Here is a 51,756-nt window from a genome sequence, read left to right as displayed (position 1 = left end):
CGGACTGAGCCGGGCCCGTTCGTGGGCGGAGGCTGCGGCTCGCGCGTGAGGTGAAGGGGTCGCGAGGTCGCGCACGGCACGACTTGGCCGGCTCGCAGGAGGGGAAGCTGGGAGGCCGCCGGCTTGGGGACAGGTCGGCGCGATTGCCGCGGACTGAGCCGGGCCCGTTCGTGGGCGGAGGCTGCGGCTCGCGCGTGAGGTGAAGGGGTCGCGAGGTCGCGCACGGCACGACTTGGCCGGCTCGCGGGAGTGGGGCCTGGCCGCCCACCGGCTCGCGGCGGCTTCAACCAGCGGTCGTCTCGGTGCTGGACTGCCGGTGTGCCAGTGCCGAGCTTGGCGAGTTGGAACCGGTTCGCGGCGGCCTGGCTGTCCCTGGGGGATGAGCGATTCCAGGCCGAACGGCCCGTGCTCAAGGTCGGTGGCTGCCTTGGGTTGAAAGGTCGGCGCGCCGAATTGTTGAGAGCCCCGAAAGCAGCCGGTCCTCCGTCGCGAAGGCGGCGGAGGACCGGGCTGGACCAAAGGGGATCAGGAGGTCGGGTTGTCGCCCTTGTCCTGGTCCGAGGGGTCGGAGTCCGGCTTGGCATCCGAGGCGGAAGCCGCGTCAGAACCAGAGCCAGACTCAGCAGCCTCGCGTTTTTCCGTCTTCTCCAGCTCCGCGATCGGATCGAAGTCGTCGCCGAGGACTGGGGTGTCGCCGAGGCGGTCGGCGAAGTCCAGGGGCTCGTCGAGGTCCTCGGCGGTCGGCATGAGGTCCGGGTGGGACCAGAGGCTGTCGCGTTTGTCGGTGCCGTGGCGGTCGCCCACGAGTTTCCACAGGGAGGACGCGGCGCGCATGCGGCGCGGGCGCAGTTCGAGGCCCACGAGGGTCGCGAAGGTCTGCTCAGCGGGGCCGCCCGTGGCGCGGCGGCGGCGGAGCGTCTCGCGCAGCGCGTCGGCGCCCGGCAGGCGGTCGCCGATGGCTTCGGCGACCACGACGTCGACCCAGCCCTCGACCAGGGCGAGCAGGGTTTCGAGCCGCTTGAGCGCCGACTGCTGCTCGGGCGTGGTCTTCGGCTCCAGCAAGCCGGACGACATGGCCTCTTCGATGCTCGCCGGGTTCGACGGGTCGATCTGGCCGGCCAGCGACTCCAGCGCGGACGTGTCGACCGTGATCCCGCGGGCGAACTCCTCCACGGTCGCCAGCAGCCGCTGCCGCAGCCACGGCACGTGCGCGAACAGGCGCTGGTGCGCGGCCTCGCGCGCGGCGAGGAACACGAGCACCTCGCTGCTGGGGACCTCGAGCCCCTCGGTGAACTTCTCGATGTTCGCGGGCAGCAGCGCCGACGTGTTGGGCGGGCCCAGCGGCAGGCCGACCTCCGTGGACGTCAGCACCTCCTGGGCCAGCTGCGCGAGCGCGTTGCCGAGCTGGGAGCCGAAGGCCATCCCGCCCATCTGCCCCATCATGGACAGCAGCGGCCCGGCGGCCTGCTTGGCCTCCTCGGGCAGCGCCTGCATCCACGCGCCGGAAACCTGCTGCGCGACCGGGTCGCAGAGCCGCTGCCACGTGGGCAGCGTCTTCTCTACCCACGTGCGCGCGGACCACGCGACCGTGGTGTTCGCGCCCGCGGGCAGGATCGTCGCCGCGTCGAGCCACAGCTCCGCCAGGTGCGCGGCGTCGCGCACGGCGGTGGACGAGTCGCCGGTGGACGACGCGAAGCCGATCTTGCCGTCGTCGCTGCCGCTGAGGTTCTGGAGCGCGATCTGCTTCGCCAGGTCGTAGTTCACCGGCCCGCTCGACGAGCCGGCCTGGCTGAGCATCTGGCCCAGCTGGCTCAGCATCTGCCCGAGCTGGTTGAACGCCTCTGCGCCGGACGGCTGCTCCGAGGGGTCACCGTCGCCTCGTCTGTCGGGATCGGGCGGTCCGAAACCGAACGGGGGTTTGCTCATACGTCCACCGTACGCGGGTAGGGCCTCTCCCAGCGCGTCAACCATGGCCTTCACCGGGAAGCGAACACGGTCACCGTACGCTGTCGCTCGTGACCAAACCCGACGAGGAGACCGCGACCGCGAACAGCCGGACCGAGCCGTCGAGGGAACCGGTGCGCGACGAGCGCCGCCTGACGCGCCGCGGCTGGACCCTGCTGGTCAGCGGCGCGCTGTTCCTGGTGTTCGTCGTAGCCGGTTTCCTGGTCCAGGTGCCGTACGTGGCCATCAGTCCGGGCCCGACGTACGACACGCTCGGTCGCGACGCCGCGGGCAACGAGGTCGTCCAGGTCAAGGGCCACGAGACGTACCAGACCAACGGCGAGCTGCGCATGACCACCGTGTCGCTCAACGACGGGATCAACCTCTTCACCGCGCTCGGCCTCTGGGCCAGCGGCCGCTACGCGCTCGCGCCGCGCGAGGAGTACTACCGCCCCGGCGAGACCAACGAGCAGGTCAAGCAGGAGAACATCCAGCAGCTTCAGGACTCCCAGACCAACGCCCAGGTCGCCGCCCTGCGCCACCTCGGCTACCCCGTGGAGGTGCTCGCCAAGGAGATCGTGTCCGGCAGCCCCGCCGACCACGTGCTCGCGCCCGGCGACAAGCTGGTCACCGTCAACGGCACGAAGGTCACCGAAGCCGCCGACGTCGCCAAGGCCCTCACCAACACCAAGCCCGGCCAGACCGTGCAGATCACCTTCCAGGCCGACGGCCAGCCCGAACGCACCGTGCCGATCACGCTCGCGAAGCGCGACGACCGCACGCAGGGCTTCATGGGCCTCACCGCCGTCGACCACGCGACCGCGCCGTTCAACGTCAACATCTCGCTGCAGGACGTCGGCGGTCCCTCGGCCGGCCTGATGTTCACGCTGGCGATCATCGACCGCCTCACCCCGCCCGGGAAGCCGGACAGCAACCTCGCGAACGGCCGGCACATCGCGGGCACCGGCGAGATCACCGAGACGGGCGAGGTCGGCCCGATCGGCGGCATCTCGTTCAAGGTCGTGGGCGCGCGCGAGGCCGGCGCCACCGACTTCCTCGTGCCGGAGCACAACTGCGCCGAGGCGAAGTCGGCCGTGCCGGACGGGCTCAACCTGATCAAGGTGTCCACTCTGGACGACGCGCTCACCCAGCTCCAGAACCTCAAGGCCGGCCGGCCCACGGCGCACTGCTGAGGAAGAAAGAAGTGCCAGCACCCGTCCTGACCCGGAGGCCCCCACGCGGAGGCCCCCGGCTCGACGGGGCTCAGGGCAGGATTCAGGGCAGGAAAGTCGTCTTCAACGCGTCGAGCAGGTTCGGCGCGAGGTCGGGGCTCTCCACGATCTCGTCGACGGCGTCCACTTCGGTCGAAGAAGCGTCGGGCCGCGTCCCGCGCAGCCGCATCACGCAGGCGACGTCGCCCTCACGCAGCACCGCCGCCACGAGCCGCGCCTCCGTGCGCCGCGGGTGGTCGGCGGCCGCGCGGCGCAGGCGCTCGGCGTCGGCCTCCGCGACGCCTTCGAGCTCCGCCTCGACGTCGGGCGGCAGCACGATGATCTCCTGCGCGAGCGCGCAGCCCACCACGATCTCGGGCCACGCGATCCGGCCGAGCGACTCGGCGAGGTCACCTTCCGGCAACGCTTCTTGCGCGACGGGCGTCAGCGGGTTCGCGCGGTCGAGCTGGCCCGCCAGCTCGGGCTGCTCGTCGAGCAGTGCCGCGGTGGGCACCAGCGCGAACAGCTGCGGCGGCTGGTCCCAGCCCCCGGACGCGACGAACTCTTCGACTTCCCGGGCCAGGCCGGCGACGGGGTTGGCGGCGGGCGGCTCACTCGGCTGCATGGCGACATCGTCGCAGGCCGGTCCCCGCGCCGTCGTGCGACGTCCGATTCGGGCGGTCCCGGGAACTCGGGAACCCATCCGTAGAGTTAGACCGTCAGGGGACGCAGCTGTCCCCGCGAACGTGTTCACGAAGACAGGAGCGTTGCCGTGGCGACTCGGCCCCCCGTGAGCCTGAAGCTGTCCCGCCGCAGCCGGATCCTCCTCATCATCGCCGCGGTGATCGTGCTGGCGCTGCTGCTGGGTGTCAGGCTGCTGGACACCTACGTCGACTGGCTGTGGTTCGGCGAGGTGCACGCGCGCTCAGTGTTCACCACGGAAATCCTCACGCGGATAGTCCTCTTCGTGGCCGTCGGGTTGCTCGTGGGCGGTTCGCTCGCGATCAGCCTCACCATCGCCTACCGCACGCGTCCGGTGTTCGTGCCCGTCTCGGGCAGCGACGACCCGCTCTCGCGCTACCGCTCGATGATCGTGAGCCGCATCCGGCTGTTCGGGATCGGCATCCCGCTGATCACGGGTCTCATCGCCGGCGCGTCCGCGATGGGCGACTGGCAGACGATCCAGCTGTTCCTCAACGGCACGTCGTTCGGCCAGAAAGACCCGCAGTTCGGGCTCGACATCGGCTTCTACGCGTTCACCCTGCCGTTCGTGAACTGGCTGCTCGGCTGGCTGTTCGTCACGGTCGTGATCTCGTTCTTCGGCGCGCTGATCGCCCACTACATCTTCGGCGGCATCCGCCTCGCCGGCCGCGGCGGCCAGCTGGCGGGCCCGACGCGTGCGCAGCTCGCCATCACCGTCGGCCTCTTCGTGCTGCTGAAGGCGGTCGAGTACTTCTTCGACCGGTACAACCTGCTTCTGTCCGATCGCGACATGCCGCTGTTCAACGGCGCCACCTACACCGACCTCAACGCGGTGCTGCCGGCGAAGCTGATCCTGTTGTGCATCTCGGTGATCTGCGCGATCGCGTTCTTCGCCGGAGCGTTCCTGCGCAACCTGCAGCTGCCGGCGATCGCGCTCGTGCTGCTGATCCTGTCGGGCGTTCTGGTGGGCGTCGCGTGGCCCGCGATCCTCGACCAGTTCTCGGTGAAGCCGAACGCGAACGACAAGGAAGCCACGTCGATCCAGCGCAACATGGACGCGACGCGCGCGGCGTTCGGGCTGCAGAACGTGAAGTACGAGGACTACCAAGGCAGCAACCAGGCGAGCCAGGACCAGGTGAAGGCCGACTCGGGCACCGTGTCCAACATCCGGCTGCTCGACCCGAACGTGCTGTCCGCCACCTACACCCAGCTCGCCGGTGGTCAGAACTACTACGGCTTCCCGGAGAAGCTCGACATCGACCGCTACACCGTCGGCGGCTCCACGCAGGACTACATCGTGGCCGCCAAGGAGATCAAGACCGACGGGCTCACGGGCAACCAGACCAACTGGATCACCAAGCACCTCGTCTACACCCACGGCAACGGTTTCGTCGCCGCGCCGGCCAACACGATCAACCGCGCCGTCACGGACGTGTCCGACACGAGCAGCGCCGGCTACCCGCTCATCGGCACCAGCGACACGAAGAACCCCACCGGCGCCGGCTCGGTCGGCGGCAAGCCCGGCATCAAGGTCGACCAGCCGCGCATCTACTACGGCGAGCTGGCCGACCAGAACGACTACGCGATCGTCGGCGGCACCCCCGGCAAAGCCCCGGGCGAGTCCGACTCCCCGGACCAGAAGAACTACTACTACAACGGCACCGGCGGCGTTCCGCTCGACAACTGGTTCAATCGGCTCGCCTTCGCGGCCAACTACGGCGAGCGCAACATCCTCTTCTCCGACGCCATCGGCGACGGCTCGAAGATCATGTACAACCGCACCCCGCGCGACCGCGTCAGCAAGGTCGCGCCGTGGCTGACGCTCGACGGGGACCCGTACCCGGCGGTCGTCAACGGCAAGATCGTGTGGATCGTCGACGGGTACACCACGCTCAACAACTACCCGTACTCCCAGCAGACCCAGCTCGGCGATGCCACCAACGACTCGCTCAACGGCGTCACGCGCCAGGCCAACAACTCGATCAACTACATCCGCAACTCGGTGAAGGCGACCGTCGACGCGTTCGACGGCACGGTCACCCTGTACTCGATCGACGACAAGGAACCCGTGCTCGACGCGTGGGAGAAGGTGTTCCCGGGCCTCGTGAAGCCGAGCGCCGAGATCCCGCCGGACCTGCGCGCGCACTTCCGTTACCCCGAAGATCTCTTCAAGGTCCAGCGTGAGCTGCTCGCCCGGTACCACGTGGACAACCCGCAGCAGTTCTACGCGCAGCAGTCGTTCTGGAGCGTCCCGCAGGACCCGACGGAAGACGGCAGCGCGACCACAGCGGCGGCGAACGTCGCGAACCAACCGGGTTACTACGTCCTCGCCGACGCGGCGGGCGAAGGCACGCCGACGTTCCAGCTGACGAGCGGGCTCACCGGTCTGCAGCGGCAGTACCTCGCGTCGTGGATGTCGGTGTCGTCCGATCCCCAGGACTACGGAACGATCCGCGTGCTCCGACTACCCACGGTCACCGGCGCGAACCAAGTCGACGGGCCGGTGCAGGTGCAGAACAAGTTCCAAAGTGATCCACAGGTCGCTTCGGACCGGACACTGCTCAACAACCCCAACGTGATCCCCATCTACGGCAACATGATCACGCTGCCGGTCGCCAACGGGTTCCTCTACGTCGAACCGGTGTACATCAGACAGCGCAACCAGCTGAGCTACCCGCAGCTGGCCCGCGTGCTGGTGTCGTTCGGCTCGAAGGTCGGCTACGCGCCGACGTTGAACGAGGCACTGGACCAGGTGTTCGGCAAGGGCACCGGCGCGGCGGCGACCACGCCGGTCGAAGGGGCACCACCGTCCTCGTCGACCCCGCCGAACTCACCGTCGACACCCACGTCACCGACCACGCCGACCACCCCGCCGGCCAACTCGGGCGGCTCGAACCCGGCCCTCGACAAGGCGGTGACCGACATCCAGTCGGCACTGGGGAGGCTGAAGGCCGCCCAGCAGTCGGGCAACTTCGCCGACCAAGGCGCGGCACTCCAGGCCCTCGACACCGCGGCGAAGGCCTACGAAAACGCCAAAAACGCCACCCCGCCCTCCGGCAGCGGCGCCCCGCAGCAACCCGGCGGGTGACCTCGCGCACGGTAGTGGCACCTGCTTTGCACCTGGCCGAAACCCAGGCGTAAGGTAGGTGTCACGACGCGGGGTGGAGCAGCTCGGTAGCTCGCTGGGCTCATAACCCAGAGGTCGCAGGTTCAAATCCTGTCCCCGCTACAACGGTAGGAGGCCCGTGCTTGCGGATTGCGCAAGCCGGGCCTCTTTCGCATGTTCTTCAGGGGTCGGACCCCCGGGCCCCCGCCAGGGAGGGCTTCGCCCCCCTGGACCCCCCAGGTGAGTTGCGTTGGGTGGGGAGGTGGCCGTTGGTGAGGGGGCTGTGCGCCTTCGGATTCCCGGTGAGTCGTTCGGCGTGATCGGTGGGTGGCGCGGCGGTTCTTGGGCTCATCGGCGAGGTGGCTTAGGGATGTTGGGGGTTTGTAGCTCGCTCGAGAGAACGTTGTGCTCCCCCGCACGTCGCGATGCACCGACCCGTCGGTACGGCCTCTCCTTAGTCGCTGGAACTACGTCCTTCGCCCGGGCAACCCACCAGGCGCTTTCTGCGCCGCGATCCTTTGGCGGGGGCCGGGTTCTCGGCTTTCCTCGCGTCGTCGGTCCGGGCCCTTGCGGGGAGCGAGGGGCGGTGTGGCGGGCGGAATAGGGTGCGGGGATGGGTGAAGGTGTGGGGTCGGTGGGGCTGGGGTTGGGGGAGTTGGTCGGGGCGGCGAGGGGGGCCGATCCGTATGGGGCGTATGGGGAATGGCGGCGGAGGGCGCCGGTGGTGCGGGTGGGGGACGGGGTTGTGGTGGTGCTCGGGTTCGGGGAGGCCGAGCGCGTGGTGACGGGGGCGGAGTTCGGGCACCCGGAGCCCGAGGTGGTGGGCGGTGGGGACGCGGATCTGCCGGTGGACGGGGACGGGCGGGTGGTGCGGGCGTTCGCGTTCTTGAATCCGCCGGATCACACGCGGTTGCGCGGGTTGGTGGGAAAGGCGTTCACGGCGCGGACGGTGGAGGCGCTGGTGCCGCGCGTGGAGGAGTTGGTGGGGGAGTTCGTCGGGCGGGTGGTGGCGGCCGGCGAGGGCGATCTGATGGCGGAGCTGGCGGTGCCGTTGCCGGTGACGGTGATCGCGGAGCTGCTGGGGGTGCCGGTCGGGGACCGGGAGCGGTTCGGGGCGTGGTCGGGGGCGATGGCGCGGGCGGCGGAGCCCGGCTTCCTGTTGGCGCCCGGGGTTGCGGAGGCGGCGGCCGGGGCGCGGCGGGAGTTCGTGGGGTACTTCAGGGAGCTGGCGGCTGAGCGGCGAAGGGCTCCGGGCGACGATCTGTTGTCGGCGCTCGTTGCCGTGGCGGATGAGGGGGAACGGCTCAGTGAGGGGGAGTTGCTGGTCACGTTGACGTTGTTACTCGTGGCAGGGCACGAGACGACGACGAACTTGATCGGCAACGGGGTGTTGGCGTTGCTGCGGAACCCTGAGCAGTACCGGGCTTTGGCGCGTGACGCGGCGTTGGCCGAGGGGGCCGTCGAGGAGGTTCTGCGGTACGACTCGCCGATCCAGCTGACGACGCGGACGGTCCTGACCGACACGACGCTGGGCGGCGTCGAGCTCGCCGCGGGCACGACGGTGCTGGTGTTGGTCGGCGCGGCGAACCGCGATCCGCGGGTGTTCGACGAGCCGGACCGGTTCGACATCACCCGCGCGCCGGGCCGGCACCTGGCCTTCGGACGCGGGATCCACTTCTGCCTGGGCGCTCCCCTGGCGCGACTGCAGGGGCGCACGGTGTTGCGGGAGCTCGCGCGCCGGGCGCCGGAGCTGCGGCCGACGGGGGAGCCGGAGTGGGCGGAGACGGTGACACTGCGCGGGCTGCGGACGTTGCCGGTCGTCGTGAGGTGACGGGCGGCCAGGAGGCGGGGCGTCGGGGCGGGTGAGGGTGGCGGCAACGTAGCTGCTCGTGCAGATGGGGTTGCGGGAGTTGGCGAGCCTCGGCTGGTCGGGGAGCCGGAGTGGGCGAAGACGATGACGTTGCGCGGGCTGCGGACGTTATCGGTCGTGGTCAGGTGACCCGCGGCCAGGCGGAAGGGTCGCCGGGGCGGGCGAGGACGGGGCGACCTAGCCGCTCGCGTGGATGGTGTTGCGGGAGCTCGCGAGCTTCGCCCCGTCTGTGGTTGGCGGCGGGTCGTCGCGCGGGCGGTGACGTTGCGCGGCCTGCGAAGTCTGCCGAGCCGTCAGGTGAAAGGCAGCCGAGCGGCGGGTCGTCGGGGCGGGCGAGGATGGCAACGACGTAGCCGCTTGCGCCGATGGTGTTGCGGGAGCTCGCGAGTCGGGGCGCCGGAGCTGCGGCTGGCCGGCGAACCAGCGTGGGCGGGGACGGTGATCACGCGAAGTCTGCCGGGGCCGTCAGGTGAAGGGCAGCCGGGCGGCGGGGTCGTCGGCGGGCGAGGACGGCGGCGAAGGTGCCGCTCGCGCGGGTTGCGGGAGTTGGCGAGCCGGGGTGCCGGAGCTGTGGTTGGCCGGGGAGCCGGAGTGGGCGGAGACGGTGAACGTGCGAAGTCTGCCGGGGGCCGTCAGGTGAGGGGCAGCCAGGCGAAGTAGCCGTCGGGGCGGATCAGGGCGGCGGGGGCGAACGGCAGGGCCGGGAGGTCCGTTGTGGACAGTGGGCCCGGAACGCGCGGCAGGGCCGACAGATCGGCGCCCGGGGTGGTGAGCAGGACGTGGTGGCCCGTGTGGAAGAGGGTGCTGGCCCAGGAGCCGTCGGGGAGGCGGAAGTCGGGGAGGCGGGTGCCGGTGAGGGGGTGGGTGTCCGTGGGCGCGGGGTAGCGGACGGCGAGGCCGGAGACCAGGCCGGACAGGTGGTGGGACACGTCGGGCAGGTCGGCGAGCGTGGTGAAGAGCGCGCGCAAAGCGCGGCTGGAACGGCTTTGCGGGATGAGGCCGTTCTGGGCGGCGACGTTGTCGAGCACGGCGGCGCCGACGGCGCGGCGTTCGGTTTCATACGTGTCGAGCACGTCGGTGAAGCCGTTGAGGGCCGCGGCGAGCTTCCAGCCCAGGTTGGCGGCGTCCTGGACGCCCAGGTTGAGGCCCTGGCCGCCGGCGGGGAAGTGGATGTGGGCGGCGTCGCCGGCCAGCAGAACGCGGCCGACTCGATACTGTGCCGCCAGGCGGGACGCGTCGGAGAAGCGGGACAGCCAGCGGATTTCCTTGATCACCGCCGGGCCGTAGGTCGCGGCGAAGGCCGTGTGGACCTCGGCCTCGGTGACCGGTGAGCCGAACGTCGCGGGTCGCTGCGCGCGGTCGCCGAAGGTCAGGCGGTACAGGAGCGGCTCGGAGAGCGGGATGAGGCCGCAGAAGCCCGTCGCGCCGGCGGACTGGACCATTCCGCGCATCGACGTCCACGTGCCGGTGGCGCGGTCGGGGATCCGATCTACGACGACATCGGCCACCACGCCGTAGCCGGCGCCGTCCTCGCCTTCGAAGGGCACGTCCAGCAGCTTGCGCACGGTGCTGCGGCCGCCGTCGCAGCCGACCAGGTAGCGGCAGCTCAGGACGAGCTCCGGCGTGACCACGCGGACGCCCGCCGCGTCCTGCGACAGCCCCACCAGCTCGTGCCCGCGCAGCACCTTGCCGCCGAGCTCCGCGAAGCGCTCTTCCAGCAGCTCCTCGACCTGCGCCTGCGGGATGCCCAGCTGGTAGGGGCGCCGCGTGTCCCACCCGGCGTAGCTGATCGGGACGGCCGCGAAGTGTCCCTCCTGGACGGTGGCGAACGCGCGTTCCTCCGCTCTCGGCAGCAGTCCGCGCAGGTCCAGCACCTCGGCCGTGCGCGGCTGCAGGTTCAGCGCCTTCGACAGGCCGATGCGCTCGGGCAGCCGCTCGATCACCACGGCGTCGACGCCGGCCAGGCGCAGCTCGGCCGCCAGCATCAGGCCCGTCGGCCCGGCTCCGGCGACGACGACGTCGGCGTGCAGCTCGTTCATGAGCACTCCTTAACGTTGTTAAATTGACCCGTCGCCAGGGTGCCCTTAACATCGTTAAATTGTCAAGGAGGTAACCCGTGGCCCTGACCAGGCGGGACATTGCGCGTTCCGGACTGCGCCTGCTCAACGAGGTGGGCCTCAACGGGCTGACGCTGCGCCTGATCGCCGGCGACCTCGGCGTGAAGGCGCCGGCGCTCTACTGGCACGTCAAGAACAAGCAGGAACTGCTCGACGAGATGGCCACGCAGATGCTCGCCGACGCCGCGGGCGAGCGCGTGCCGCCGGACGGGCTCGACGAATGGCAGCGCCTGGAGCACCAGGCCAGGAGCCTGCACGACACACTGCTGGCCTACCGCGACGGCGCGAAGGTCTTCTCCGGCACGTTCCTCACGGATGCGAGCCTGATCGGGCCACCGCCGCTGCAGGAGCGGAGCGACCCGGTGCGCGCCGCCCGGGCGCACTTCGCCGTTTACAGCTTCGTGATCGGCTTCACCATCGAAGAGCAGGCCGTGTATCCGGTGCGTGGTCAACGCGACGAGCGCTACGGGCCGGAAGACGCGGGTGCGGCCGTGCTGGCCGACCCCGAAGCCGGATTTTCCGACGGGCTGGCCATCGTGCTCGCCGGCGCCCGCCAGTGGCTCGACGGGTCATCGTCGCAGGTCGAGGCACCACAAAGGCCTTAAGTGGGGGTGGGTGAAAACGCGTTGAACCCCCGTGTAATCTTATAAACACAACGACGCGGGGTGGAGCAGCTCGGTAGCTCGCTGGGCTCATAACCCAGAGGTCGCAGGTTCAAATCCTGTCCCCGCTACTGTCGAAAAGCCCGGTTTGCGCACAGCGCAGGCCGGGCTTTTTCGTGTCCTGACCTGCTGGTTCGCTCGGGTGGTGGTTGCGCTCGCAGCCCTTGGTCGTTTTGCGCCGGAAGAAGCGCCCCCGCGGTTGCGGAGCGTGTCCAGGTCCACAGTGGACCTGCTTCCGGATTGGGCCGAACGAGGGGATAACACTAGCCACAATGGACAGATCCCGAGGCCACTGTGGACATACCGCCGAAGAAGTGGGAACGTAGAGGTGTGTCCGAATTGAATGCAACAGCCGCCGCTCTGCTCGGTCTCCTCCACGACGGTCCCGCCACGGGCGGGCAGCTGGTCGCGGGAGCCGACGAGCGCTTCGGCGCCTTCTTCAGTGTCACCCGCAGCCAGGTCTACCGCGAGCTCCCGGCGTTGTCCAAGGAGGGCCTCGTCCGGCTGGGCAAGCAGGGTCCGCGCTCGAGCCAGCAGTACGTGCTCACCGCGGCCGGCAAGAAGGCCTTCAAGACGTGGCTCACGTCCGAGGCCGGTCCCGACCACCTGCGCAGCCCGCTCATCCTGCGGCTCGTGCACGCCGGTTCGCTCACGGCGAAGCAGCGCACCGCTCTGCTCGAGACCGCTCGCGGCACCTACCAGGTGCAGCTCGACGAGGCCAAGGCGGCCACCAAGGCGGCCGACGGCCCCTACGCCAAGGCCGTCGCCGAGTTCGCTCAGGCGCAGGCCAAGGCCGCCCTGAAGCTGCTCGACGCCATCCCGTCGGCCTGACCCACGCCACAGCCCACGACCGGTTCGCAACCGGTCGTGGGTTTTGCCGTAACCTTGGTAAACGTGAGTGATGAGTTCGATGCGGCCCTCAAGGACCTGACCGGCAAGCTGACGCAGATCGAGTCGGTGATGGACCTCGATGCGCTGCGTGCGCAGGTCGCGGAGCTCGAGCAGCAGGCCTCCAGCCCCACCCTCTGGGACAACCCGGAGGAGGCGCAGAAGGTCACCAGCCAGCTCTCGCACCGCCAGAGCGAGCTGCGCCGCGTGTCCGACCTGCGATCGCGCCTCGACGACCTGGGCGTGCTCTACGAGCTGGCCGAGGCCGAGGGCGACGCCGGCAGCATGCAGGAGGCGGAGGGCGACCTCACCGACCTCGGCAAGGACGTCGACGCGCTCGAGGTCCGCACGCTGCTGTCCGGTGAGTACGACGACCGCAACGCCGTCGTCACGATCCGCGCGGAAGCCGGCGGCGTCGACGCGGCCGACTGGGCCGAGATGCTGCTGCGCATGTACCTGCGCTGGGCCGAGCGCCACGGCTACCCGACCGACGTCTACGACATCTCCTACGCCGAAGAGGCGGGCATCAAGTCGGCGACGTTCAAGGTGAGCGCCCCCTACGTCTACGGCACCCTCTCGGTCGAGCAGGGCACCCACCGCCTGGTGCGGATCTCGCCGTTCGACAACCAGAGCCGCCGCCAGACGTCCTTCGCCCACGTCGAGGTGCTGCCGGAGGTCGAGGAGGTCGACCACGTCGACATCGCGGAGAAGGACATCCGCGTCGACGTGTACCGCTCGTCAGGCCCCGGTGGACAGAGCGTGAACACCACCGACTCCGCGGTGCGGATCACGCACCTGCCGACCGGCATCGTCGTCTCCTGCCAGAACGAGAAGTCGCAGCTGCAGAACAAGGCCGCGGCGCTGAAGGTCCTGCAGGCCCGCCTGATGCTGCGCAAGAAGGAAGAGGAGCGGGCCGAAATGGACGCCCTCAAGGACGGCGGCTCCAGCTGGGGCAACCAGATGCGCTCCTACGTGCTGCACCCGTACCAGATGGTCAAGGACCTGCGCACCGACTTCGAGGTCGGCAACCCGAGCGCCGTGCTCGACGGCGAGATCGACGGCTTCCTCGAGGCCGGCATCCGCTGGCGCAAGCAGGCCGCGGTCGCGTAACCGCGCGGCTACCTCCGAGTCCGGCTGAGTCCACAGTCGCCTGATCCATCGACAGGCGGCCGGATCCACTGTCGACACCCGGAACCGATTCCGGGGCAAGGGACTTCCGCTACCGTCCGGCGCGGCAAAAGCCACGCTTGGCGACGGCTGAGGTCCCTTGCTCGTTTAGGGGGCACGGGCAACCCGGGCTTAACGAGGCCCATGGGTAGTATGCCGAACCGTGATCCGGCTCGAAGAGGTTTCCAAGGTCTACAAGACCTCGACCCGTCCTGCCCTCGAACGGGTGTCGGTCGAGATCGACAAGGGTGAGTTCGTCTTCCTCATCGGCCCTTCGGGTTCCGGGAAGTCGACGTTCCTGCGTCTGCTGCTGCGCGAAGAGGTCCCGAGCAAGGGCCGCGTGATGGTGTCCAACTTCGACGTCGCCAAGCTCGCGCGGCGCAGGGTCCCCCGCCTGCGCCAGACGATCGGCTGCGTCTTCCAGGACTTCCGCCTGCTGGCCAACAAGACGGTGGCCGAGAACGTCGCGTTCGCGCTCGAGGTGATCGGCAAGCCGCGGCTGACCATCAAGAAGGTCGTGCCGGAGGTGCTGGAGCTCGTGGGCCTGGAAGGCAAGGCCGACCGCCTGCCCAACGAGCTCTCCGGTGGCGAGCAGCAGCGCGTGGCGATCGCGCGCGCGTTCGTGAACCGGCCGCTGGTGCTGCTGGCCGACGAACCGACCGGGAACCTGGACCCCGACACGAGCCAGGACATCATGCTGCTGCTGGAGCGCATCAACCGCACGGGCACGACCGTGCTGATGGCCACCCACGACCACTCCATCGTGGACTCGATGCGGCGCCGGGTCGTCGAGCTGCAGCTCGGCCGCGTGATCCGCGACGACGCCCGCGGGGTGTACGGCATCGGTCGCTGAGCGACCCGCCGCCCGCCTTCCCCGACAGCCCCGACCCAACAAGGGACAGACACCTGCGATGCGTGCCAGTTTCGTCTTCAGCGAGGTCCTCACCGGTTTGCGCCGGAACGTCACGATGACCATCGCGATGATCCTCACCACGGCGGTCTCCCTCGCCATGCTCGGCGGTGGCCTCCTGGCCGTGCGGACGATCGACAAGATGAAGGCGAACTTCCTCGCCGAGGTCGAGGTGCAGGTCAGCCTCGTCGAGGACATCAGCGCCAACGACAAGAACTGCTCGCAGCCGCTGTGCAGCGGCCTGCGTGAGTCGCTGCAGAACAACCCGGGCGTCGAGTCCGTGGTGTACGAGAACCGCGACCAGGCCTACGAGCGGTTCAAGAAGATCTTCGCGAGCCAGCCCGAGCTGCTGGAGCTCACCGGCCCGGAGGCGCTGCCGGCGTCGCTGCAGGTCAAGCTGAAGGACCCGGACCGCAGCGCCGCCATCATCGCCGAGTACTCGGGCAAGCCCGGCGTGCGCAAGGTCGACGACCAGAAGAAGTTCCTCGACCGCGTGTTCAACGTGTTCAACGGCATCCGCAACATCGCGTTCGGCATCGCGCTCATCATGGCCATCGCGGCGCTGCTGCTGATCGCGAACACCATCCAGGTGTCGGCGTTCACGCGGCGCACGGAGGTCGGCATCATGCGGCTCGTGGGCGCCACCCGCTGGTACACACAGCTACCGTTCCTCCTGGAGGCGGTGGTCGCCGGCGTGGTCGGTGCCGTGCTCGGCATCCTGTTCCTGCTGGCTGCCAAGCTCACGTTCCTCGACTCGGTGCTGACGGGTGAGGTCTTCCCGCAGATCACCACGCTGGAGCTGCTGTTCCCCGTGGCGCCGATCCTGCTGGCCGTGTCGGTCGTGATCTCGGCGATCACCGGCTACGTCACGCTCCGCCTGTACGTTCGCCACTAGCTTCGCCCCGACGCCGCGTGGGCAGGATTTCGGTCCTGCCCACGCGGCGTTGTCGTTTTCGGCGCACGGGCCGTTGTGCACGTGGTGATCGTGGAGCCGGGCGCGTTCCGGACGGCGTTCACCGAGCCGGGGGTGTTGCTGTTCTGCGCGGTCGGCGAGGTCTACCGCGAGCAGCTCGAACCGGTCCGAGCCGCGCCGCGCTGGCGGCCGCCGACGGCGTGCAGCCGGGCGACCCGGCCAAGGCGGCCGAGGCGATCGTCACGGCGCGGGCCTTCCCCGGCCCGCACCCGCCGCCGACGAGCCCGGCACGCCGGATCGGTGGCTCAGCGCGGTGTCCTGACCAGGGGAGCAGCACGGGGAAACCCTGTCGGCTCCCGCGGGGAAAACCACGTAGAGTTGACATCATGCCCAAGGAACGTGGACAGAAGGTCATCGCGTCGAACCGCAAGGCTCGGCACGACTACTCCATCCTGGACACCTACGAAGCGGGACTGGTGCTGCAGGGCACGGAGGTGAAGAGCCTTCGGGAGGGCAAGGCCTCGCTGGTCGACGCGTTCGCGACCGTCGACGACGGTGAGGTGTGGCTGCGCAACGTGCACATCCCGGAGTACACGCAGGGCACCTGGACCAACCACATGCCGCGGCGCACGCGCAAGCTGCTGCTGCACCGCAGTGAGATCGAGAAGCTGATCGGCAAGACGAAGGAGAGCGGCCTGTCGCTCGTACCGCTGTCGATGTACTTCAAAGACGGCAAGGTCAAGGTCGAGATCGCCCTGGCCAAGGGCAAGAAGGCCTACGACAAGCGCCAGACGCTGGCCAAACGCGATGCCGAACGCGACATCAGCAAGGCCATGGGCCGCGCGCTGAAGGGCCGGTTCACGGAGTGACGCTCGGTCCCGCCTCGGACGCCGACGTCGCTCGGTGGACCGCTGCCCTCGGCCTCGACGGGCTCGTCGACATCCACGTGCACTTCCTGCCGAAGTCCGTTATGGACAAGGTCTGGGCCTACTTCGACCAGGCGCAGACACACTACGGCACCGAATGGCCGGTGCACTACCGGACCACGGAGCAAGAGCGCGTGCAGACGCTGCGCGAGCTAGGCGTGAAGCAGTTCGCGCCGCTGGTGTACCCGCACAAGCCGGGCATGGCGGAGTGGCTCACCTCGTGGGTGCTGGAGTTCGCCGAGCAGGTGCCCGAAGCGGTGCCCACGGGGACCTTCTACCCCGAGCCGGCCGCCGCGTCCTCAGTGGACGCCACCCTGCGGGCCGGTGCGCGGTGCTTCAAGGCCCACGTGCAGGTCGGCGCGTACGACCCGCGGGACGACCTGCTGAAGCCGGTGTGGGGTTCGCTGGCCGACGCGGGCGTGCCCGTGGTCGTCCACTGTGGACACGGGCCGCTGCGCGGCGACTTCACGGGCCTGAACGTGTTCGCCGAGGTCCTCGAACGGCACCCGAACCTCACGGCCGTGCTGGCCCACGCGGCGATGCCCGAGTTCACCAGCGCGTTCGAGCTGATGGCCCGCTTCCCGCGCGTGCACATCGACACGACCATGGTCGGCGTGCCGTTCGTGCAGAAGATGTCGCCGCTGCCTGCCGACTGGACCGACCGGCTCGTCGAGTTCGCCGACCGCGTGGTGCTGGGCACCGACTTCCCGAACATCCCGTACTCCTACGCCACGCAGCTGCAGGCGATCGCCGGCTGGGCGGCCGACGATCGCCTGGGTGAGCCGTTCCTGCGGGCCGTGCTGCACGACACCCCCGCGAAGCTGCTCAGCGTTTGACCTTCGCCGCCTCCGTGATCGCGACGGCCCGGCCGAGCAGCGGCGTCAGCGACACCTGGCGGCCGGCCAGCGCGAACCCGGCGGCGAGCAGTACGACCCAGGGGATCGGGCCGTGCGCGAAGCCTTCGCTCAACGGCTGGAACCCGTGCGCCGCGAGCCCGAGCAGGCCACCGGACGCGAGCAGCCCGGCGAGCACGAGCTGCGGCGTCCGCGCGGTGACCACCACGTCGTCGCGCTGCGTCTCGAAGCGGGAGAACAGCCGCAGCAGCACCAGCAGCACGGCCCCACACAACGCGAACCACGCCGGCGCCATCACGAGCCACAGCACCGAACCGGGCGCCGGCGTCGCGTAGCCGAGGCCGAGCACCGTCACGCCGGAGACGACGATCAGGGCCGGCATGTGCCACAGGTACACGGTCATGAACCGGGCGCCGATCCAGCTCAGCGCGCTGCCGATGCCCGGCCGCGCGGCCAGCGCGTTGAGCTGCGGGCGGAACGCGAGCAGCAGACCGAGCTGACCCACGGCCAGGAACAGCAGCAACACGGTGGGCGGGCTCATGTTCGACACCGGGGCGCCCGGCATGCCGATCATGCTGGCCGGGTACGGACCGAACGCGACCAGCAGCGCCGTGACCCCGAACCCGGCGGCGGACAGCGCGAGCGCACCACGGCGGGTCAGCTCGCCCAGCCGGCCTTCCACGTACGCGAAACCGAGCTGGTGCACGGCCACCCACACGAACACCGCGTTGACGTACCCGATCAGGCCGAGGTCGGCGAACCGCGCGACGTCGACGAGCGCGCCCGCCACGGCCATCACCAGCGGCACCCACAGGCCCCAGCGGCGGTGCGCCGCGACCATCAGCGGCGTGAGCAGCACCGTGAGCAGGTAGACGGACAGGAACCACAACAGCTGCGCGGCGATCGAGCTCGCCACCTGCAGCGGCTGAGCCGGAATTCCCATGCCCTGCAGCAGATCGGGCACCACGAGCCACACGGCCAGCAGCGGAAGCACCGGTACCAGCAGCCTTCGGACGCGCGCGGCGAGCCACGCGCGGGAGGATTCCACGCGGCGCAAGGAGAACAGGTTCGCCGCGCCGCCGGCGAAGAAGACCAATGGCATCACTTGCGAAAGCCACGTCACAACCCACCAGCCGGGCGTCGCGAGCGCGTTGCCCGTGGCCAGCGTGCCGTGGGAGTAGGAGACCACCGGCATCACCCAGTGCTGCGTGATCACGGCCAGGATCGCGCCTGCCCGGACCACGTCGAGGAACTTGTCGCGGCCGGGTTTTCCGGTCGCGGTGCTGACCCGCAGCAGGCTTGTCGTCATGCCTCCAAGGCTGGTCGCTGAAGCCTTGTGAGACAGCGGGGTGAGCCGCCGAGTTCGACCTCCGGTCAGCCCGTGGTCGGTACGGGGGTTGTCCCTACCTCAGGCCGTCGGGCTCCGGTTCGGAGTGCGACGGTTCCGAGTGCGTGGCGCTCACGCGGTACTCCCAGCCGTGCTCGGTCATGCCGAGCTCGTACAGCGTCTCGATCTTCGGGCCGCCGTGGAGGTGGATGTGGCGCACGATCGTGCCCGGCACCGGTTCTTCGTCCGTGAGCTCCTGGACACGGCCGTCGAGCGGACCGCCGAAGAAGCGGACGCTGCGGTCGGTCACCGGGAACTCCTCACCAGACATCGGTCCATGGTAAGCGAGGCCCTCACGCGCGTGCTGCCGCCAATACGGGTGACGGGCCGTCAGCGGCCCAGGTACGTCAGGACCGCTCGCACGCGCCGGTGTTCTTCCGAGCTGGCTTCGAGACCGAGCTTGGAGAAGATGTTGCCGATGTGCTTTTCGACGGCACCGTGCGACACCACGAGCCGGTTGGCGATCGCCGTGTTCGACAACCCTTGCGCCATCAGGCCCAGCACTTCCGATTCGCGCGCGGTGAGCGCGTCGAGCGGGTTGCGGCGCCCGCGCGCCATCAGCTGCGCGATCACGTCCGGGTCGATCGCCGTGCCGCCGTTCGCAACGCGGCGCACCGCGTCGAGGAAGTCGGCGACGTCGGCGACGCGTTCCTTGAGCAGGTAACCGACCCCGCCGGCGCCGCCGGAGAGCAGCTCGACCGCATAGCTCTCCTCGACGTACTGGGAAAGCACCAGTACGGGCAGGCCGGGCACGGCGGTGCGCGCGGCGAGGGCGGCGCGCAGGCCTTCGTCGGTGAACGTGGGCGGCATGCGCACGTCGACGATCGCGAGGTCGGGCCGGTGTTCGGTGACCGCGCCGAGCAGGTCGTCCCCGTTGTCGACGGCGGCGACGGTCTCGATGCCCTCGTCGGCGAGCAGGCGCGTGACCCCCGCCCGCAGCAGCACGGCGTCTTCGGCGATCACTACTCGCATCAGGCCCCCAGGCTCGTGAGAGAAAAGCTCCGGGGCTATTCACTCACGAGCGGGTCACCATTGGCACGGCAGGTCCGCCCGGATCACGGTCGGTCCGCCGACGGGGCTGACCACGGTGATCACGCCGTCGATGGTCGCGGCGCGGTCGGCGAGGCCCGCGAGCCCGCCGCCCGGACGCACCTCGGCGCCGCCGTGCCCGTTGTCAGTGATCTCGACGATCACATGCGTTTCGCTGCGCCACACCTTCACGACGGCTTCGGTGGCGCCGGAGTGCTTGGCGATGTTGGTGAGCGTCTCGCCGACGATGAAGTACGCAGTGGTCTCCACCGCGGCCGGCGGGCGGGGCTCGACGTTCACGCTGACATCGACCGGAATCGGCGACTTCGCTGCCTGGGCTGAGAGCGCCGCGTCGAGGCCGCGGTCGCCGAGCACGGCGGGGTAGATGCCGCGGGCGAGGTCGCGCAGCTCGGAGACGGCGAGTTTGGCGTCGGCGTGGGCCTCGTCGATGAGGTCGCGCACGGCGGCGGGGTCGTTGTCGAACTTAGACTTCGCCCGGCCGAGGCTCATGGCGACGGCGACGAGCCGCTGCTGCGCGCCGTCGTGCAGGTCGCGCTCGATGCGCCGGCGCTCGGCCTCGGCCGCGTCGACGCCGCGGGCCCGCGACGCCTGCAGGTGCTCGGCCTTCTCTTCGAGCTTCTTCGTGCGGTTCGGACCCAGGAGGGACAGGGCGAGGTTGCCGTGGAGCCAGCCGAGCCACGGCGTCACCCAGATGGCCATCGGCAGCAGCACGATCGACGCGATCGCCACCGGCAGCTCCGCGACGGCCAGCGGGAACGCGATCATCAGGTACGCGAGGTCGCGCCACGTCGTCGGGTCGGTGAGCCGGGTGAGCCAGCGGCGCGTCATCGACTGGCCCGCGAGCGGCAGCCGCTCGACCTTCGTGAGCGGCGTCCGCAGCATCGTGCGCGCCCAGCGGCGCTCCGCGTCGCCCGACCAGCGGACGAACGCCGTGGTCGCGAGCAGGATCGGGAACCCGACCCAGACCACGACCGTGCCGACGCCGACCGTCGCGCCCACCACGATGAGCACGAACTGGACCAGGCGGAACACGAAGCTCGTGATCATGTAGACGATCGTGCGCGCGGGGTTCGGCCGGGGATGGTCCGGCAGCTGCTGCTCCGTGGTCATCCGGTCACCGTGCTCGTCTCGTCGATTTCCTGCCACGAGCGCTCCATGCGCCGGCGCTGGGACACGGTCGGCCGCAGCAGAGCCACGGCGAGACCGCCGTGCAACGCCGCCAGGCCCCTGGTCAACGCCACGGACAGGGCGGCGAACAGCACCCCCAGCGCCGCCCAGGGCAGCGCGGCCACCGTCGAGTCGACGGTGAGCCACCGCACATCGTATCCCGGGAAGTACCAGGCGCCCTCGGGCAGGAAGCGGTAGTAGATCGGCAGCGCGACCAAGCCCAGGCTCGTCGCCCAGAACGTCACGACCAGCACGAACTCGGCGAGACCGACCGGGAACAGCAGGAAGAAGTAGCTGAGGTCACGCCACGTGGCACCGTCCTTCAGCCGCCGGGTCCAGCGAGCCCGCTGCCCGGTCGGCGGCAACGGCAGGTACGGGCTGTCCACGTAGGTGTCGAGCAGCGAAAACACCCGCGCGCGCTCCATCCGCCCAGCGCCCCGGGCCAGCAGGACGAGCAACCCCAGCAGCGGCACCCCCAGCCACACGACGAGCGTCCCGGCGCCGGCCGAGAGCAGCACCGTGATGAGGACGAACGACACGATGCCCAGGGGCAGGTTGAGCAGCAGAAACGCCAGCGCCCGACCCAACGGCGGGTGGCGCCTCCTCACGGCGGACACGGTGACCATGGCGGGGCTCCTTCTCCAAGCGAACGACCTGCTCAGCATCGCTTCGGGAGGCCCTCGCCTGAATGGGGCGCGCGGGCATGTTGCGGGTAGGGCCAGCCCCACCTCGCGCCGGCGGGCTCCGCGCCTCCGGGAATCAACCAGGTTGCCGCACGCGTTATGATGGTCAGGTTATGTAGCACCTACAAGGGGGTGAACGGTTTCGACTCTGGACGTTGAGTCAGGGGAAGCGTGTCGGTGCAGGCGAGAGACCACCGCAAGCGTCATCGCAAACCAATAAGCGCCAAGGCCAATAGCCAGCGCGACTTCGCTCTTGCTGCCTAAGTAGCAGAGTGAGTCTGTCGGCCCGGGATCGCCTCCGACCCGGTAGCCGGCATCAGCTAGGAGGCTCACCGCCAGTCCCGGCCACGGGTCCTGGTTGGGAAGCAAACAGTGGCTGGGCTCGTCACTTCAGCTTGTTCACGTGACTGAAGGGGCCAAGTAGAGACAGAGTGGACTGCACACGGAGAAGCCCTGTCAAGGCGCTAGAGGACCCGGGTTCAATTCCCGGCACCTCCACAAGAATGGCCGGCTCATGCTCACTGGGAGCGTGAGCCGGTTTTCTTGTGTCGGGTGTTTTCTGGGGGTGCGACCCCCAGACCCCGCCCGGGGGCGGGCCCCCGGACCCCCATCGGGTGGGTTGGGTTGCGTGGCCGGGTGTGGGTGGTGAGGGTGGGGGCCTGGGGCGCGGGTGGGGTGCGTAGCCGGGGTGTGGGGGTCTGGGCCGTGCGGGGTTTTGTCGAGGTGGTCGGGGTGGTTGTCATGGTGGGGGCTGTGGCGGCGGGGTTGGGCATGGTCGTGGTTCGGGCGCGGCGGAGTGTGCGGCCGGGCGAAGAGCAGGTGCGGCGGCTGGCGGAGAGTCTGGACGGGCGCTCGGCGGTGTACCTGCGAATGGCCGAGTGTGGGTTGGCGCGGGCGGACGTCGAGCAGGTGGCGCGCAGCCGCGGGTACTTCGTGACCGTGCACCCGTCGATGAAGTACTACGAGTTCAGGTTGCTGCCCCCGCTGCGAAAGGTTTGAAACCGCGGCAGAGTGGGCGTACGGAGCAACCACCCTAAATCCGCGTCAAGTCAGCTTCCTGTCGAACCCCGGCGGGTGGTAAACCTCCGACCACGAAGCTCACCGGCGAGCGCGTGGTGTGGTCCGTACCTCGTCGGGAGTCCCGGAAGGCCGTGGGTGGTCTGAGAAAGGGAGTGCCAATGCGCCGTCGTCGGAGTCGGAGTCTCATCGTTCTGCTGGCCGTGGGGGTGGCGGCGGGGGTGGCGGTGCCCGCGGCCGGGGCCCAGCCTCAGCAAGGGGGCAAGCAGCCGGTCGCCGAGGGGTACGGCGGGGCGGTCGTGTCGGACACCGTCGAGTCCACGCAGGCGGGCATCGACGTCCTGCGCAAGGGCGGCACGGCGGCCGACGCCGCGGTCGCCGTGGCCTCGACGCTCGGGGTGACCGACCCGTATGTCGCCGGGCCTGGTGGTGGTGGGTACTTCGTCTACTACGACGCCAAGACCAAGCGCGTGTCCACCATCGACGGGCGCGAGACCACGCCGGCGGCCGACGGGTCCGACATGTTCGTCGACCCGGCCACCGGCAAGGCCTACGACTTCGAGACCGCCGTGGAGAGCGGCCGGTCGGTCGGCGTGCCCGGGATGCTCGCCACGTGGCAGCGCGCGCTGCAACGCTGGGGGAAGTTCAGCCTCGCCGACAACCTCAAGCCCGCCGTGCAGGTGGCGGAGCGCGGCTTCGTGGTGAACCCCGAGTTCGCCTCGGAAACCGCCTCGGTCAAGGACAAGCTGTCGCACTTCGCGCCCAGCGCCGCGCTGTTCCTGCCGGGCGGCGAGGTGCCGAAGGTCGGCTCCGTGTTCCGCAACCCGGACCTCGCCGACACCTACCGCCAGATCAGCCGCCAGGGTATCGGCGCGTTCTACGGCGGTTCCGTCGGCCGCGACCTCGTCAAGACCGTGCAGAACCCGCCGCTCGCGAAGGGCGCGCCGATCAAGCCGATGTCCGGTCCGATGGAGCTGTCGGACCTGCGCGACTACCGCGCGCTCGACGGTTCGCCGACGCGCGTGAACTACCGCGGCTACGACGTCTACGGCATGGCCCCGTCGTCCAGCGGCGGCATCACCGTCGGGGAGTCGCTGAACATCCTCGGCAACTACAACCTGTCCAAGATGGACCGCACGCAGGCGCTGCACCACTACCTGGAGGCCAGCCGCCTCGCGTTCGCCGACCGCAACCGGTACATCGGCGACTCGCGGTACGTGAAGGTGCCGCAGCAGCAGCTGCTGTCGAAGCAGTTCGCGGCCACGCGCGCGTGCCAGATCGACCCGAACAAGGCCGGTCAGAGCCCCGTCGCGCCCGGTGACCCGTACTCCCACAAGGGCGGCTGCACCACCGCGCCCGCCGCGTCGTCCGACAGCAACGAGCAGCACACCAACCACTTCGTCGTCAGCGACAAGTGGGGCAACATCGTCTCCTACACCAACACGATCGAGCAGCTCGCCGGCAGCGGCATCACGGTCTCCGGCCGCGGTTTCCTGCTCAACAACGAGCTCACCGACTTCAACTTCACCCCCACCCAGGGCACCGCGCCCGACCCGAACCTGCCGGCCGGCGGCAAGCGTCCGCGCTCCAGCATGTCCCCGACGATCGTGCTCAAGGACGGCAAGCCCGTGCTCGCCGTCGGTTCCCCGGGCGGCGCCACGATCATCACGACCGTGCTGCAGGTCCTGGTCAACCGCCTCGACCTCGGCATGAGCCTGCCGGACGCGATCGCCGCGCCGCGTGCGTCGCAGCGCAACGCGAAGACGTCCGACGCGGAGCCGGCGTTCCTGGCGCTGCCCACCACGAAGGGGCTCGAAGCGCTGGGGCAGAGCTTCAGCCAGGTCAGTTCCATCGGTGTCGCGGCCGGGCTGGAGTTCAAGCCGGGCGGCAAGATCCTGGCGGCCGGTGAGCCCGTCCGCCGGGGCGGCACCTCGGCGATGGTGATCTCTTCGCACCGCTGATCCACTCGTCGAAAGGCCCGCTTCGCCAGCCCGGCGGAGCGGGCCTTTTCACTGCGGCTTCGTGCCGCCGATCCGGCTCGTCAGCTCCGCGGCCGTCTCCGCGACGGCCGCCGCGAACTCCGGGAACGTCTCGCCGCACGGCCCGTCGTCCGGGCAGAGATGCCGCAGCGTCACGGAAATCGACGCCATCGGCCGCGCCCCGTGGTCGAACACGGGCGACGCGACGGAGGCGAACCCGTCCGTCACGTGACCGTCCTCGACCGCCCAGCCCAGCCGCCGTTCCGCGGCCAGCGTCCGGCGCAGCGCGGCCAGCGAATCCGGTCCGCGCCGGGTCCGCAGCACAAACGACGCCGCCATCGGGAACAGCGCGCGGACGTGGGCGGCCGGCAGGTGGTTCAGGATCGCCCGTCCCGACGCCGTGAGCTGCCCGGGCAGCCGCACGCCGACGTCGGTGACCAGGGTTTCCGGCCGGGGCGGCCGTTCCTTGATCAGGTACAGCGACTCGTTCCCGTGCAGCACACCCAGGTGCGCGGTGTGCCCGACGCGGTCCACGAGCTTGCGCAGCAGCGGCGCGGCCAGCCGTTCGAGCGGGTCGTGGCGCAGGTACGCCGACCCGAGCTCGAACGCGGCGATCCCGAGGCCGTAGCGGCGCTCGGCCGGGAGGTGGACCACGAAACCGGCGGCGACGAGCTCGTTGAGCAGGTGGTACGTCGTCGACCGCGGCAGGTACAGGTCCCTGGCGACCGCCGCCGCGGACACCGGTCCGGCGTGGCCCGCGAGCAGCCGCAGCACAGCGAGGCCGTTGCGCAGGGCGGGCACGTCCGAACTGCTCACCTCGCTCCTTTCGACCGGGTGGCACGAACGGGACACTCGTGCCACGCAGCGAAGCTCCAACCTCGCTGTGTCTTGGATACCAGACGCTACCGCCAACTCCGCACTCCCGCCGGGGCGCTGATCGTTGTTTCAATGGCTGACATGCCGGAACCAGTGCTCTTGGGCTCGAAGCCGATCACCGCGTCCGACGTCGTCGACGTCGTCCGCGGGCACGCGCACGTCGGGCTCACCGAGGCGGCCGAGAAGAACCTCGCCGCCACCCGCCAGCACATCGAGGACCTCGCGCACGCGACCTCGCCCACGTATGGCGTCTCGACGGGCTTCGGTGCGCTCGCGACGCGCCACATCCCCGTGGAGAGCCGCACCGCGCTACAACGCAGCCTCATCCGCTCGCACGCCGCGGGCGCGGGGCCGGCGGTGGAGGCGGAGGTCGTGCGCTCGCTGATGCTGCTGCGCCTGCGCACGCTCGCGAGCGGTTACACCGGCGTGCGACCGGAGACGGCGCAAACGCTTGCGGCCCTGCTCAACGCGGGGATCACCCCCGTCGTCCACGAGTACGGCTCGCTCGGCTGCTCGGGTGACCTCGCGCCGCTGGCGGCCATCGCGCTCGCGTTGATGGGGGAGGGCGAGGTCGACCACGAGGGTGCGCGCAAGCCCGCGGCCGAGGCGCTGAAAGCGGCCGGCATCGCGCCCGTCGTGCTGGCCGAGAAGGAAGGCCTGGCGCTCACCAACGGCACCGACGGCATGCTCGGCATGCTGCTGCTCGCGGCCGCCGACCTGCACAACCTGCTGGACGTCGCGGACCTCACCGCGGCGATGAGCGTCGAGGCACTGCTCGGCACCGACCGGGCCTTCGCCGCCGACCTGCAGGCGCTGCGGCCGCACCCCGGCCAGGCCGTCAGCGCGGCGCGGATGTTCGCGGCGCTGCAGGGCTCGAAGATCGTCGAAAGCCATCGCGGGCCCGACTGCAACCGCGTGCAGGACGCGTACTCGCTGCGGTGCGCCCCGCAGGTCCACGGCGCCGCACGGGACACGCTCGCCCACGCCGAGTTCGTGGCCGACCGCGAGCTGCGGTCCGCTGTGGACAATCCCGTGGTGCTGGCCGACGGCCGCGTCGAGTCCAACGGCAACTTCCACGGCGCGCCCGTGGCTTACGTGCTCGACTTCCTCGCGATCCCGGTCGCCGACGTCGCCAGCATTGCCGAGCGGCGCACCGACCGGATGCTCGACAAAGCACGGTCGGCCGGCCTGCCGCCGTTCCTCGCCCACGACCCGGGCGTGGACTCCGGGCACATGATCGCGCAGTACACGCAGGCCGCGGTGGTCAGCGAGCTGAAGCGGCTCGCGGTGCCGGCGTCGGTCGACTCCATCCCGAGCAGCGCGATGCAGGAGGACCACGTCTCCATGGGCTGGTCCGCGGCGCGCAAGCTGCGCAAGGCCGTCGACGGCCTGACCACCGTCCTGGCGGTCGAGCTGCTCACCGCCGCCCGTGCGCTCGACTTCCGCTCGCCGCTCGAACCGTCGCCGGTCACCGGCGCGGTGCGCGACCTGCTCCGCACGAAGGTCGAGGGCCCGGGCCCCGACCGGCACCTGGCGCCCGAGATCGCGGCCGCCGAAGAACTCGTCCGCTCCGGCGCCGTCCTGGCCGCCGCCCGTCTGGAGGTCTGAGAATGTCTCGCACCGTCCGTGCCGCCCGCGGCACGCAGCTCACCGCGAAGTCGTGGCAGACCGAGGCCGCGCTGCGGATGTTCCACAACAACCTCGACCCCGAGGTCGCCGAGCGGCCCGAGGACCTGGTCGTCTACGGCGGCACCGGCAAGGCCGCCCGCAACTGGCCGAGCTTCGACGCGATCACCCGTGAACTCACCATTTTGGACAACGACGAGACGCTGCTCGTGCAGTCGGGCAAGCCCGTGGGCGTGTTCCGCACGCACGAGTGGGCGCCGCGGGTGCTGATCGCGAACTCGAACCTGGTCGGCGACTGGGCGACCTGGCCCGAGTTCCGCCGCCTGGAGCAGCAGGGCCTCACGATGTACGGCCAGATGACGGCCGGTTCGTGGATCTACATCGGCACGCAGGGCATCCTGCAGGGCACCTACGAGACGTTCGCCGCCGTCGCGAAGAAGAAGTTCGGCGGCAGCCTGCGCGGCACGCTCACCGTGACCGCGGGTCTCGGCGGCATGGGCGGGGCGCAGCCGCTCGCGGTGACCATGAACGACGGCGTGGCGCTCGTCGTCGAATGCGACCCGCAGCGCGCGCACCGCCGCGTCGAGACGCGTTACCTCGACGAGGTGGCCGACGACCTCGACGACGCCATCAAGCGCGTCACCACCGCGAAGAAGGAGCGCCGGCCGCTGTCGGTGGCCGTGGTCGGCAACGCCGCCGAGGTGCTGCCGGAGCTGCTGCGCCGCGGCCTCGAGGTCGACATCGTCACCGACCAGACTTCCGCGCACGACCCGCTGTCGTACCTGCCCAAGGGTGTCAGCGTGGACGACTGGCACGACTACGCGGCCAAGAAGCCCGACGAGTTCACCGACCGCTCGCGCGTGTCCATGGCCGACCACGTGACCGCCATGCTCGGCTTCCTCGACGCCGGCGCCGAGGTCTTCGACTACGGCAACTCCCTGCGCGGCGAGGCCAAGCTCGGCGGCTGCGAGCGCGCGTTCGACTTCCCCGGCTTCGTGCCCGCCTACATCCGCCCGCTGTTCTGCGAGGGCAACGGCCCGTTCCGCTGGGCGGCGCTCTCGGGCGACCCCGAGGACATCGCGGCCACCGACCGCGCGATGCTGGAGCTGTTCCCGGAGAACGAGTCCCTGGCCCGCTGGATCAAGATGGCCGGCGAACGCGTGGCGTTCCAGGGGCTCCCGGCGCGGATCTGCTGGCTCGGCTACGGCGAGCGCCACCTCGCGGGCCTGCGGTTCAACGAGATGGTGGCCAGCGGTGAGCTCGAGGCGCCCGTGGTGATCGGGCGCGACCACCTCGACTCCGGCAGTGTCGCCTCGCCGTACCGCGAGACCGAGGCCATGGCCGACGGCTCCGACGCGATCGCCGACTGGCCGCTGCTCAACGCGCTGGTCAACACCGCGTCGGGTGCGAGCTGGGTGTCGATCCACCACGGTGGTGGCGTCGGCATGGGCCGCTCGATCCACGCGGGCCAGGTCAGCGTCGCCGACGGCACGGCACTGGCCGCGCAGAAGCTCGAGCGCGTGCTCACGAACGACCCGGGCATGGGCGTGATCCGCCACGTCGACGCCGGGTACGACCACGCCGCCGAGGTCGCCGACGAGCGTGGCGTGCGGATTCCGATGCGGGACAACGCGTGAGCACTACCGGATTGCTCGGCGAGATCGCCGACGTCGGGCGCGACGCGAAGCGCGGCGGCTACTCACGGCACGCGTTCGACGCGCCGGAGCACGACCTGCGCACGTGGTTCGTCGAACGCGCGCAGCGGCTGGGCCTGGACGTCGAGACCGACCGCAACGGCAACCTCTGGGCCTGGTGGGGCGCGCCGGGGCCGGACGCCGTGGTGACCGGCAGCCACCTCGACTCGGTGCCGGGCGGCGGCGCGTTCGACGGCCCGCTCGGCGTGACGAGTGCGCTGGCGGCCGTGGAAGCGTTGCAGGACAAGGGGTTCCGTCCGGCCAAGCCGTTCGCGGTGGTCGTGTTCGCCGAGGAGGAGGGCGGCCGGTTCGGCGTGCCGTGTCTCGGCTCGCGGTTGATGACCGGCACGATCGACGCCGACAAGGCGCGAGCGCTGCGCGACCCCGACGGCGTCACGTTCTGGGAAGCGGCCGCGAAGTCCGGCCTCGACGTGGACCGGATCGGCGCGGAGCCGGAGCGGCTGGGGCTCATCGGCCGGTTCCTGGAGCTGCACGTGGAGCAGGGCCGCGGCCTGATCGACCTCGGTTCGGCGGTGGCGGTCGGCAGTACGGTGATCGCCCACGGGCGGTGGCGGTTCTCGTTCGCCGGCCAGGGAAATCACGCCGGCGCTACGTTGATCGCCGACCGCGTGGATCCGATGCTGCCCGCGGCCGAGACTGTCGTGGCGGTGCGGCGACTGGCGAAGACGCGGGCGGACGCGCGGGCGACCGTCGGCCGGCTCGTGCCGACGCCGGGTGGCACCAACGTCATCGCGTCCACTGTGGACCTGTGGCTCGACGCGCGCGTACCGGGCACGGTGACGCCGGAGCTCGTCGAGGACATCTCGCAGGTGGCTCGGGCCGCGGCGGAGGCGGAGGGCTGCTCGCTGACCGTCACGCGCGAGTCGTACTCCGACGACGTCGTGTTCGACGAGAAGCTGAGGCGTGACCTCGGGGGATGGCTCGGCGGGGTGCCTGAGCTGCCGACCGGCGCGGGCCACGACGCCGCGATCCTGGCCGGGTTCGTGCCCGCCGGGATGCTGTACGTGCGCAACCCCACCGGCATCAGCCACTCGCCGGAGGAGTTCGCCGAGACCGACGACGTGGAGGCCGGCGCGCGGGCGCTCGCCGAGGTGCTGGAGCGGCTGGCGGCATGACCACGTACTGGTGCGAACGGGCCTGGCTGCCCGGCGGGATCGCCGAGGCCGTGCTGCTCGTGGTGCGCGACGGGCGGATCACGTCGGTCACGCCGGGCACGCGGAGGTCCGGGACCGTCCTGGTCGGGCTCACGCTGCCCGGGTTCGCCAACGGGCACTCGCACGCGTTCCACCGGGCGTTGCGGGGCCGGACGCACCACGAGCGCGGCACGTTCTGGACGTGGCGCGAGCGAATGTACTCGCTGGCGGCGCGGCTCGATCCGGAGGCGTACTACCGGCTCGCGCGCGGGGTCTACGCGGAGATGGTGCTCGGCGGGTACACGAGCGTCGGCGAGTTCCACTACCTGCACCACGCGCCGGGCGGGAAGCCATACGCGTCGCCGAACGCGATGGGCGACGCGTTGCGGCAAGCCGCGCGAGACGCGGGGATCAGGCTGACGCTGCTCGACACGTGTTACCTCTCGGGCGGGATCGACGTGCCGCCGGACGAGGTGCAGCAGCGGTTTTCCGACGGCTCGGCCGAGAAGTGGGCTTCGCGGGTGGCGTCGCTGACGGAAGACGAGCTGTTCCGTGTCGGTGGAGCCATCCACTCGGTGCGGGCGGTGCCGGCCGGCGATTTGTCGACCGTGAACGAGGGTGTGCCCGGCGATCGGCCGTTGCACATCCACCTCTCCGAGCAGCGGGCGGAGAACGAGCAGTGCGAGGCGGCGTACGGCTGGACGCCGACCGGGTTGCTGCAGGAGCATGGCGTGCTGGGTGAGCGGCTGGTCGCCGTCCACGCGACGCACCTGACCGACCAGGACGTGAAGTGGCTGGGTGACGCGCGGTCCGCCGCGTGCTTCTGCCCGACGACCGAGCGCGACCTCGGCGACGGCATCGGCCCCGCGCGGCGGCTGCTCGACGCAGGCGTGCGGCTGGGTGTCGGCAGCGACAGCAACGCGGTGGTCGACGCGTTCGAGGAGACCCGCGCGCTGGAGCTGGACGACCGCTTGGCCAGCGAGGAACGCGGCCGCTTCACCGCCGACGAACTGCTGGCGGCGGGGACCGATCACGCGTCCGTCGGGTGGCCGGAGGTGGGCCGGCTGGCCGTCGGTGCCGGGGCGGATCTGGTGACGGTGGCACTGGATTCCGTGCGGACGGCGGGGATCGAGCCGTCCGGAGTGGTGTTCGCGGCGGGAGCCGCGGACGTGCGGCACGTCGTGGTAGCGGGTCGCGAGGTGGTGCGCGACGGCGCGCACCTGCTCGTGGAGCGACCGGAGGCCGTACTGGCCGAGGAGATCGAGGCGCTGTGGCAGTTCTGATCACGGGAATCGGTGAGCTCACCACCAACGACCCCGAGCTGGGCCAGCTGCACGATGCGGCGCTCGTGCTCGACGGTGGTGTCGTCGCGTGGGCCGGGCCGGCCGCGCAGGCGCCGGTGGCCGACGAGCGCGTGGACGTCGAGGGGCGGGCGGTGCTGCCCGGCTGGGTCGACAGCCACACGCACCTGGTGTTCGCGGGTGACCGCACGGCCGAGTTCGAAGCGCGGATGGCCGGAAAGCCTTACACCGCGGGCGGAATCGCCGTCACGGTCGGGGCGACGCGGGAGGCTTCCGACGAGCAGCTGGCGGCGAACCTGCGCCGGCACGTCGAGGAGGCGGCCGCGCAGGGCACCACCTGCCTGGAGACCAAGACCGGGTACGGGCTGACTGTCGCCGACGAGGCGCGCTCGGCGCGGATCGCGGCGACGGTGGCCGACGAGGTCACCTACCTCGGCGCGCACCTCGTGCCGCCGGGCGCCGACGCGGAGTCCTATGTGGACCTCGTGTGCGGCGAGATGCTGGAGGCGGTGGCGCCCCACGTGCGGTGGGCCGACGTGTTCTGCGAGACGGGGGCATTCGACGAGGCCCAGTCGGCGCGGGTGCTCAAGGCGGCGGCGGAGCGTGGCCTGGGGTTGCGGGTGCACGGCAACCAGCTCGGCGAGGGTCCTGGCGTGCGGCTCGCGGTGGAGCTGGGTGCGGCGAGCGTGGACCACTGCACGTACCTGAGTGAGGAGGACGTCGAGGCGCTGGCGGCGTCGCACACGGTGGCGACGCTGCTGCCGGCGTGCGATTTGTCGACAAGGCAACCGCTGGCTCCGGCGCGGCGGCTGCTCGACGCGGGCGCGACGGTCGCGTTGGCCAGCAATGCGAATCCGGGCAGCTCGTACACGACGTCGATGGCGTTCTGCGTGACCACGGCCGTGCTGCAGATGCGCATGACGGTGGCGGAAGCCGTGTGGTCGGCCACCGCCGGGGGCGCGCGGGCGCTGCAGCGCGACGACGTCGGCTACCTGCGGCCGGGCGCGCGGGCCGACGTGCACGTGCTCGACGCGCCTTCGGTGACGCACCTGGCCTACCGGCCGGGCGTGCCGCTCACGCACTCGGTGTGGCGGCGGGGTGAGCGGATGGCGTGAAACCTCAGCGGTGTGCTGACAGGTGTGCGAGCAGGAGCGGGTTGACGCGGTCGGCCGCTTCCTCCGGCAGCCAGTGGCCGGCGTCCTCGAAGATCTCGAAGCGGTAGGCGGCGTCCACGAACTCCGCGGTGTTCGTGGCGGCCGTGCGGCCGAGCTTGGTGTCCTGGGCGCCCCACACGTAGAGCGTGGGCACCGTGATGCGGCCGGCGGGGACGGTGAACTCGTCGTCGGTGGCGCCGCGGTACCAGTTGAGCGTCGCGGTGAGGGCGCCCGGCTCGGCGAGGCGGGCGACGTTGCGCTCGACCTGGTGCTCCGGGACGCGGCCCGCGTAGGCCGCCCGCAGGCGCGCCGCGCCGTCCGCCAGCATCGACGCCTCGGCGACCCCGCCGGGCGCGCGGAAGAAGCGCACGTAGTCGAGGTCGTGGTTCTGCTGGTCTTCGTCCTGCGCTGCCTGCTTCAGGGCGCCGGGGTGCGGAGTCGAGAGCACGGTGAGCGACTTGAGCCGCTTGGGGTGCCGCGTGGCGAGCACCCAGGCGACCATGCCGCCCCAGTCATGGGCAACGAGGTGGATACGCCTCGGTTCCCCGGCAGCGGCTGGGGCACCGGCCGCTTCGGCGCCCGCGATGCCGCCGGTGGCGGCGAGCGTGTCCGCAAAGGACAGTGCGTCGGTCACGAGGGCGTCGATGGAGTAGTGCTCGACGCCGGTCGGGCGCGCTTCGCGGGCGTAACCGCGCTGGTCGACGGCGAGGGCGTGGTAGCCGGCGTCGCCGAGGGCGTGGAGCTCGGCGGTCCACGAGTCGGCGAACTCGGGCCAGCCGTGGAGCAGCAGGACGGGTTCGCCGTCGTCCGGGCCGGTGGCGAGGCCGGTGTGCCGGTGGTTGCCGATTTGCAGCGTCGCCTCGCGCAGCCCGGTCACCGGTGCGCTCGCACGGGCGTGGAGTGGAGGTGTGTGACGCGGGTGCCCTGGTAGTTCACGCTCCCCACCGTAGGCCGTGATGATCATGGAACGCCAGTGCGAGCGGGGGCACGGTCGCTGCCCTCAAGGGCGAGCGGTGCGGTCGCGGGTGAAGGCGAGCCCGGCCACGGCCACCAGGCAGCAGAGCCAGGCGAACCAGTCGCCGAACCGGCTGTAGAGCGTGTCGCCCGTGCCGAGGGGGACGTCGGCGACGGCGACGGCCATGGGGGCCGCGCCGGTGCGGGCCTGGGCGAGGACGTGGCCGCGCGGGTCGCTCAGGAGCGACGTGCCGCGGGCGGCGCTCCAGGCCACGGACACGCCGTGCTCGACGCCGCGGAGCAGCGCGGTGCGGCTGTGCTGCCAGCCGTCGACGTCCTCGTCGGAGGCGGGAATCAGCACCAGGCCGGTGCCGGCGCGGGCGTAGTCGCGGGTGGGCGACGGGACGTTGACGTCCATGCAGACCTCGAGCCCGATGGGCTGTTCCGCGAGGTGGGCGAGGTCGTGGCCGGAGGCGAGAGGCGAGAAACCGTTGCGCCACTTGCGGTATTCAACTGTCGGGCCGGCCGGGGGCACGTCGAGGGCGGTGTTGTCGGCCTCGTGACCAGCGTCCGTCACGATCGCGCCGGTCACGACGTGGAGGTTCTTGGCGCGGGCGACGGCGGCCAACGGCCTGGTGACGCCCACCAGCCGGGCGCGGTCGGTGCCGAACGCGGCCTCCGGCAGCACGGCGACGCGGACATCGGCCGGCAACGCCGTGAGCGCGTCCACATAGGACTGTAGAACCCGTTGGCCGGCAGGAGTGTCCGGGTCCGCCGCCCACGCCGGCACGCTGCGAGCCACGGTGGCGACGCGCACCTGGCCCACCGCAGCCGAAGCGGACGTGGCACCGAACGCCAACGCGCCGCCGACCGCCCCGGCCGTCGCCACGGTGATGCCGACCCGCGCCGACGCCCGGACGCCGGGCGCGAGCACCGCGGCGAGCGCGGTCGGCACCAGCAGCACGAGGTACTCCACACCCCACCCGCCGAGCACCGACGCGAGACGCAGCACGTCGGGCTGGTCGCCCTGGCTGGTCGTGAACGTCCCCATCACGCCGAACGGGCTGGCCACCGAAACGCCGTACAGCACCGCGGTCCAGACCGCTGGCGCCGCGACGGTCGCGAGCACCGGCCGGCCCACCCGCACGAGCCGGCGGAAGAGCGCCACCGTCGCCGCGAACAGCACCGGCGACCCCAGCAGGATCGCGAGCGCGGCGGGCACCGGCACCGTCTGCGAGTTCAGGAAGTAGTGCCAGCTGCCGGCGCTCCCGCCCAGGTAGGCGAGGAACGCCGCGACGCTCGCCACCCACGCGCTCGTGCGCGGCGCCAAGAGAAACACGGGCAGCGGCGCCAGCCACGCCAGCACGGCGACTGGTTCGAACCCCAGCCCGAAGTGGATGAGCACCCCGGACGCGACGGTGGCGGCCGCCGCCCAGCCGAGATGGCGTCGAGTCGAACGGGAAACGCTTGCCGTGGCGGTCATCCGGACGGCCCCTCTCGTGGTGGGACCACCACCGTCGCAGCCGAACGCCGCCGAAGCACTGGGCTGGACCGGAGTATCCGAGGTAGGGCTGGCACCACCCAAAGCTCCTAATTCCGACATCAAGAATTAACGGTGCAAACACGGATTCACCCAACCTGGCTAGTCGATTGGTTGATCACCAGGTGAACGCGGGAATTGGACTTGCCCGGCCTTGCCCTCGTTTACGCAGAGTTCAACCAGAGGCCACTCGTACGAGATTAGGCGTCGCTCGGTTGATGGGTAGCTTCTAAACAGCACGACCACCGAGCTGGAGAAACGCCCATGGACTTTTCCCTCATTGTCCTGGTGGTGATCGTCGCGGCACTCGCCTTCGACTTCACCAACGGGTTCCACGACACGGCCAACGCCATGGCCACTTCCATTGCCACGGGAGCCCTCAAGCCCAGAATCGCCGTCGCCATTTCGGCCGTGCTGAACCTGGTCGGGGCGTTCCTGTCGATCGAGGTCGCGAAAACGATTTCCGGCGGCATCGTCGACGACACGAAGGTCACCCCGGTGGTGATTTTCGCGGGGTTGGTCGGCGCCATCATCTGGAACCTTGTGACGTGGCTCGTCGGCCTGCCTTCGAGTTCTTCGCACGCGTTGTTCGGCGGTCTGATCGGCGCGACGTGGATCGCGTCGGGCGCGGACGCCGTGCACTTCGGCAAGGTCGTCGAGAAGGTGCTGATCCCCGCGGTCGCGTCGCCGATCGTGGCCGGGATCGTGGCACTCGTCGGCACGTTCCTGACCTACCGCATCACGGAGAAGGCCAAGGAAGGCGTGGTGGGCAAGGGTTTCAAGACCGGTCAGGTCCTCTCGGCCAGCCTCGTCTCGCTCGCCCACGGCACCAACGACGCGCAGAAGACCATGGGTGTCATCACGCTGACGCTCATCGCCGGCGGCACGCTCGCGCCGGGCTCGAACCCGCCGCTGTGGGTCATCGGGGCGTGCGGCCTCGCGATCGCGGCCGGTACGTACCTCGGCGGCTGGCGCATCATCCAGACCATGGGCAAGAAGCTCACCGAGATCCAGACGCCGCAGGGCTTCGCCGCGGAGACCAGCTCCGCAGCCGTGATCCTGGCGTCGTCGCACCTCGGCTTCGCGCTGTCGACGACCCACGTCACCTCGGGCGGCATCATCGGCTCGGGCCTCGGCCGCAAGCTCGCGGAGGTCCGCTGGGGCGTCGCGGGCAAGATGGTCATCGCCTGGGTGCTCACGCTGCCGGCGGCAGCCGTCGTCGGCGCCATCGCGGCGGCGGTCTCGACCCGCGGCAGCTGGGGCACGATCCTCATCGGCGCCGTCGGGGTGCTCGTGGCGCTGGGCATCTGGCTCGCGTCGCGCCGCAACCCGGTGAGCGCCAACACCATCAACGACGCGCCGGACGCCGCCAAGGCCACTCCGGTCGCGGCCTGAGGGAGCGGACATGGACATCGACTGGGGTGCCCTCGGCACCGTCTTCGTCGTCGCACTGGCCGCGGCCGTGGTGCTCACGGTGCTGTTCGCCTACGGCATCCGCGGGCTTTCGGCGCGCGAATCCGCCCGGGAACAAGGCGGCTCGGGCGTCGCGGCGTTCACGGGCTCCATCGTGTGCTTCGCCGTGTGCGCGGCGGTGGTCGCGTACGGGATCTACTTGATCGCGGCCTGAGCGCGGCCGCGTAGTTCGTCCGGAAGCTCGTCGAGCAGCGGCAACACCGCTTCTCGGCGAGCTTTTCCCATATTGGTCAACACGTCGAGCGCCGGTTCCCACAGCGATTCGTCGGCGCCGGCCGCGCGGATCAGCCGCGGCAGCCGTCCTTCGGGCAGCAGGCCCATCACGTGGTCGATGCGCGTTTTGTCGTCCAGCACGTACGCGGTGCGCAGGAGCGCGGCGTCTTCGAGCACGGCGAGGCTGCGCCGCACGGTCGGGTCCGGCAGGTGCCCGACGAACCGCCCGAGCGTGATCCAGTCCTCCCGCCGCGTGAGCTCCGCGGCCACCGCGACCACGGTGTCGAGCGGGATGCGCGTGATGATCGACGTCGCACGCCGCGGGTCCAGCTCCGCCGCCACCGACGCGAGGAACTTCGGCGGCAGCCGCTTCGCGACGTCCACGCCGCGCGAGACGTCCACCAGCCCGGCGATCCGCGCGCACAGCAGTGGTCCGAACACCTTCTCGGCGATCTTCGCGACCACGGGCGCGGGCAGCAGCCGGCTGGCGAGCGCCATGCGTTCGAGCACGACGAGGTTCGCGTCGAACAGCGTGGTCGTGACCTGTTCGCGGAACAGCTGCAGGTCGGCGACGTCCACGTCGGCGAGGTAGGCCAGCCGTTCGGGTTCGACGTCGAGCACGCGCGCGAGCTTGAGGATCTCCGGGTTCACAGCCCGACCGCCTTGCGGACGGCGCCGCGCAGGAGCGCCGGCACGTACTTCAGCCCTTCCTCACCCGCCTGGGCGAGGGCTTTGGCCTGCCGGTGCCGGGCGTCGCGCAACGCGGCGGCGAGGTCCTGCCGCGCGTCTTCGGGCAGGGCTTCGATGCCCTCGGGCAGGGGGCCGCCGAGCTGCTCGGCGAGTGTGCGCTCAGCCATGGTCAGCCATCATGCCTCAGCGGTTGACTTTCGACAGTGGTGACCGCCGTCGCGGGCCTTGTAGCGTCAGGTCCCATGAAGGAGGTGACCAGGCGCAGGTGGCGAGTGGTGCTCGACGTCCTGCTCTGGGTCTTCCTGTCCGGCGTCGTCGCGATCGACGCCACGAACAACCCCAACCCGTGGGAGCTGATCTTCGGGCTGGCCGCCACAACGGTGTCGGTCGCCGCGTGGCGCCGGCTGCCGACGGTGTCGCTGATCGTCACGATGGCCACGGCCGTGGTGGTGGCGTTCGGCTGGGGCGGGCGCGTGGCCGTGTGGGAGGTCTTCCTCATGGTCACCGTGGGGTACCTCGCCGGTCTCCGGATGACGCAGGTGCGCGTGGCCGTGCTCACGTGCTCGGCGATCGCGCTCGCGGGGCTGCCCGTGGCGTTCGTGTTGCCCTCGGCCGGGTTCGGCGCGTGGGGCGCGATGCTCGGGGTGCTCGCGTTCGCGGGGGTCGCGCCGTGGCTGCTGGGGCGCCACGTACGGCTGCGGCGCGAGCTGGCGCGCGCGGGGTGGCGGCGGGCGGAGGAGATGGAGAGCCGCCAGCAGCTTGTCGCCGACCAGGCCCGGCTGCGGGAACGCGCGCGGATCGCCAGTGACATGCACGATTCCCTGGGCCACGAGCTGAGCCTCATCGCCGTGCGCGCGGCGGCTCTCGAAGTGGCGGGTGGTCTCGACGACACGCAACGCGCCGCGGCGGGCGACCTGCGCGCCAACGCCGCGACGGCCACCGAGCGGCTGCGCGAGATCATCGGCGTGCTGCGCGAGGACGCGGCGCCGATCGAGCCCGTGCAGGGTGGCCTGGGGGAGCTGCTGGAGCGGGCCCGCGCGTCGGGGCTGCTGATCGAGTCGCAAGTGGACAGTCTCGAGGCGGCGCCGCCGATGGTCGCCCGGGCGGCGTACCGCGTGGTGCAGGAGGCGGTGACGAACGTCGCGAAACACGCGCCGGGCGCGGCCGTGACCGTACGGGTGCTCAGCTCGCCGGCGAGCACCGAGATCCGGGTGGTGAACGCGCGGCCGCCCGCGGGTCCGTTGCCGGGGGCGTCGGGCAGGCGGGGGCTGATCGGGCTGCGTGAGCGCGTCCGGCTCGTCGGGGGTGCGCTGCGGGCGGGGCCCGATGCGGGGGGCGGCTTCGAGGTCGTGGCCACGCTGCCGCACGACGCCGCTCCGGGGCCCGCTTCCGAGGTGGACGCCGACGTCGAGCAGTCCGAGTCGGCGCGCGAGTGGGAACTGGCACGGCGGGACGTGCGGCGCAGCCTGGTGCAGGCGATCGTGATCCCGCTGGCGTTGTTCGGCGTGGTGATCGGCGGCAGCGGGGTGGCGTTCCTCGTGCAGTGGTACGGCTCGGAGGTGTCGATGGGGGTCTATCAGCAGATCCGGCTGGGGGCGACGCGGGAGTCGATCGCACCGCTGCTGCCTTCGCAGCAACGGCTGTTGAAACCGCAGTACGGCGAGCCGCCGAAGCCCGCCGGGAGCACGTGCGAGTACTACGGCACTTCGCGCAGCTGGTGGAACGTGCGTTACGCCGCGATTCGGCTCTGCTTCGAGGGCGACCGGCTCGTGACGAAGGATCTCTACAGTGAGGACGAACCGTGATCCGGGTGCTGCTGGCCGACGACGAGGCCATGATCCGCGCGGGCGTCGCGGCGATCCTGGCGGCCGACGCCGGCATCGAGGTCGTCGCGGAAGCCGCCGACGGCCGTGAAGCCGTGGCCCAGGCCCTGGCCACCCGGCCCGACGTGGTGCTGCTCGACATCCGCATGCCGGTCCTCGACGGCCTCGCCGCGGGCGCCGAGATCCGCCGCGTGCTGCCGGACGCCGGCGTGATCATCCTGACGACCTTCGGCGAAGACGCCTACATCGAACGCGCCCTGGGCTTCGGCGCCAGCGGCTTTCTGCTGAAGGCCGGCGACCCCCGCGAACTGCTGTCGGGCATCCACGCCGTCGCGGACGGCGCCGCGTTCCTCTCCCCGAAGGTCGCGTCCCGCGTCATCGCCCGCCTCTCCGGCGGCGCTCTCACCCGTGGCGCGGCGGCCCGCGACCGCATCGCCGCCCTGACGACCCGCGAACGCGAAGTCCTCACACACCTCGCGACGGGCCTGTCCAACGCCGACATCGCCGCACGCATGTTCGTCGTCGAAGGCACGGTCAAAGCCCACGTCAGCACCATCCTCACCCGCCTGGGCGCCCGCAACCGCGTCCAGGCCGCGATCACGGCTTACGAGGCCGGCCTGGTCGGCGGCGAAGCGGAGTAAACCGAGCCGCTGATCGCCGGACCACCCCAATGTCGCGTTGGGTGCGCTCCGCCACCCCGCGGCCGCCGGCCGACAGCGAGACAAGAGGCCCGCGCCGCACCGCGCACAGGTCGGCCGACGCGCCGGCCGCGCTGCGCAATGGCCGCTGGTGTGCGTGGGAACCCGCGTGTCACGGGTGGTCGGCGGCAGCGCTGGTTCGGGGCAGGCGTGGCGGCTGCCAGTCGTTGATCCAGTTCTCCGCCCGAGCCATCGCCGACGGCGGGGCCAGCCGCAGTAGCGCGGTGCGCACGGCGGCCCCGACCGGGTTGCGCAACAGCGGACCCAGCGAGCCCGCGCGGATCGACGTTCGCCAGACGCGCTGGCTGCGCGGGCGGCGCAGGGCGTCGTAGTCGCGTAGGCCGGAGGCCACGTCGGAAGTCCCGGCCAGGCAGGCGGCCAGCACGACCGCGTCCTCGATGCCCTGGCAGCCGCCCTGGCCCAGGTAGGGCGGCATGGCGTGGGCGGCGTCGCCGAGGAGGGCGAGGTGGTGGTGGGCGTAGGAGGGCAGCGGCGTGGCCAGGTGGCGCAGGTCGTGGTGCAGGACTTCGGGTGAGGAGGCGATCAGCGTGCGCCACAAGGGGTACCGCGAAAGCAGGTAGGCGCGCGGGTCGGCGTGGCGGATGCCTTCCGGGCGGGCCTCGGCGATCCACCAGTAGACGCGGCCGTCGCGCAGGGGGAGGGCGCCGATTTCGGTGCCGCGGCCCCACTGGAGGCTCAGCTCGGCGCCGGGCAGTTCGGCGACGCCGCGGAAGGCCGTGCCGCGGCTGTAGGCCACGCGCGAGTGCGGGTAGAGCGAGGTGCGGATCGGGCTGTGGATGCCGTCGGCGGCGACCACCAGGTCTGCGCGGACGGTGCCGGAAGCGTGCGTGACCAGGCCGTCCGGGGTTGCGGACAGCACGTCGACCCCCGTGTGCAGGCTCGATGCAGGCAGCTCGGCGCACAGCGCGGTGATCAGGTCAGCACGGTGGATCGCGGCGAGTGGCAGTCCGTAGCGCTGCACGTAGGCGTCCTGGCTCCACGTCGCCAGCCGGCGGCCGTGCCGGTCGAGCACGGTGCCGTCGCGTTGGGGCTGCAGCGGCGCGTCGACGCCGAGCTCCGCCAGCGCCCGCTGCGCGTTGGGCCAGATCGAGATCCCCGCGCCGATGGCCGAGAACTCCGGCGCCCGCTCGCACACCGTCACCCGCCAGCCGGTGTGGTGCAGCCCCACGGCCGCGCTCAGCCCCACGATGCCCCCGCCGATCACGACTGCGTGCCGTTGCTCCATGACCGTCTCCTCTACGTTTGTAGAGGACTCTACACCTGTAGTGTGCTGATCGTGGACAGGATTTCGGCGATCGGCGACGCGGCCATCGAGGTGATCGCGGCCGACGGCATGCGCGGGCTCACCCACCGGGCCGTCGACCGGGCCGCGGGGTTGCCGGCGGGCTCGACGTCGTACTACGCCCGCACGCGCGCCGCGCTGCTGGAGCTCGCGATCAAGCGCATGGTGGAGCTCGACCAGTCGGACACCGACCCGGCCGCGCAGGACATCGCCGAGGTGCTCGCTTCGACGGTCCACGCCGCCATCACCGTCGGCCGCTCCCGAATGCTCGCCCGTTACGAGTTCGCCCTCGAAGCCACCCGCCGCCCGGAGCTGCGCGCGGCCTACGACGCCGGCGGCCTCGAAATCCGCGAGCTCTGCGTCGCGCTCCTCGGCGCCGCCGGCTCCACGAATCCCCAGCGTCACGCCCGCGTGCTCCTCAACTGGCTCGACGGCTCGATCTTCGACGCCCTCGCCGGCACCGGGTCGACGAATCCGCCCGATCAGGAAGAGCTCGCCGAGGGGGCCCGAGCCGTCCTCAATGGACTCGGCATTCCCAGCACACTGTGAAGGGGCCCCTCGCAAGAGGCCCCTTCACAGAATGCGAAACCCGATCAGGCGTCACGCCGCTTCAGCACCGAAGTGCCGAGGAAGAGCCCCGCCGCCGCCCACACCAGGCAGATCAGCACGCCCACCCACGGCGAGTACGGCGAAACCCCACCCAGCAACGGATTCGTCTCCCCGGCCGGCACCATCCCGTTGATCCCCGCGAACGCCGGGAAGTAGTTCATGATCTCCGGCGCCACATAAGCGGAAAGCAGCATCGGCAACGGCAACAGCAGCACCATCGTCACCACGATCGTCCCCGCCGCGCTGCGCAACGCGAACCCGATGCCCGCGCACAGCACTCCCAGCAGCGCGAAGTACACCCCCATGCCCGCAGCCGCCGCGAACCCGTCGCCGAACGTGGTCGTCAGCGCCGCGCCCGGCATCAGCACCGCCGCGGTCGCCATGCCGAGCAGCGCCACCACCACGCCGTACGCGAACAGCACCGGCACCAGCACGGCCGCCTTCGCCAGCGCCAACGTCGAACGCACCGGCACCCACTGCAGCGTCGAGCGGATGCTGCCGCTGGCGTACTCGCTCGTGACGAACAGCGTGGCCACCGCGATCACGCAGAACTCGGTGAGGTAGATCGAGCCGTTGACCACGATGTCGTGCGGGCCCTGCGGCGGACTGGTGTCGCCCAGCCGTTGTGACAGCCCGGAAACGCCGCTGTAGAGCAGCATCAGCAGCACGCCGCCGGCGAGGCTCCACCACGTGCTGCGCACCGACCAGAACTTCGTCCACTCCGACGCGACGGCCCCCGAAAGCCCGCCGCCCGCGCGTACCTGCGTGGTCGTCATGCCGTCACCCCGTATTCCACCGACGAAGCGGTCAGTTCCATGTACGCCTGCTCCAGCGAAGCCGTCCGCTCGCCGAGGCCGTGCAGCCGCACGCCCAGCTCGTGGGCGAGATCGCCGACTTCGCCGACGCCGGCGCCGGTCACCACCAGCTCGTCGGCCTCGCCGGGGTCCACCGCGGCACCGCGTGTGAGCAGGTGCCGGGCGAGCGTGTCGCGCTCGACGGGCGTGGGCACGCGCACCGAGACCGAGCTGAGCGAGTTGCCGGCGATGAACTCGTCGACGGGCGCGTCGGCCAGCAGTTTTCCTTTGCCGATGACCACGAGGTGGTCGGCCGTCAGCTGCATCTCGCTCATCAGGTGGCTCGACACGAACACCGTGCGACCCTCCTCGGCGAGCGAGCGCATGAGCTGGCGCACCCAGCGCACGCCGTCGGGGTCGAGGCCGTTCACCGGCTCGTCGAACATCAGCACGCCGGGATCGCCGAGCAGCGCGCCCGCGATTCCCAGCCGCTGTCCCATGCCGAGCGAGAACTGGCCCGCTCGCTTGCCGGCGACGTCGGTGAGCCCGACTGTCGCCAGCACCTCCTCGACGCGTGACGCCGGAATGCCGTTGCTGCGCGCCATCGCGAGCAGGTGGCGCCCGGCGCTACGGCCCGGGTGCAGTGCCTTCGCTTCGAGCAGCGCGCCGACCTCGCGCAGCGGGTGCTTGAGCTCGGCGTACGGCTTGCCGTTCACCAGCACGCTGCCCGCCGTGGGCCGGTCGAGGCCCACCGTCATGCGCATGGTCGTCGACTTGCCCGATCCGTTCGGCCCGAGGAACCCGGTGACGCTGCCTGGTGCGACGACGCACGTGAGCCCGTCGACGACCGTCTTCTCCCCGTAGCGCTTCGTCAATCCGCGAAGCGTGATCATGTGCCCTCCCATGGGTTCGATCCCTTGGGAAGGAAGTCTGCGGTTCGAGGGGCACCGCGGGCATCGGACTTCCGGCTCGCGCGACCCCCGACCTTCGGCAGGGGTCAGCGCGACCGGCGGGTGGTGTGGCGCGTCGGCTTGGCCGTCGCCGGGTCCTCGGGCCACGGGTGCTTCGGGTACCGGCCGCGCAGGTCGGCGCGCACGGCCGCGTACCCGGTGCGCCAGAACGACTCCAGGTCGGCCGTCACCGCGGCGGGCCGGCCGGCGGGGGAGAGCAGGTGCAGCAGCACGGGGACGCGGCCGTCGGCGACGGTCGGGGTGGCGGTCCAGCCGAACGTTTCCTGCAGCTTCACCGCGAGCACAGGCTGGTCGCCGGTGTAGTCCACCCGGTAGTGCGAGCCGGACGGGACTTCGAGGCGGTCGGGCGCCAGTTCGTCCAGCCGCGCGGCTTCGGGCCACGGCAGCAGGCCGCGCAGGGCACTGCCGGCATCGACCGTGGCAAGGTCGGCGCGGCGGCGAGCCCGGGAGAGGTCGAGCCAAGTGTCCACTTCGGACAGCAGGGTGTCGTCGTCCACGGCCGGCCACGGCGCGCCGAGAGTGCGGTGCAGGAATGCCACGCGCTCACGCAGGCGCCGGCCGTCTTCGCTCCAGCGCAGCAGACCCAGGCCTTCGGCACGCAGGCCGGTGACCAGAGCGTCGTGCACGAGTTCGGGTTGCGGTGAGCGCAGCGGACGTTCGGCGAGCACGATGGCGCCGAGGCGGCGGAGCCGCCGGGCGACGACGTCGCCGTCCCATGCGACTTCGTCCACTTCGGACACCAGTGCGGGTGCGGCTCGCACGGCCAGGGTTTCGTCGGCGACGGCGGCGAGCCGGATCGTGCCCTGCACGCGGCCGGGGTCACGCGTGGCTTCGCCGACGGCCAGCCACTCGGCGTCGCCGAGGCCACTGCCCGCGGGGAGTTCCGCCGCGGTGCCGCCGGCCATGAGGTACACGGGCGTGCTGCCGGTCCGACGTTTCGCGAGCCGTTCGGGATGGGCCAGCGCGACGACCAGCGCGGCGTCGGGTTTGCCCGCGCTCCCCGGGGATTTCACCAGACCGGAAAGCCGCCGGACCTCCGTTTTCCACCGCCGCGCCGCGTCGTCCGTGCCGCTGCGCAGGCGCCGCAGCTCGGCCTCGACGTCGGTCAGCTGCGCGCCCGCGTCGAGCAGTGCCACGACCTCGGCGGCCGCGCGCGTACCAACGGCGGCGGACCCGTCGAGCAGCGCGCGGGCGAGCCGCGGGTGCAGGCCGAGGTCGGCCATCCGGCGGCCGCGCGAGGTGACGGTGCCGTCGGCGGTCGTCGCGCCCAGCGTGACCAGCAACGTGCGCGCGGCGGCCAGCGCGCCCTCGCCCGGCGGGTCCCACCACGCCAGCCCGCTGCCGTCCGGCGTCGACCAGCACGCGAGCTCCAGCGCGAACCGCGCGAGCTCGGCCGTGCGGATCTCCGGCTCCGGGTACGCGGGCAGCGTCGCCTGTTCGTGCTCCGGCCAGCAGCGATACGCGCGGCCGGACGCTTCGCGGCCCGCGCGTCCGGCGCGTTGCTCGGCGACGGCCGCGGACACGCGCACGGTCGCCAGCCCGGCCAGGCCGCGCCGGTGGTCCACCCGCGGCACGCGGGCGAGCCCGGAGTCCACCACGGACCGTACGCCGGGCACGGTGAGGCTCGACTCCGCGACGGCCGTCGCCAGCACCACGCGCCTGCGGTCGCGGGGCCGCAGCGCCTCGTCCTGGCGGGCGGCGGTGAGGCGGCCGTGCAGCGGCAGCACGTCGGCGTCGAGCGAGCCCAGCTGTGCGGTCGTGCGCGCGATTTCCCCGGCGCCGGGCAGGAACGCGAGCACGTCACCGTCCCCTTCGGACAGTGCCAGCCGGATCGTGGACGCGACCGTCGCCTCGATTCGCGCGCCACGGGCGGGCGCGCGGTAGGTCAGCTCGACGGGGTAGGTGCGGGCGTGCGCGGTCACCACCGGCGCGTCGCCGAGCAATTCGGCGAGCCGTCCGGCGGCGACGGTCGCCGAGGTCGCGAGCAGCCGCAGGTCTTCGCGCAGGCCGGCGCGGACGTCGAGCAGGAGCGCGAGCAGCAGGTCGGCGTCGAGGTGGCGTTCGTGGCACTCGTCGAGCAGCACCGTCGAGACGCCGGCGAGCTCGGGGTCGTTCTGCACGCGCCGCACGAGCAGACCCGACGTCACGACCTCGATCCGGGTGCGCGGAGACACCTTCCGGTCGCCGCGGACCGCGTACCCGACCGTTTCGCCCACCGGTTCACCCAGCAGCGCGGCCATCCGCGAAGCCGCGGCGCGGGCAGCGAGGCGGCGCGGTTCGGCGACCACGACGCGGCCGCCGCCGTTCTCCAACGCGAGCGGCACGAGCGTGGTCTTGCCGGTGCCGGGCGGCGCGACCAGCACGGCGGTGCCGTGGTCGGCGAGCGCCGCCAGCACGTCGGGCAGCACCGCGCGAACGGGCAGGTCAGGCAGGTTTTCCAGGCGGCTCACTGCTCGGTGATCTCCGGCGGCTTCGGCAGCGGGTAGTTCGACGGGCCGATGTTGGCCTGCAGCGACCGCAGCCAGTCGCCGTCCGAAACCATCTTGCGGATGGCGTCGTCCACGGCGTGCTGGCCCTCGGTGTCGCCCTTGTGCAGGCCGACGCCGTAGCGCTCGGTCGAGAACGGGTGCCCGACCACGCGCAGCAGCTCGGGGTCCTGCGCGACGTAGCCGGCGAGGATCACCGCGTCGGTGGTCACGGCGTCGACTTGGCCGGCGAGCAGGGCTGTCACACAATCGGGGTATCTCGGGTACTCGACGAGCTGCACGGCCTGCGCGAACTTGTCGCGCACCTGCTGGGCCGGCGTCGAGCCGGTGACCGAGCACAGGCGACGGCCGTTGAGGCTCTCCGGACCGGTGATGTCCGACGATGTGAGCCGCACCAGCAGGTCCTGTCCGGTGACGAAGTAGGGCCCCGCGAACGACACGAGCTGCTTGCGCTTGTCGGTGATCGAATAGGTGGCCACCACGAGGTCGACGCTGCCGGAGGTGAGATCCGACTCGCGCGTGGCCGGCGTGGTCTCGTGCCACGTGATGTGGGCCGGATCCACGCCCAGCTGGCCGGCGACGAACTTGGCGACGTCCACGTCGAAGCCCACGAACCGGCCGTCGATCGTGCGCTGCGAGAGGCCGGGTTGGTCGAAGCGGATCCCGATCGTGAGGTGGTCACCGTCACGCGCGCGCTTGACGAGCGAATCGCCGGGCGAAACCGTCCCCGGACCGCAGGCCACGCACGTGACCAGCAGCAACAGGGCGGTGACCACCGCGCGAACTCGCATGCTCGCCTCCCGTCGGTGGGTGTTGACAACTCACGAAGTTCTCAGGTCCGGCGGCTAGCCTAAGCGTGTGCGACGACTGCCCCAACCCGCGCTCGACACCATCGGCACCCTCGCCCGCCTCGGGCTCGCCGCCGTGTGGCTCGTTTCGGGTGCCATAAAACTGGCCTCGCCGGGGCAGACGTTCATCGCCGTGCAGGCCTACGACGTGCTGCCGAGCGCGCTGGTCCGGCCGGTCGCGACCGCGTTGCCGCTGGTCGAACTGGTGCTGGGCCTGCTGCTGCTGTTCGGCCTGGCCACGCGCTGGGTCGCCACCGCGGCGCTGGTCATGCTGGCCGTGCTCGTGACGGGCATCGCGCAGTCGTGGGCGCGCGGGCTGAGCATCGACTGCGGGTGCTTCGGCGGCGGCGGCCACGTGGCCGCCGGCCAGACCCAGTACCCGCAGGAGATCCTGCGGGACACCGGGTTCGCGGTGCTGGCCGTGTGGCTGATGGTGCGTCCGCGTTCGTTCTTCTCGGTCGACGGCTGGCTCGGCTGGGGACGGCGCCGCGCGGCGGTGGAGGATTCCGCTGTGGAGGATTCCGTGGAGACCGGGAGCTCCGCGGCGCTCGCGAACAACGCGGGCATCGTTGAAGGGAAATAGGAACCGTGGGTGAAGCAGCGCGGAAGCGCCAACGCCAGGCGCAGGCCGCGAAGTCGGTCGCGCAGGCGAGGGGTGCCTCGGGCGACCGGAACAAGATCATCGCCGTTGTCGTGGCGGTCGTGGTCGTCGCCGCGGTGGTGATCGGCGGCGTCGTGTGGATCAACTCGAGCAAGAACTCGACCGAGGGCACGGCCATCGCGCCGACCACGTCCACGACGCTCGGCCCCGGCGTGGTCGAGAAGCTCGACGGCGTGGTCGTCTCCGTCGGCAAGCCCGGCGCACCCAAGACCATCGATCTGTACGCCGACTTCCTGTGCCCGTACTGCAAGCAGCTGCAGGACACCTACGGTCCGAAGATGGAGCAGGCCGTCAACAGCGGCCAGCTGACCGTCCGGTACCACATGGTGACGCTGCTCAACGAGAGCTCGGACCCGCCGGGCTACTCGCTCGATTCGGCCAACGCGGCGCTCGCCGCCGTCTCCTCGCAGAAGTTCACCGCGTTCCACGACGCGCTGTTCAAGAGCCAGCCGGAAGAAGGCGGGCGCGGCTACGACAAGGCGCAGCTGATCAAGCTCGGCCACGACCTGGGCATCACCGACCCGAAGTTCGACCAGGCGGTGAACGCCGGGACCTACAACCAGCAGATCCAGGCCGCTTTCCAGCAGACGGAGAACGACCCGAACCTGGCCCAGGACTTCCCGAACGGCGCGCACGGCTTCGGCACCCCGACCGTCGCGGTCAACGGCAAGGCCATCTCCACCCAGGGCGACTGGCTCACCGGCGTGCTGACCGGCACCGGCAGCTGACCACTGATCCGGTCATTTCGCCTGTCCGGGCACAACCCGTCCGTTAACCTGGCCCTCTCGGCTCAGGGGAGGGGCGGGTTGTGTCCGGTTTTCATTCTGGTTTTCACGCCGACGACGGCGCCTACGAGACGTACGCGCGTCAGGTCGATCCACTCGGCGACGACGTCCGGCAGGCGGGCTCGCGACACCTCGCCCCGCACGTGACGGTCGGTTTCTCCGACATGGGCCACGAGTCCGGCTTCTCCGGCGCGTACGGCGCGCGCATGCGTTCGCTTCAGGAGCGGCTGCACGCCCTCGGCGGTGGGTGGCACCAGGTCGGCGAGGCCGCGCGGCGCACGCAGGGCAACTTCGCCGCGGTGGAGGAGGAACACGGCGACGCGCTCCGCAGGCTTCGGTGACGGCCGAGGTCGAGCAGGTCGTGCGCGGCGGGCTGGACACCACGAACCAGTTCGCGGCCAAGCTCAAGCACGACCCGGGTGCCCTCCACGGCGCGCGTGACGGGCACGTGGCGCTGCAGGCGTCCGTCGGCCAGGTCCGGGACCAGGCCGGCGCGCAGCGTTCTCAGCTCGCCGATTCCGCGTCGGGCTACACCGCCGATCGCGCGGCCGCGACGTCGCAGGGCCTGGAGAAGGAGATCCAGGACCTGCTCGACGAGAGCGCCGAGATCGAGAAGGCCGTGGCCGCGGCGGCCGAGACACTGCACGTCGGCGAGATCCGCAACGACCAGGTGCGCGACCAGATCGTGCGGGAGATCGCGGCGTCGATGAAGGCGCTGCAGGCCGTGAACGGGATCCAGCCGCCGGAGAGCCGCGCGGCCGCGGCCAGGCAGATCCTGCTGCAACTGCAGACGAAGATCGGGCAGCTCACCGGGCAGGCAGCCACGTTCTCGGAGCAGACGATCAACCAGCTGACCTCGCTGGGCCGGCAGCTGGGCGGGTCGGACTCGACCACGACCCGCGCGGCGTCGTCGACGCACGTGCCGCAATCGTTCAACAGCAACGGCGCGCACGCGGGCGGCGGTGGTGGGAGCGACGGCGGTGGTGGGAGCGACGGCGGTGGTGGTGGTTTCGTCGGGAAGCCGCGGCTGCCGGTGGCGATCCCGCCGCAGCCGGGCACGGGCGTCGACATCAACCTGCCCGGCGGGCGGACGGTGAAGGCGCCCAACGAGACGGCCGCGAAGGCCGTGCGCGCCGCGTTGTCGCAGCTCGGCGTGCCGTACGTGTGGGGCGGCACCGCGCGCGGGCAGGGGCTCGACTGCAGCGGGTTGACCATGACGTCGTACCAGGACGCGGGTTTGCAGCTGCCGCGCACGGCCCGGCAGCAGACCGTGGGTGCCGAGGTGCCGTCGATCGACCAGCTGCTGCCCGGCGACCTCGTGGTGTGGTCCGGTCACGTCGCCATGGTGATCGGCGACGGGCAGATGGTCGAGGCGGGCGATCCCGTGCAGGTCAGCAAGATCCGCACGACGAACGCGGGTCAGCAGTTCATCGGTTTCTACCGGCCGACGGGGTGAGGTTTGGTGGCTGAGTTCGATGTCGGTCTGGAAGCCGCGCGCATCGCGGACGCTTCCGCGCGCGCCGGTGCGGAAGCGTCCGCGAGGTTCGCGCGGTCGGGCCCGGTGGTGGGCAAGGCGGAGTCGCACGGGGTCGCCGTGTCGGTGGCGCCCGGCGGCTTGCTGGTGGATCTCGGGATTTCGCGTGCTGCTTTGCGTTCCGGCTCGGACGCGCTGGCGGCGTTGATCATGGAGCTTTCGAACCGAGCCACGCGCCGCGCGGGCGACCGGATGAACGAGGTCCTTTCGCCGGTGCTCGACCAGGACCAGCTGGCGTCGCTGGGGTACGAACGGCTGACCGAGGATGATCCCGATGCCCAGTACTCGTGAGCTGATCGACCAGGCCCGCGCCCGCGAGGCCGCGCTGTCGCAGGTCGCGGCCCTGATGACCGACGCGCGCGGCTCGGCCCACGCCCTCGACGGCACGGTCGAGGTCACCGTCGACGCCCTCGGTGCGTTGCGCCGGCTCTGGCTGGCGCCGTCGGTGACCGACGCGGACCCGGCGCGGCTGGCCGCGTTGATCCTCGAGGTCACGCGGCTGGCGATGGTCGAGGCCACGCAGGACTGCTACAACAAAGTCGCGCTCCAGCTGGGAGAAGACGTGACGCTGCTGATCGAGCAGCTCTCCGGCCAACCCGCCCCGGCGCGCTCCGCGGACGACGACCCGGGCATGACCGTGGAGGAGTTCCAGCGGCTCCGCTCGGAACGGCTCGCCCGGCCGACCCGACGCAATTCCGCCCGTCCCTCCGCCTCCGCAGAAGACGACGCGTATTTCGACAACGCGTCGCCCTGGTCCGGCTAACGGCGCGGCGGCAACTTCCCGCACAACGCCTGGGGAAACTGCGGCAGCGCGGCGCGGATTTCTTCGCAGGTCCCGGTTTTCGTGCCGTTCTCCTGCTTCCAGCCCCGCGCCTCCCACGAGTAGACGACACGCTGCACCGGCCCGGTCCCGGGAACGCAGCTCGTGCCGTCGACCGGGCAGTCGCCGACGTGCCGGTTGAGGTCGAACACCAGCCACTGCCCGTCACACGCGAGCACGTCGCGCACCCCGTGCAGGTGCTTCACCGGCACGTCCAGGTCGAACACCGCCCGGTCGACCCACTCGTCCGCACAGTGATCGGCCGGCGGTGTGCAGCCGAGGAACTCGTCGCAGCGGGCGAACGTGGCGCCCGTGCGGTGCCAGGCTTCGTTGTTCAGCACCAGAGCGCGGTTGCCGATCGGGGCCGTCGCGGTGAAGGGGATCTCCGCGGGTTGCTCTGTGGGGCAACCGCCGTAGGCCGAATTCGACGATTCGAAGACCACGTTGGCATGGATGGCGGTGGCCAGCTCGTCCGGTGTTTCGGACATCGTCTCGACGCGCGGTGAACGCGAGCAGTTGGGCCCGCCGGCGGGCAGCAGCACGTGGATCACGACCGAAGCCGGGTCCGGGCCGGGGCGGATGCCGTCGACCGGTGCGGTGACCGTGACCCAGGTGTGCGGGGCGGTCGAAGCCGTGGGTGCCGCCGGCGTCGTTCGCGACAAGACGTAAACGAGCGCCCCGATCACCAGAACGGCGAGCACGATGAGTGTGGGTGCGACGAACTTGCGAGTCATGGTCCCTCCCCAGGCCGAGAGCCAGATTACCCGGTACGGCCGCATTGTTCGCCCGTTCCGCGGTCCCGGTCACCGGCAACCGGTTTGTCCGCAAGGTCTGGACCACTTGGAAAACCTGTGCATTAATTCAAGACGTGAAGTTTGGTGGCTCGACGAGGAGTAGCCGGATGCGCGTCGGACGTTCGATCACGCTGGGGGTGCTGGCCGCGGCGCTGACGGTGAGCGCGCACGCGCCCGCGCTGGCCGGGAACCAACCTGCGTACAAGGACGCGCGGCGGCCGGTTTCGGTGCGCGTCGCGGATCTGATGAAGCGCATGACGCTCGACGACAAGCTCGGGCAGATGATGCAGGCCGAGCGGCTGGGCGTGAAGTCGCCGACGGACGTGACGACGGGGCGGCTCGGGTCGCTGCTGTCGGGCGGCAGCTCGCAGCCGACGCCGAACACGCCGGCCACCTGGGCCG

Annotated in this window: 48 protein-coding genes, 2 tRNA genes and 1 other RNA gene (1 of these 51 cut by a window edge); 32 read left to right on the top strand and 19 right to left on the bottom strand. The window is 71.0% G+C overall.

Features of this window, described 5'->3' with window-relative positions; translation table 11 throughout:
• Window positions 1–525: 525 nt before the first annotated feature.
• Window positions 526–1,926, bottom strand: coding sequence for a zinc-dependent metalloprotease (locus tag AB0878_RS34780; RefSeq protein WP_366584537.1), 1,401 nt, complete (start codon window positions 1,924–1,926; stop codon window positions 526–528).
• Between the two features lie 89 nt (window positions 1,927–2,015).
• Here AB0878_RS34780 and AB0878_RS34775 point away from each other — a divergent pair, with 89 nt between their 5' ends.
• Window positions 2,016–3,137 carry a PDZ domain-containing protein gene (locus AB0878_RS34775; RefSeq protein WP_366584535.1) on the top strand — a complete coding sequence of 374 codons (1,122 nt, stop codon included), beginning with the start codon at window positions 2,016–2,018 and terminating at the stop codon, window positions 3,135–3,137.
• 82 nt (window positions 3,138–3,219) lie between these two features.
• On the opposite strand, the gene AB0878_RS34770 is transcribed toward AB0878_RS34775, so the two are convergent.
• Window positions 3,220–3,780, bottom strand: coding sequence for a PPA1309 family protein (locus AB0878_RS34770; RefSeq protein ID WP_366584533.1), 561 nt, complete (start codon window positions 3,778–3,780; stop codon window positions 3,220–3,222).
• 165 nt (window positions 3,781–3,945) lie between these two features.
• Here AB0878_RS34770 and AB0878_RS34765 point away from each other — a divergent pair, with 165 nt between their 5' ends.
• The 3 genes from AB0878_RS34765 (at window position 3,946) to AB0878_RS34755 (ending at window position 8,794) form a co-directional block, all read left to right on the top strand.
• Window positions 3,946–6,945, top strand: coding sequence for a UPF0182 family protein (locus tag AB0878_RS34765; protein WP_366584586.1), 3,000 nt, complete (start codon window positions 3,946–3,948; stop codon window positions 6,943–6,945).
• A gap of 67 nt (window positions 6,946–7,012) precedes the next feature.
• Window positions 7,013–7,086 (top strand) — tRNA-Met (locus AB0878_RS34760).
• Between the two features lie 598 nt (window positions 7,087–7,684).
• Window positions 7,685–8,794 (top strand): cytochrome P450, encoded by a 1,110-nt coding sequence (locus tag AB0878_RS34755; RefSeq protein ID WP_366584531.1) that lies wholly within the window; start codon window positions 7,685–7,687, stop codon window positions 8,792–8,794.
• Window positions 8,795–9,465: 671 nt separating this feature from the next.
• On the opposite strand, the gene AB0878_RS34750 is transcribed toward AB0878_RS34755, so the two are convergent.
• The gene (locus AB0878_RS34750; protein ID WP_366584529.1) at window positions 9,466–10,872 is read right to left on the bottom strand and encodes an FAD-dependent monooxygenase; all 1,407 of its coding nucleotides are present in this window, start codon (window positions 10,870–10,872) and stop codon (window positions 9,466–9,468) included.
• Between the two features lie 77 nt (window positions 10,873–10,949).
• On the opposite strand from AB0878_RS34750, the gene AB0878_RS34745 reads away from it, so the two are divergent.
• The 8 genes from AB0878_RS34745 (at window position 10,950) to AB0878_RS34710 (ending at window position 17,252) form a co-directional block, all read left to right on the top strand.
• Window positions 10,950–11,555, top strand: a complete 606-nt coding sequence (locus AB0878_RS34745; RefSeq protein ID WP_366584527.1) for a TetR/AcrR family transcriptional regulator C-terminal domain-containing protein — start codon at window positions 10,950–10,952, stop codon at window positions 11,553–11,555.
• A 54-nt stretch (window positions 11,556–11,609) separates the two neighbouring features.
• A tRNA-Met gene (locus AB0878_RS34740) sits at window positions 11,610–11,683 on the top strand.
• Between the two features lie 259 nt (window positions 11,684–11,942).
• Window positions 11,943–12,443, top strand: a complete 501-nt coding sequence (locus AB0878_RS34735) for a helix-turn-helix transcriptional regulator (protein WP_285970170.1) — start codon at window positions 11,943–11,945, stop codon at window positions 12,441–12,443.
• Between the two features lie 63 nt (window positions 12,444–12,506).
• Complete coding sequence (prfB, locus tag AB0878_RS34730) at window positions 12,507–13,610, top strand: peptide chain release factor 2 (protein ID WP_366584525.1); 1,104 nt, start codon at window positions 12,507–12,509, stop codon at window positions 13,608–13,610.
• Between the two features lie 220 nt (window positions 13,611–13,830).
• Complete coding sequence (gene ftsE / locus AB0878_RS34725; RefSeq protein ID WP_220246574.1) at window positions 13,831–14,520, top strand: cell division ATP-binding protein FtsE; 690 nt, start codon at window positions 13,831–13,833, stop codon at window positions 14,518–14,520.
• A 58-nt stretch (window positions 14,521–14,578) separates the two neighbouring features.
• Complete coding sequence (gene ftsX, locus AB0878_RS34720; protein WP_366584523.1) at window positions 14,579–15,472, top strand: permease-like cell division protein FtsX; 894 nt, start codon at window positions 14,579–14,581, stop codon at window positions 15,470–15,472.
• A 404-nt stretch (window positions 15,473–15,876) separates the two neighbouring features.
• Window positions 15,877–16,359: an SsrA-binding protein SmpB gene (smpB, locus tag AB0878_RS34715; protein WP_360604843.1), complete on the top strand. Its 483-nt coding sequence runs from the start codon at window positions 15,877–15,879 to the stop codon at window positions 16,357–16,359.
• The gene (locus AB0878_RS34710) at window positions 16,356–17,252 is read left to right on the top strand and encodes an amidohydrolase family protein (RefSeq protein ID WP_366584521.1); all 897 of its coding nucleotides are present in this window, start codon (window positions 16,356–16,358) and stop codon (window positions 17,250–17,252) included. Before smpB ends, AB0878_RS34710 begins: the two co-directional genes overlap by 4 nt.
• Here AB0878_RS34710 and AB0878_RS34705 read toward each other — a convergent pair.
• The 5 genes from AB0878_RS34705 to AB0878_RS34685 form a co-directional block, all read right to left on the bottom strand.
• Window positions 17,242–18,579, bottom strand: coding sequence for an acyltransferase (locus tag AB0878_RS34705; protein WP_366584519.1), 1,338 nt, complete (start codon window positions 18,577–18,579; stop codon window positions 17,242–17,244). The two genes, AB0878_RS34710 and AB0878_RS34705, sit on opposite strands and share 11 nt — an antisense overlap.
• A 94-nt stretch (window positions 18,580–18,673) precedes the next feature.
• Window positions 18,674–18,907 carry a hypothetical protein gene (locus tag AB0878_RS34700; RefSeq protein WP_366584584.1) on the bottom strand — a complete coding sequence of 78 codons (234 nt, stop codon included), beginning with the start codon at window positions 18,905–18,907 and terminating at the stop codon, window positions 18,674–18,676.
• An 80-nt stretch (window positions 18,908–18,987) separates the two neighbouring features.
• Entirely contained in the window at window positions 18,988–19,629 is a 642-nt protein-coding gene (locus AB0878_RS34695) for a response regulator transcription factor (RefSeq protein WP_366584517.1), read from the bottom strand.
• A 54-nt stretch (window positions 19,630–19,683) separates the two neighbouring features.
• Window positions 19,684–20,817 (bottom strand): sensor domain-containing protein, encoded by a 1,134-nt coding sequence (locus AB0878_RS34690; RefSeq protein WP_366584515.1) that lies wholly within the window; start codon window positions 20,815–20,817, stop codon window positions 19,684–19,686.
• On the bottom strand, window positions 20,814–21,500 hold the full coding sequence (locus AB0878_RS34685) for a sensor domain-containing protein (protein ID WP_366584513.1): 687 nt from the start codon (window positions 21,498–21,500) through the stop codon (window positions 20,814–20,816). Before AB0878_RS34685 ends, AB0878_RS34690 begins: the two co-directional genes overlap by 4 nt.
• Before the next feature lie 185 nt (window positions 21,501–21,685).
• Between AB0878_RS34685 and ssrA the strand changes: the two genes are divergently transcribed.
• The 3 genes from ssrA (at window position 21,686) to ggt (ending at window position 24,535) form a co-directional block, all read left to right on the top strand.
• Window positions 21,686–22,058, top strand: a transfer-messenger RNA (tmRNA) gene (ssrA, locus tag AB0878_RS34680).
• Window positions 22,059–22,298: 240 nt separating this feature from the next.
• Window positions 22,299–22,556 (top strand): hypothetical protein, encoded by a 258-nt coding sequence (locus tag AB0878_RS34675; protein ID WP_366584511.1) that lies wholly within the window; start codon window positions 22,299–22,301, stop codon window positions 22,554–22,556.
• Window positions 22,557–22,735: 179 nt separating this feature from the next.
• Window positions 22,736–24,535, top strand: coding sequence for a gamma-glutamyltransferase (gene ggt / locus AB0878_RS34670; protein WP_366584509.1), 1,800 nt, complete (start codon window positions 22,736–22,738; stop codon window positions 24,533–24,535).
• A gap of 48 nt (window positions 24,536–24,583) precedes the next feature.
• Here the strand turns inward: ggt and AB0878_RS34665 are convergent, their stop codons facing one another.
• Window positions 24,584–25,369 carry an IclR family transcriptional regulator gene (locus AB0878_RS34665; protein WP_366584507.1) on the bottom strand — a complete coding sequence of 262 codons (786 nt, stop codon included), beginning with the start codon at window positions 25,367–25,369 and terminating at the stop codon, window positions 24,584–24,586.
• Window positions 25,370–25,510: 141 nt separating this feature from the next.
• Between AB0878_RS34665 and hutH the strand changes: the two genes are divergently transcribed.
• From hutH to hutI, 5 genes are read left to right on the top strand one after another with little or no spacing between them, the layout of a single operon-like run.
• Entirely contained in the window at window positions 25,511–27,037 is a 1,527-nt protein-coding gene (gene hutH, locus AB0878_RS34660; protein WP_366584505.1) for a histidine ammonia-lyase, read from the top strand.
• A gap of 2 nt (window positions 27,038–27,039) precedes the next feature.
• On the top strand, window positions 27,040–28,692 hold the full coding sequence (hutU, locus tag AB0878_RS34655; protein ID WP_366584503.1) for a urocanate hydratase: 1,653 nt from the start codon (window positions 27,040–27,042) through the stop codon (window positions 28,690–28,692).
• Window positions 28,689–29,885, top strand: a complete 1,197-nt coding sequence (locus AB0878_RS34650) for an allantoate amidohydrolase (RefSeq protein WP_366584501.1) — start codon at window positions 28,689–28,691, stop codon at window positions 29,883–29,885. Before hutU ends, AB0878_RS34650 begins: the two co-directional genes overlap by 4 nt.
• Window positions 29,882–31,186: a formimidoylglutamate deiminase gene (locus AB0878_RS34645; RefSeq protein WP_366584499.1), complete on the top strand. Its 1,305-nt coding sequence runs from the start codon at window positions 29,882–29,884 to the stop codon at window positions 31,184–31,186. The genes AB0878_RS34650 and AB0878_RS34645 overlap by 4 nt, the downstream gene beginning before the upstream one ends.
• Window positions 31,174–32,319, top strand: coding sequence for an imidazolonepropionase (hutI, locus tag AB0878_RS34640; protein ID WP_366584497.1), 1,146 nt, complete (start codon window positions 31,174–31,176; stop codon window positions 32,317–32,319). Before AB0878_RS34645 ends, hutI begins: the two co-directional genes overlap by 13 nt.
• 4 nt (window positions 32,320–32,323) lie before the next feature.
• Here the strand turns inward: hutI and AB0878_RS34635 are convergent, their stop codons facing one another.
• Entirely contained in the window at window positions 32,324–33,235 is a 912-nt protein-coding gene (locus tag AB0878_RS34635) for an alpha/beta hydrolase (RefSeq protein ID WP_366584495.1), read from the bottom strand.
• A gap of 123 nt (window positions 33,236–33,358) precedes the next feature.
• Window positions 33,359–34,795, bottom strand: a complete 1,437-nt coding sequence (locus tag AB0878_RS34630) for a nitrilase-related carbon-nitrogen hydrolase (RefSeq protein ID WP_366584493.1) — start codon at window positions 34,793–34,795, stop codon at window positions 33,359–33,361.
• Window positions 34,796–35,116: 321 nt separating this feature from the next.
• Here AB0878_RS34630 and AB0878_RS34625 point away from each other — a divergent pair, with 321 nt between their 5' ends.
• Entirely contained in the window at window positions 35,117–36,247 is a 1,131-nt protein-coding gene (locus AB0878_RS34625; RefSeq protein WP_366584491.1) for an inorganic phosphate transporter, read from the top strand.
• Window positions 36,248–36,257: 10 nt separating this feature from the next.
• The gene (locus AB0878_RS34620) at window positions 36,258–36,479 is read left to right on the top strand and encodes a hypothetical protein (RefSeq protein WP_366584489.1); all 222 of its coding nucleotides are present in this window, start codon (window positions 36,258–36,260) and stop codon (window positions 36,477–36,479) included.
• Here AB0878_RS34620 and AB0878_RS34615 read toward each other — a convergent pair.
• Both AB0878_RS34615 and AB0878_RS34610 read right to left on the bottom strand, forming a co-directional pair.
• Window positions 36,461–37,189 (bottom strand): hypothetical protein, encoded by a 729-nt coding sequence (locus AB0878_RS34615; RefSeq protein ID WP_366584487.1) that lies wholly within the window; start codon window positions 37,187–37,189, stop codon window positions 36,461–36,463. The two genes, AB0878_RS34620 and AB0878_RS34615, sit on opposite strands and share 19 nt — an antisense overlap.
• Window positions 37,186–37,395, bottom strand: a complete 210-nt coding sequence (locus AB0878_RS34610; RefSeq protein ID WP_366584485.1) for a hypothetical protein — start codon at window positions 37,393–37,395, stop codon at window positions 37,186–37,188. Before AB0878_RS34610 ends, AB0878_RS34615 begins: the two co-directional genes overlap by 4 nt.
• A 75-nt stretch (window positions 37,396–37,470) precedes the next feature.
• Between AB0878_RS34610 and AB0878_RS34605 the strand changes: the two genes are divergently transcribed.
• Both AB0878_RS34605 and AB0878_RS34600 read left to right on the top strand, forming a co-directional pair.
• Window positions 37,471–39,033, top strand: a complete 1,563-nt coding sequence (locus AB0878_RS34605) for a histidine kinase (protein ID WP_366584483.1) — start codon at window positions 37,471–37,473, stop codon at window positions 39,031–39,033.
• Window positions 39,030–39,692 carry a response regulator transcription factor gene (locus AB0878_RS34600; protein ID WP_366584481.1) on the top strand — a complete coding sequence of 221 codons (663 nt, stop codon included), beginning with the start codon at window positions 39,030–39,032 and terminating at the stop codon, window positions 39,690–39,692. The genes AB0878_RS34605 and AB0878_RS34600 overlap by 4 nt, the downstream gene beginning before the upstream one ends.
• Window positions 39,693–39,861: 169 nt before the next feature.
• Here AB0878_RS34600 and AB0878_RS34595 read toward each other — a convergent pair whose 3' ends face one another.
• Window positions 39,862–40,995 carry an FAD-dependent oxidoreductase gene (locus tag AB0878_RS34595; protein ID WP_366584479.1) on the bottom strand — a complete coding sequence of 378 codons (1,134 nt, stop codon included), beginning with the start codon at window positions 40,993–40,995 and terminating at the stop codon, window positions 39,862–39,864.
• A 108-nt stretch (window positions 40,996–41,103) separates the two neighbouring features.
• Between AB0878_RS34595 and AB0878_RS34590 the strand changes: the two genes are divergently transcribed.
• Window positions 41,104–41,601 carry a TetR/AcrR family transcriptional regulator gene (locus AB0878_RS34590; protein WP_366584582.1) on the top strand — a complete coding sequence of 166 codons (498 nt, stop codon included), beginning with the start codon at window positions 41,104–41,106 and terminating at the stop codon, window positions 41,599–41,601.
• Between the two features lie 44 nt (window positions 41,602–41,645).
• On the opposite strand, the gene AB0878_RS34585 is transcribed toward AB0878_RS34590, so the two are convergent.
• The 4 genes from AB0878_RS34585 to AB0878_RS34570 form a co-directional block, all read right to left on the bottom strand.
• Window positions 41,646–42,437, bottom strand: coding sequence for an ABC transporter permease (locus AB0878_RS34585; protein WP_366584477.1), 792 nt, complete (start codon window positions 42,435–42,437; stop codon window positions 41,646–41,648).
• Window positions 42,434–43,348, bottom strand: coding sequence for an ATP-binding cassette domain-containing protein (locus AB0878_RS34580; RefSeq protein ID WP_366584475.1), 915 nt, complete (start codon window positions 43,346–43,348; stop codon window positions 42,434–42,436). Before AB0878_RS34580 ends, AB0878_RS34585 begins: the two co-directional genes overlap by 4 nt.
• Before the next feature lie 104 nt (window positions 43,349–43,452).
• Window positions 43,453–45,876, bottom strand: a complete 2,424-nt coding sequence (hrpB, locus tag AB0878_RS34575; protein ID WP_366584473.1) for an ATP-dependent helicase HrpB — start codon at window positions 45,874–45,876, stop codon at window positions 43,453–43,455.
• The gene (locus AB0878_RS34570; protein ID WP_366584471.1) at window positions 45,873–46,703 is read right to left on the bottom strand and encodes a glutamate ABC transporter substrate-binding protein; all 831 of its coding nucleotides are present in this window, start codon (window positions 46,701–46,703) and stop codon (window positions 45,873–45,875) included. The genes hrpB and AB0878_RS34570 overlap by 4 nt, the downstream gene beginning before the upstream one ends.
• A gap of 100 nt (window positions 46,704–46,803) precedes the next feature.
• Here AB0878_RS34570 and AB0878_RS34565 point away from each other — a divergent pair, with 100 nt between their 5' ends.
• The 6 genes from AB0878_RS34565 to AB0878_RS34540 all read left to right on the top strand — a co-directional run bounded on the left by AB0878_RS34565 (window position 46,804) and on the right by AB0878_RS34540 (window position 50,503).
• Window positions 46,804–47,343 carry a MauE/DoxX family redox-associated membrane protein gene (locus AB0878_RS34565; protein WP_366584580.1) on the top strand — a complete coding sequence of 180 codons (540 nt, stop codon included), beginning with the start codon at window positions 46,804–46,806 and terminating at the stop codon, window positions 47,341–47,343.
• A gap of 5 nt (window positions 47,344–47,348) precedes the next feature.
• A complete protein-coding gene (locus AB0878_RS34560; RefSeq protein ID WP_366584469.1) occupies window positions 47,349–48,149 on the top strand; it encodes a thioredoxin domain-containing protein in 801 nt (266 codons plus the stop codon).
• Between the two features lie 80 nt (window positions 48,150–48,229).
• Window positions 48,230–48,547, top strand: coding sequence for a hypothetical protein (locus AB0878_RS34555; protein ID WP_366584467.1), 318 nt, complete (start codon window positions 48,230–48,232; stop codon window positions 48,545–48,547).
• Window positions 48,544–49,662: an NlpC/P60 family protein gene (locus AB0878_RS34550; RefSeq protein ID WP_366584465.1), complete on the top strand. Its 1,119-nt coding sequence runs from the start codon at window positions 48,544–48,546 to the stop codon at window positions 49,660–49,662. Before AB0878_RS34555 ends, AB0878_RS34550 begins: the two co-directional genes overlap by 4 nt.
• Window positions 49,663–49,668: 6 nt before the next feature.
• The gene (locus AB0878_RS34545; protein WP_366584463.1) at window positions 49,669–50,031 is read left to right on the top strand and encodes a YbaB/EbfC family DNA-binding protein; all 363 of its coding nucleotides are present in this window, start codon (window positions 49,669–49,671) and stop codon (window positions 50,029–50,031) included.
• On the top strand, window positions 50,015–50,503 hold the full coding sequence (locus AB0878_RS34540; RefSeq protein WP_366584461.1) for a YbaB/EbfC family nucleoid-associated protein: 489 nt from the start codon (window positions 50,015–50,017) through the stop codon (window positions 50,501–50,503). Before AB0878_RS34545 ends, AB0878_RS34540 begins: the two co-directional genes overlap by 17 nt.
• Here AB0878_RS34540 and AB0878_RS34535 read toward each other — a convergent pair.
• Window positions 50,500–51,294 carry a hypothetical protein gene (locus AB0878_RS34535; RefSeq protein ID WP_366584459.1) on the bottom strand — a complete coding sequence of 265 codons (795 nt, stop codon included), beginning with the start codon at window positions 51,292–51,294 and terminating at the stop codon, window positions 50,500–50,502. The two genes, AB0878_RS34540 and AB0878_RS34535, sit on opposite strands and share 4 nt — an antisense overlap.
• Before the next feature lie 167 nt (window positions 51,295–51,461).
• Here AB0878_RS34535 and AB0878_RS34530 point away from each other — a divergent pair, with 167 nt between their 5' ends.
• Window positions 51,462–51,756, top strand: the 5' end (the start) of a protein-coding gene (locus AB0878_RS34530; protein ID WP_366584457.1) for a glycoside hydrolase family 3 N-terminal domain-containing protein. The gene runs 1,550 nt beyond the window's last position; the window shows 295 of its 1,845 coding nt (coding positions 1–295); its start codon is at window positions 51,462–51,464; its stop codon lies beyond the right edge, outside the window.

Origin of the sequence: Amycolatopsis sp. NPDC047767, assembly GCF_040704195.1 — a bacterium.
In the GTDB taxonomy this organism is placed as follows: domain Bacteria; phylum Actinomycetota; class Actinomycetes; order Mycobacteriales; family Pseudonocardiaceae; genus Amycolatopsis.
This window is presented reverse-complemented; position numbering and strand designations above follow the sequence as displayed.

Bases quoted from the DNA above. Each gene is read 5' to 3' on its own strand.
- AB0878_RS34780 (WP_366584537.1), bottom strand. From the start codon at position 1,926: ATGAGCAAACCCCCGTTCGGTTTCGGACCGCCCGATCCCGACAGACGA.
- AB0878_RS34675 (WP_366584511.1), top strand. From the start codon at position 22,299: ATGGTGGGGGCTGTGGCGGCGGGGTTGGGCATGGTCGTGGTTCGGGCG.
- AB0878_RS34690 (WP_366584515.1), bottom strand. From the start codon at position 20,817: ATGACCACGGAGCAGCAGCTGCCGGACCATCCCCGGCCGAACCCCGCG.
- AB0878_RS34620 (WP_366584489.1), top strand. From the start codon at position 36,258: ATGGACATCGACTGGGGTGCCCTCGGCACCGTCTTCGTCGTCGCACTG.
- AB0878_RS34610 (WP_366584485.1), bottom strand. From the start codon at position 37,395: ATGGCTGAGCGCACACTCGCCGAGCAGCTCGGCGGCCCCCTGCCCGAG.
- AB0878_RS34590 (WP_366584582.1), top strand. From the start codon at position 41,104: ATGCGCGGGCTCACCCACCGGGCCGTCGACCGGGCCGCGGGGTTGCCG.
- AB0878_RS34585 (WP_366584477.1), bottom strand. From the start codon at position 42,437: ATGACGACCACGCAGGTACGCGCGGGCGGCGGGCTTTCGGGGGCCGTC.
- hutH (WP_366584505.1), top strand. From the start codon at position 25,511: ATGCCGGAACCAGTGCTCTTGGGCTCGAAGCCGATCACCGCGTCCGAC.
- AB0878_RS34695 (WP_366584517.1), bottom strand. From the start codon at position 19,629: ATGCGAGTAGTGATCGCCGAAGACGCCGTGCTGCTGCGGGCGGGGGTC.
- AB0878_RS34580 (WP_366584475.1), bottom strand. From the start codon at position 43,348: ATGATCACGCTTCGCGGATTGACGAAGCGCTACGGGGAGAAGACGGTC.
- AB0878_RS34630 (WP_366584493.1), bottom strand. From the start codon at position 34,795: ATGACCGCCACGGCAAGCGTTTCCCGTTCGACTCGACGCCATCTCGGC.
- AB0878_RS34605 (WP_366584483.1), top strand. From the start codon at position 37,471: ATGAAGGAGGTGACCAGGCGCAGGTGGCGAGTGGTGCTCGACGTCCTG.
- AB0878_RS34750 (WP_366584529.1), bottom strand. From the start codon at position 10,872: ATGAACGAGCTGCACGCCGACGTCGTCGTCGCCGGAGCCGGGCCGACG.
- AB0878_RS34625 (WP_366584491.1), top strand. From the start codon at position 35,117: ATGGACTTTTCCCTCATTGTCCTGGTGGTGATCGTCGCGGCACTCGCC.
- hutU (WP_366584503.1), top strand. From the start codon at position 27,040: ATGTCTCGCACCGTCCGTGCCGCCCGCGGCACGCAGCTCACCGCGAAG.
- AB0878_RS34535 (WP_366584459.1), bottom strand. From the start codon at position 51,294: ATGACTCGCAAGTTCGTCGCACCCACACTCATCGTGCTCGCCGTTCTG.
- ftsX (WP_366584523.1), top strand. From the start codon at position 14,579: ATGCGTGCCAGTTTCGTCTTCAGCGAGGTCCTCACCGGTTTGCGCCGG.
- AB0878_RS34685 (WP_366584513.1), bottom strand. From the start codon at position 21,500: ATGGTCACCGTGTCCGCCGTGAGGAGGCGCCACCCGCCGTTGGGTCGG.
- smpB (WP_360604843.1), top strand. From the start codon at position 15,877: ATGCCCAAGGAACGTGGACAGAAGGTCATCGCGTCGAACCGCAAGGCT.
- AB0878_RS34770 (WP_366584533.1), bottom strand. From the start codon at position 3,780: ATGCAGCCGAGTGAGCCGCCCGCCGCCAACCCCGTCGCCGGCCTGGCC.
- AB0878_RS34705 (WP_366584519.1), bottom strand. From the start codon at position 18,579: ATGACGACAAGCCTGCTGCGGGTCAGCACCGCGACCGGAAAACCCGGC.
- AB0878_RS34570 (WP_366584471.1), bottom strand. From the start codon at position 46,703: ATGCGAGTTCGCGCGGTGGTCACCGCCCTGTTGCTGCTGGTCACGTGC.
- AB0878_RS34540 (WP_366584461.1), top strand. From the start codon at position 50,015: ATGCCCAGTACTCGTGAGCTGATCGACCAGGCCCGCGCCCGCGAGGCC.
- AB0878_RS34595 (WP_366584479.1), bottom strand. From the start codon at position 40,995: ATGGAGCAACGGCACGCAGTCGTGATCGGCGGGGGCATCGTGGGGCTG.
- ggt (WP_366584509.1), top strand. From the start codon at position 22,736: ATGCGCCGTCGTCGGAGTCGGAGTCTCATCGTTCTGCTGGCCGTGGGG.
- AB0878_RS34645 (WP_366584499.1), top strand. From the start codon at position 29,882: ATGACCACGTACTGGTGCGAACGGGCCTGGCTGCCCGGCGGGATCGCC.